Raw genomic sequence first — 57,202 nt, forward strand, 5'->3', positions numbered from 1 at the left:
CGAAGTGGTTGTACTTGGTGCCGGTGACATACGTGGTCTTGCCGGACAGCTCAGTGGGCATGCCCAACGGGTTGTACTTGTGGGTCAGCGTCTCGTCGGACAGGCCACCTACCGCGGGCCGCTTGTCCGTGGCCACCGAGCCGTCCTGGTGGTAGCTCGTCTCGAACTCGTAGGTCCGTGCGAGCTTGCCCTCCACCGGCGGGATGGTGATGGCCGCCTTGGTCGGCCGGTTCGCCGCGTCGATGGCGGTGACTGCTGTGGTGTAGGCGTTTCCGTCCACGTACCGGGTGGACGACGTGGCCATCCCGGTGGCCGGTTTGCCGTCGGCCAGCGTGTCGTACTTCCATTCGGCGCGCTTGGGCCCGGTCAGCGACCCCTCGTGCAGCGCGGTCTTGCGGCCGAGTTTGTCGTAGGCGAAGGCGAGAGTGACTCCGCGTGAGTCCTTTTCGGACAGCACTCGGTCCTCGTCGTCATAGGTGTACTCGGTGGTGCCCTGGTCGGGGTCGTCTGTGCGGATCTTGCGGCCACGCAGGTCGTAGCCGTAGCGCCAGACGTTTCCCGCCGGGTCGGTCACCGACTCCAGCTCGCCCCGCTTGGTGTAGCTGTAGCGGCTGCTGTCGTAGTCGCCCGACGGCCCGTCGCCCTTGTACTGCCGCAGTTCCACCAGTTTGCCGGTGCCGTCCGTGATGCGGGTGGTCGGCGTCTCCCCCTTCGGCGGGTCGATGTGCTGCCGGTCCGCCTCGTAGGTGTAACTGGTGCGCCACTTCTCGGTGTTGTTCGACCGGAAGATCTCGGCGGTGGGCCGTTCCTGCCCGTCGTACTCGGTCACGGTCTGAGCCGGCAACAACTTCTCGTCCGGCAGGAACACGGCCGCGCCCGGCGGGGCACTGTTGTAGTACGGCCCGTTCAGCTTGACCTTCAAGCCACGCGAGTCGTAGACGGTGTCCGTGATGACCCGGCCACCGCTGGACGAGGGATCCTGGCTCTGGCGCAACCGCAGCAGACCGTCGTACAGGTCGTAGTCGGTGGCGTATCCGCCGTCCGGCTGGAGGGTGCGCTCCACCACGACGTTCGGCCCGTCCACCCGCATCTCGTAGGTGAGCTCCTTGGTGGGCGAGTCACCCTTGTCCTTGTCCCGCCCCGGGTGCCACACCTTGTTGACCCGGCCCATCGGGTCGTACGCGATCTGCGTGACCCGCTGGTTGACGTCAGTGATGTGTTCCTCGGCGCCCCACGCCGGGTTCAGCTTGGTGCGTGTGCTGTGCCCGAGCGGGTTGGTGGTGACGACCTCCGTGACCGGCGCCCCGGCCGCGGGCGAATAGCTGGTCGTGGACTTCTGGTTGAAGACGTCGAAGGTCTCGGTCTGCCTGCCGTAGGTGTCGTAGGTGGCCCGGGCGATCGTCTTGTACACCGGTTGGCCGTTGGTCCAGCCGACGATCTCTTCCTTGCGCGTGACGTCACCGCGCACCGGCGGCGCACCGTGGGTTTCGTTGTTGTCGTAGTAAACGCGCTCGTCTGTGACGACATCGGCCGGGTAGTTCGGCTGTTTGCCACACGCCACGGAGACCTTCTGCGAGCGGGCGGGCAGTTCGATCAGCCAAGCGGCGTCGTTGCGGACGTAGGTGTGCGTGGTGCAGCTGTCGTCGTTCGGGTCGGCGAGATCACCGAAGTCCGACGCCTGCTCCAGCACGCCTTCGGCGTTGAACACGTTGTCCGACCCGGTTTCCCGCCACCGGCCGTCCGCCAGCTGTTCGCGTTGCCGGACCTTGGCCTCGAAGACGCGCCGGGCTTCCGACGTGCCCCAGCTGCGGGTTCGGGTCGCGGTCGGTTCGGACAGCCACGGGTCGGTGATCGCGTACCTCGTCGGCGCGCCGTTGGCGTCGGCGTACGTGATCGTTTCCCGCTCGGTCCCGGCGAACTGCTCGGTGTCCCGCCACAGAGTGCCTTTGGAGTCCCTGATGCTGACCGACTTGCGGCCGCCGGATTCGAGCTTGTCGCCGTCCATGCCGCGGAAGTAGGCCGTCTCCGTCATCGACCGCAGGCCGCCCGCCAGGCCCTTCTTGACCCTGACCCGTTCGTAGCCGCGCCACTGCGCCCAGGTCTTGCGTTCGGCGGGCACCAGGCCGTCTTCCTCGTCGTGGTGCCAGGCAGGGCCGCCGGGGTACTCGATCTCGGTCCTGGTGGGCTGCGACCCGGACGTGAGGTCCTTCTCGGTCACTTCGGTGACCACGTACTTGTTGAACCAGTCCTTGCGTTCGGCACCGGTCTGGTCCGGTGTGGCCGGTGTCCACTTCTGCTGGTAGCAGCGTTTGGTGTTGGTGTCCGGGGCGGGTACGCCGCTGGGCACCGCGCATTCCTTGTCCGAGTAGCCGACGGTGAGTTCGCCGCCGGACTCGGTGCGGATGGACTGGATCCGGAACCAGTTCAGGATCGGGATGCCGGTGGTGCCGTCCACCACGTTGTTGAGCTGCCTGCCCGCGAAGGTCACCTCGGGCACAGTGGCGGTGCCGCCGCGCAGGCCGGTGTGCTGGATGCCGTTGAGCCACAGCCGGGCTGACGTGCCGTCCTGCGGATCGGCGAACGAGTGCCGCAACGTCCACGCCGCCACGTCCACGAAGGACGACCCGGAGCGCACCTGGGTGGTGATCTTCTCCAGCCGCTTCTGCGTCCAGAAGGTCGGGGTGTACTTGTCCTTGCAGTTCGTGGTGCTGGCGCAGTACTGGTCCCATGGCGTGTCGGGCCAGTTGTTCGGCTTGCCGGACACGCAGTCGGACGCGGGGACGCCCGGCAGGCAACGGTCGGCGGTCTTGATGACCACCTTGGCGACCGGCAGCGTGCTGAAGACTTCCTTGTCCCGCTGGCCGTACTCGATCCGGGTCAGGTGGCCGCCGCGGTCGTACGCGTTGACCTTGGTCGCCGTCACGTCCCTGGCGTAACGGTTGGTCTCCTTCTCGTAGAAGTAGCTCATCGTGTTGCCGTGGGTGTCCACGACGTAGTCCAGGTTCCAGCGCCAGGCCTGCGTGCAGAACGACTTGTCGATGTTCGACTGGTAGCACGGGTCCTTCGGGTGGTTGCCGGACACCGGCACGGTCCACGCGGACCTGGTGTCGTCCTTGGCGTCCCGCCAGCCGGGGATCCGGTTGAGGCCGAAGTAGAACTGGGTGCCGTTGCGGGTGGTGATCCGCCAGTACTCGCCGTCGTTGTCGCCGTTGTCGGCGCCGAACAGCTGCTCGACCCGGGAGCCGTCGTCCTGGCGTGGATGCCAGACCCGCTGCTTGTCGTTGTTGTCACGGACCAACTCGCCGCCCTTGCCGTTGAGCGAGAAGTAGGCGTTGTCCGTGGCCCAGCACTGGTCGCCGGTCTTCTTGTGGGTCTTGTTGTTGGGTGCGCCGCCGTTCTCCGGCTGGTCCTTCTTGTCCGTGCCACAGCTGGTGTAGCGGCGTTCGATCGACCCACCGGGGTTGAAGTCGAAGCCCTCACCGGCCCAGGACGGCTGGTTGTTGGTCGCCGACGTGCGGCCGTCCACGGCGCCCGAGGAGTAGCTCAGGGACAGCTGCGGCACTGGGCCGTTCAACGCGGGCGGCGCCGACATCGGGTAGGACCAGTTGAAGTCGCCGGACGCGCCGCCGGCCGTCCACGACGAGGACGGCGAAAGCTGCGACGCCCCGAAGTCCCCGGCACCGCCCGCGGCCGACGCCTGGACGGCGTACAGGCCCTCTTTCTGCGGCGCGGCGGCATCGGCGACCAGCTTGCCGGAACCGTCGTTGCGGGTGCTGAGGGCCGTGCCCCTGCAGTCGTCGCGATCCGGAGTAGACAGTGCGCATTCCGGCAACGCGACCAGGCGCAGACGGGTGGCCCAGTCGCCGCCGAAGGCGTTGCGGAACGGCGAATAGTCGACCTCGACCGACACAGTGGCGGTCGCGCCCGCGTCCACCCGGTTCAGCCGGAAAACCGGTCCGTCCAGCCGCTTGTCGAGCATCTCGACCCGCACCCTGGACGGCGCTGCCTGCCTGGCCGCCTGCTGCTCGGCGAGGCCGACCCGCACCGGGAAGTCCGCCACGTGGGCCCGTGCGGTCATGGTGCCGGACAAGGACAGTTCGGCCACCCCGGCCCTGGGCCACGTCACGGCCGGCGGGGTGCGCAGTTCCTTGTCCTTGGCCTGGTCCGGCCCGGACGGCTGGACCACGGCGTTCTGGCCGGGTACGGACCTCTCCTGCCTCGCCGACCACGGCTCGGCTCCCGCGGGCCGCACCGCCCCCGGCAGGGCGGCGAGCATCGAGCCCACCAACGTGAGGATCAACAAGCCGGACAGCCACCGCCGCTGCCACCGTCTGCCCCGATGTCGCCCCATGGAATCCTCCTACGTGCGAACACGACTCCCCAGAAAACAGCCGGGCCGGAGCGTAACGCCGCCCACACGGCGGCCAGAATCCTTTCCATCAGCACCAAAACGCCGCGGACTGCCTGGCTTTGCCCTGATATCCCGAAGTTCAGCTCGTGGGTGCCTGCACAGCCCGGCGGACGGCACCGCGCAGCCAGTGGTGTGCGCCGTCGGCGGCGTGGCGGGGGTGCCATGCCATGCCGATGGTCAACGGCGGCAGCGGGAGGGGGATGTCGAGAAGCCGCAGGCCGAGCGCGGTGGCGGGGTGCGTGAACGGCGACGGGGCCGCGTCAGCGAGCGGGGCGGGGGCGAGGCAGACGACGTCGCTGCGGGCGGCGAGGATCATCGCGGCCAGGTGGCTCGGGAGCACCGCGGTGACCCGGCGGCTGAGGCCGTGCTCGGCGAGTGCGGTGTCGAGGGGGCCGGTGAACCGGCCGCGGCGGCTCACCGCGACGTGTTCGGCGGCGGCGAGCCCGGCCGGGGTCAGCGGTCCTTCGGCAAGAGGATGGCCGGCGCGGACTGCTGCCGTCATCCGGAGGGTGACCAGTTCCTCGACGCGGGTCTCGGGGTCGGCGTGGTCGATGGAGCCGATCTCCAGGTCGATGCGGCCGTCGCGGAGCGCGGGTCCGGCTTCCAGTTCCTCGGCCCGTACCCGCAGGGACACCCCGGGCGCCTCCTGCCGGGCCAGTCCCAGCAGGCCGGGCGCCAGTGCCGCGCCGATGATGTCGGCGGTCTGGAGGGTGAAAGTCCCGCGCAGGGCCGCCGGGTCGACGCCGCTGCCGGGGCTGAGCAGCGCTTCGAGGCGACGGACCACTGTGGCTGCTTCGTCGCGCAGGGCTTGGGCGCGGGGTGTGGGGACCATGGTCTGCCCGGCGCGCACCAGCAGCGGGTCCTGAAGGATGCGGCGCAGCCGGGCGAGGGTGCGGCTCATCGCGGCCGGGGAGGTGTGCAGACGGGCGGCGGCGCGGGTGACGCTCTGCTCGGCGAGCAGAGCGTCCAGTGCGAGGGCGAGATTGGCGTCGATGACCGGTTTTGAGCTGCTCACCAGCATAATTCCATTTCAGGCAATAATTCCGTGCTGAAGTTCCCATTGTGGCATCGCGGCAGCGCTCCCCAGGATGAGGAGGTACCGACCAGCGTCATCCGAGAGGTTTCCATGATCGTCATCACCGCCCCCACCGGGAACATCGGCCGCCACCTGCTGCCCCTGCTCGCCGAGTCCGTCGAGGAACTGCGCGTGGTCGTGCGCGACCCCGCCCGGCTCCCCGAGGGGGTACGCGAACGCGCCGAGGTGATCACCGGCTCGCACGGCGACGCCGACGTCGTCGACCAGGCCCTCGCGTGCCCGTCGTTCTTCGACAACCTCCTGGAGGAGGTCGACTCGATCCGGGACAAGGGCGTCTTCTCCGACGCCGCCGAGGCCGACCGCAAGGCTCCTCGCGCCGCCGTCGCCGACATCGCCGCCGTCGCTGCCCGTCTGCTGCTGGACCGCTCATGGACCGGCGTGGACAGCGTCCCCGTCCTCGGGCCGGAGGACCTGTCCCCCAACGACGTGGCCCGCATCATCACCGAGCAGCTCGGCCGCCCCGTCCGCTACGAGAACGAACCGTACGACGACATGCGCGCCACCCTGATCGGCTACGGCCTGAACGCGGACTTCGTCCAGGGCATCGTGGACATGAAGCGGGCCAAGGACAACGGCCTCGACGCCGGTGTCACACGGACACCGGGCACCGCCTCACCCACCACCTTCGAGCAGTGGTGCGCCCAGACCCTCAAGCCCGCCGTCGTCGGCTGAACCAGGACCGCTACTTCGAGGCAAGCCGGTAACGGGGGGCGGCACCAGGCCGAGATTCAAGGTGGCTGGTTTCGTACGACAGTTCCGCTCCCTGCGTTTGGAGACGATGCCGTGAACCGTGTCCAGCACGGTGATGTTGTTGTCGTGGTACCGGGGATTCTGGGCAGTGTGCTGCATCGAGGTGACAGGCAGGTCTGGGGCTACCGCCAAGTCGCGCGCAGCATCGGGGATCTTGCCGGGAACCTGACCGATGACCTGACGCTTCCGGACGAGGCCTTCGCGGATCCCACTTCGGGGTTCGATGACGGAGTTCGCGTCGGAGCACCCATGGCCACCCTGGGAATCATCCCAGGACTGGTGTCGATCGACGGGTACGACGTCCTTCTGAAACGTCTGACGACCAGGTTCTCCCACGACCGTGACGCGATCCGCGTCTTCGCCTACGACTGGAGACAGTCCAATGAGTACACTGCGCGCCGTCTGCACGCGTACGTGAAGCACGTGGTAGGTGCACGACGCAAGACGTATCCGGACGCACGACTGGTGCTGATCGGGCACTCGATGGGTGGACTGGTTGCCCGGTACTTCGCCGAGTGCCTTGACGTCGATCGGTTGACTCGCCGGATCATCACCCTCGGGACGCCGTACCTCGGCGCGGTCAAGGCACTCGGGATACTCGCGAACGGCTACGCCCAGGTGGGGCCGATCAGGTTCGACATCGCCACCATGGCGAGATCCTTTCCGTCGGTGGCGGAGCTACTACCCGTCTACGACTGGCGCATCCCCGCTTCGGCCCGATCCGCTCCGGTCAACACGTTACAGCACGTTCCCGGCCTTCCCCGCGCCGCCACGGCAAGGTGCACAGCATTCCATCGGACGATCGACCACGCTATGCAAGGCGGCATTGACAACCGCGCTTCCTATCACGCGGTGCTCAGTTACCGCCAGACTACGGAGGTCTGGGCGGAGGTCGTCGGCGACAAGGTCGTCACCTACCCGTCCAGTCAGGCGCAGGACGCCGGAGACGGCACGGTCGCCCGCCGTTCCGCGACCCCGCCCGAGTGGGCGGACGACGCACACGGGCTCTTCGTATCGGGCCGCCACAGTTCGTTGCATCGAATGAAGGAGGTTTTCGTCCAACTGCACGGCGTCCTCACGGCCCGCCCGAGGCACCCACAGGCGACGGTCGACGAGATCTCGGTCGACGCCGAACCACACGCCGTACAACGGATTCCGTGGCGGGTGACGGTCAAATCCTCGGAGAACTCCGACTCCCTGGTACTCGCGATGGTCATTGACGACCCGGCGAATCCGGACAGGCCGATCATGCGAACACCGTTGAACCCGGTCGGCGACGGGAAGTACACGGGCACGATCGAGTTCACGCGACCAGGCGCCTTCCGCTGGACCGTGCACCCGGTGGTGGGTGCTGCTACTCCAGTCGAGCCCATATCGGACGTCGTGCTGTGCACGTCCACGCAGTGAGGGGCGCCGCGTCACGGGACAGGAACGGTGGTTACGGTGGAGGACGGTACGAGTCGCAGGTGAAGGATGTGACAACAATGGCCCTCGGAGAGCCTGAGATCCTCGTCGGTCTCGCTGAGATAATCAGTGAACGCACAGGGACCGCACCCGGCGAAGTCGCGTTGAACAGCACCCTCGCCAGTCTGGGCATCGAACCGTCTCCCACCTCCGTCATCCTCGACGACGTCATCAGCAAGTTCCGGGTGTCGATGACCGAGGACGACGCCGCGGGATTCGTCACGATCGGCGACGTCGTCTCCTATGTCCAGGCCTCCCAGACCTGATCGATCCGCACCGTCACAGCTACATCGCCGTGGCGAGTTCGATCGCGCAAACCCCCAGATAGGTCGCCGTCAGCAGGACACCGGCGTCGTAGTTCACGCCGTAGCAACCGGCCATGGGAACGCTGGTCATCAGTTGGGCGTCCGGCAGACTCCAGACGCGGACAACGTCGTCGTCTCCGGCGGTGATGACGATTTGCTGGTCTCCCAACAGGCCTGCAGTCGTGTCGAGCACCGCGCCGCCGTGGTTGTCGATCACCTGCGTTGCTGCCCGGTCTCTCAGGTTCCACACCCGTATGGTTCCGTCATCACTTGCCGAGACGACGCTGTGCCCGTCGGCCAACGGTGCGACCTCCCTGACCCACCCGGAGTGCCCGGTCAATGCGAATATCTCGGCACCGTCGTGCAGGTTCCACACGCGAAGAGTGTTGTCGGTGCCGCCAGACACAGCGAGGGGCACACCGTCAAGGGACATGGTCGTCACTGTTCGTACACCGCCGATGTGGCCCAGCATCCGCCCGATCTCCGCACCAGTGCTGATGTCCCAACTCCGCACCGCGCCGTCGTTGCCTGCGCTGACCGCGGTCAGTGCTCCGTCAAGCACTGTGGTCGCCACTGTGATGATCGAGTGCGAGTTGGCTCGCAAAGTCCGCAGCAGCGCCCCAGTGGTGGCGTCCCACACCCGGATCTCTCCGTTCGCTCCGCTCGAGACCACGACCGGCAGATCGCCGAGCGATGCGGGCGCGACACGCCCGATCCACCCCGTGTGCCCCACGAACACCCTCACAGGCGTGCCACCGGCGAGGTCCCATAGGTGCACAACGCGGTCCGTGCCGCCGGTGACCGCGCACTGCCGTCCTCCCACTTCGAGGAAGGCGGCCGTGAGCACCCAGCCTGTGTGCCGATCGGTCCTGACGAGACCCGCCGCGTCCAGGTCCCAGATCCGGACTGTTCGGTCGTCGCTGGCGGTGACCGCGACATGTCGACGATCGACCGTCGTCGACACCACGGCACGCACCCCGGCCGAGTGCCCGCCGATCACCTGAGCCGCCTCACCCCCATCGAGGTCCCAGACCCGCACGGTCCGATCAGCCGCACCGGTGACCGCACGCGGCCGATCAGGCAGGATGGCGACACAGCGACCCCATCCCATGTGCCCCGCCATCTCGTGGAGTTGTTCCCCGGACTCGATGTCCCACAGGCGTACCGAGTTGTCGTCGCCGGTGCTCGCCGCCACCGTTCTCGACCCCAGTTCGCCTGTCGCGACCCCCAGCACCCATCCCGAGTGCCCGCTGAGGGCACGGACCTGTTCTCCGGACTCGATGTCCCAGATCCGCACGACGCTGTCGGCTGCCGCGCTCACCACCACGGGTCTGTCGTTCAGCACCGCGGTCGCGAGGGACCTGATCGTCCCGGTGTGGCCCGTCATCGTCCGCAACGTTCGTCCGGTGGCAAGGTCCCACACGCGGATCGTCCGGTCGGCGCCACCGCTGACCACAACGGCGGTGTTGCCCGCCGGACCGATCGCCACTGTTCCCACCGAGCCGGTGTGCCCTGTCAACACCGCTACTTCTGTGCCAGTAGCCAGATCCCAGACGCGCAACGACCCGTCCGCACCCGCGCTCACCACGACCTGCCTGTCGCCCACCACGCTGGTCGCGAGCGCCTGAACCGCCCCTGTGTGACCCTCGAGGATCTGCACGACGGCTCCGGTGTCCAGCGCCCACACCCGTATGGTCCCGTCATCGCTGCCCGACACTGCCACACGGGTGCCGTCCAGGACCGCTGCCGCGACAGAGCGGACACCCCCAGCGTGGCCCTCCAGGACACGGTGGAACGCCGTGGGTTGGAATCGCGCCCATCGCGGCCACCATCGAACGCCTCGTGGCTTTGTGAGCGACCACTCGTATCCCTCCTGGACCGCGGTGAGCGCGAGGACACTGGCACGGTCGACCGGGTCGAGATCGCGCAGGGCGTGCCCGCAGCGTAGATACAGGCGCGCGGAACTCGGCAGTTCGTGGTCGAATCCCGTGCCCAGCGACGACATCAGGACATCTGGTTCGGCGACGACCAGATACTCCTCGTCTCGCGCGAGGTCGGCGAGGATGCCGCCGGCTTTCGCGTGCGACGCGAGATAGCGGGTCGTGTACGGACTGGCCCGCTGCCAGCCGTCGGCCTGTGCCAGTTCACGGAGCCTGGCTGCGATGACCGCCTCGGCATCAGGTGGCTGCGACATCATCGGCCTCCGAGTCTGAAGTAGTCGGCGACAGACTGGTGGAACAACCGGAAGACAGACTGTCCGGACTCGGTACCCTCGATGAGGTACCAACCCGCGTCTCGAATGACGCGGGAGACGTCACTGGAACTGTACGCACGACCAGACTTCGCCAGTGCCGTGGCGAGTTCCGGCCACACCTGCCGGCGGGGAATGCCCTTCCCACGCGCATAAGCCAACGGCCGCAACACTTCCTCGACGAGTTGGACGTCCTCGAAACGACCAAGGTCATCTGCCAGCACCTGGTCCAGCCCGGCCTTGCCAACGACGCGAGGCAGACGGTCCCGCAGAGTGCCGTCATCCACGCACTCCTCGGACAAGTCACCCAGCACTCGCATGGCGAAGCGCGCGTACAGGAAGATGCGGGCGGACTGCCTGCTGACCTCCAGCGCCGCTGCCCTGCGTTTCAGCGCATTCGGCCAACGCGAGGCCAGCTCAGGCGCGGCAAGGCGGTCCTCGACGTACTTCGCGATGTCGGTGTCGGCGTCCTCGTCCTGACTGAGGTCCACCACGCGAAAGGTCCCCCGTCGCGGACGCAGAGCCTCCACCAGCGGACTTCTGCCCGCTTCGATCGGCAGGTCCGGCCGCCCGTCGCGATCGCTCCGGGTTCCGACAAGCACCTTGCAACCGGGCAACCCTGCCACCGCACGCAACACGTCCCTGGCCACGAAGACGTCTTCGCCGATCAGCGCCTCGTCGACAGCGTCAGCCAGGATCGTCACCGCCCGCCCGGAGTCACTCAACTCGGTCACCAGGTCGCGTGCGGGACTGGAAGACTCACGCAGATCGAGATCGAGTTGCCCGGCGATCGCGCGGGCCACCTGATCCGATCGTTGGTTCTTGACGTGCACGATGGCGTCGAACACGCCTGGCGGCGGCAAGAGCGCCTCAGGATGGTCGAGCAGACCAAGAGCACGGCATGCTTGCCGGGATGCCGGGTCGGACAACACGGCCAGCCTGCCGAGCACTGCGGACTTGCCCGCTCCCGGAGCACCCGTGACGACCATCAGGCCGTGATCGCCGGAACGCAGCCATTCCACCGCCTCAGCGGTCACGTTGTTGCGGCCCGAGAAGTACCAACCGACGTCGACCGCGTCCGCGCTCGCCGCCTTCAGCAGGAAGTGCTCACGTTCGTCGTCCGACAGGTCGGACAGCAGGCTTCTGAACTCCGCCGACCGGTCGGCCGCATCCGCGCGGTACCGGGGATTCGGCAGGATCTTCAGGCCGTCCCGGCCCGCGACGTACGCGCATTGGTCGTCGTCGAGCCTGATACGCAGCTCGTCCCGGAGTTCCAGGATCGTGACGTACTCGTCGCCGTCCTTCCAGAACTCACCCTGCGAGCCTTCCCGCAAAGAATCCAGGATCTCGCGTACGAACAAACCGCTGTACGAACGCTGGTGGTGCAGTGACGGCACCAGAACAGCTAGGTCCATACCCGGTACCGCCTGGTTGACCGCCACGAGGTCCAGTGCTCGCTGGATCTCGCTCGCGGCAAAACCCGCGTAGCAGGTGTCCAGCAGAACCAGCCCCGCGTCAGCACCGCAGTTCAACACCGCCTGGACAAGGCTGTCCACACTCAACGCCTTCGTACCGAAGTACGGTGGTTCCTCCGGACTCGACACCGTCAGGATGAAGTGACGTCCGCCGTGCAGTCGGCCGTGTCCCGCGATGTACAGCACGACACCTGCGCTCAGGTTGCGTGTCCGTACATCGTCGACCCACTGCTCGACGCACTCGGTTATCCGCGCCACTGTCGCCTTGGCCAGTTCGCCGGTGCTCTCGTACGAGGAGAATCCCCACGTCACGAAGAAGTCGTCGATCTCCTTAGCGTCGACGACGGCGGCCGGAAGGTGCGCGTGCGGGCTGTCGGTGTAGTCGACGCCGAATGAGAAAACCGATCCTCGGGCTCTGGCTTTCACCACGTCACGCCCCCATGACGGCAGGGTCGTCGCATCGTTCGGCCGCTCATACTCGCCTCGCTACCACCACAAGGTAACGGTCACTTGTCTCATCCACGACGGGCCTCCACCGTGCTGCTCGAAGCCGGTCCAGTGCGGCGTCACGATCGTGCCGCCTGGACACGAAACAGGTGATTGACGTGCCGGGCCCGAGGGGCACCCCCAACGGATCCGCAGCGCGCTTCAGCTTGACCTCACCAACGATGGACTGTCCTTCCCAGCGAACACGGAAATCCATCGCGGAGTCGTCCAGACCTGCCGCGCGAAGTGGCTCCATGGCCATGTCCCGCACCGCTGGAGCGGAGTACTCCTCGATCAGTCGGCCGACCTCGCTCCGCGGCGGCGCGGTGAACAGGCCAATGACCAGCAGGTCGTCCACCCTGCTGCTGACACTGATGTTCATGAGCACTGACACGGGATCTTCGACGTTGCCCAGAGTGCTTCCCAGCAGACACGTGAGCACGGGTCCAGGACGGCGCCACCCGGAAATGACCGATGCGGGACCGCCTTCGATGTTCCACACTCCGAAGTCGCACCCGCGAATCCCGGCCGCCCGCATGCGATCCGCCGCGACTGACAGCAGCGACGCACTGCAGTCGATCCCCAGGAACTGTTCGAGTCCGGGGATCAGGTGCCGGTAGGGCGCGACGAATCTGATGGAGTGCATCGCGTTGCTGACACCGATGTCGCATACCTGGGTGGGAAGCGCCCCGAGATGGGCAATGCCTGCCACTGTATGGATCTCGTGCTCCGCGCGCCCGTCGTCGTACTCGGCGGGGTACTGCGTTGCCAGCCGTCGATGGATCTCCACGCCGGATCCGGCGTAGATGTACCGGACCGGCACCCGGCGCCGGCGGAGGCACGCGGCGAAGTCTGTTCGCTGCTCGATGGTTTCAAAGAAGGAACGTGCCACGCCGCATCCCACCGATCGTTCACCTCGTTGCACGCAGGAGTGCGCCGCTCCTACACGAGCCACTTCCCATCCGCCATGATCTTGCGGTCCGCGTGCTCGTTCAACTCGCGCCATGACTCGATCCACGACGGCGTGAGTTGGAAGAACGCGTAACCTGATGATTCGAGTGGATCCCAACCGCACTTCTTCGCGTACTGCGCAGCGCACCGCTCGGTCGCTTCAGCGCTGCTGAGCCTGACGACATCGACATCGATCAACACGACGTCACGGGTATGCCCGAGCACGACTCGCGCTGTCGCGGACTCGTCGACATTGCGTGCTGTCGGGTTCGACCTGACAGTGGCGACGAAGAGTCGATTCCCATCCCACCAGAACGACAGCGGAACCAACGTGGCCATGCCACCGGCGGCACCTGAGGCGATCCAGAGGTCCTTGTCGGTTTCAAGCCTGCCCAGCGCGTCCGTCTTACGCTGTTTCAGTGGTCGCGGCGGTTCAGCCATCAACGTGCCATCCTTGTGTTCGTCCAGCAGATCGAGCGCGAACAGTAGCACCGACGCGACTGGTCACAGGATCCAGTGAATGGCTGTCCACTGGACATTTTCTAGTCAAAGCGGTCACCACCTGTCGGATACACGCAGCGAAACCCGACCTCGTTGTGCCGATCTGTGAGAAGGTCGCGTCCCCGAAAGTGCGTCGTCAGACAACAGGACGGGGAGCTCCACGCGCCGCCTCGCAACACGTGGAAGGCATCCTTGCGATTCATGAATTCATGAGGGGCCCGACCCTTGAAGAACGGGTCCATGTCGGCACGACTGAAGAAGTTGGTCCTTGTCATCTCCCATGTGTTGCCTGACAGCTGCACAACACCGTACGGACTGACACCCTCTGGATAGCTGTCGGCCGCCATCAGCGGCACCGCAGGTATACCGACGTCCCGTACACTCAGCAGCGCGGCCTCAAGATCCGCCAGGTCCGTCACGGCGCGCCCGAACGCCCTTTCCACGTGATTACACCGATCAGCACTGAAAACATCACCCCACGGGAACTCGCGCCCGTCCACGCCGCGAGCGGACTTCTCCCACTGGTTTTCACTCGGCAGTTCACCACCAGCCCAGCGAGCAAACGCCCAAGCGTCGTACCAGTCCACTCCCACAACCGGCATGTCAGGTTGGTTGAAACGGGAATCATGGTGATGCGCGGACACGTGAGACTTTCCAGCCCGCTGATCCGGATGGTCATACTCGGCGGAGTCACCGACGTCATCGAGAAAAGTCTGGTAGCGACGGTTGGTCACCGCGAGGCGGTCGATGTAGAACTCGTCGAGCTCGACGACCCGACCGGGGTTGTCGGTGTCGTCCATCCCGAACCCGTTGCCCGCACTGGAAGTCCCTGCCATGAATGGTCCGCCGGGCACGAGGACGACATCGTCGACGGGTCGGCGTGCCCGTCTGGTCAGCCTGGTTCGCAAGTGATCCACGTACGCGCTTTCCAACGCCTCCAGCCGCACCGGATCAGATGTACCAAAGATCCGCAGGAGCGCGTCCTTGGTAATCGCCGCGCCACACCCGACCGGTTTGCGAAGCGCATCGGCACGAGCGAACCGGCTCGGCCAGCCGGAAATCTTGACCAGATCAAGAACCGCAGCCTGGATACGCAGATCACCGGCTATCGATATCGCCGCGAAAGCCACACCGTCAATGGGGTCGTGACACGCCATACGAATGGACTCAACAGTCGCCCCGTCATCTGGGTGGTGTTTCGCCAGATAACGCAAACAGACCACACGAACAGGCCAGTCAGGGTGCGTCCGGGCAAGTTCCACCACTTGACCGAACGCCTCGGCATCGCACTTTCTTCCCGCTACGACAGTGTCGCCAAACGCACCACCATCTTCGCCGGGAGGCCCATTCACCACTTCGTCACACTGTCGTCGACTTCTCTCCATTGGACGATGCGGTCAACCTCAGCCACTCCCATGGAAAGGGGCGCGCGTGACGTAGAGTCAACCACCGAGAGCGCCTCCGCTCCCCACAAGATCTCACCGTCACCTACCTGCATGATCCCTCCAGGACCGTTTTGATCGAAGCCCGTTCAGGGCACAGCCGCACCAGTGTAGGTAGCACGACTCGTCCGGCATAGCGTCAGGAACACAGGATCAGTCACATCTTGGGACACAGCCTCGAAATTGCGACCAACGGGTGACCGTCGAGATACGAACGTCTCCCATTCCGTTCACTCCGATGGGTACTGTTCACGCCCGATCAGTCGAGGGCACATCGCGCAATGTTGTTGTCGTGGCCGCTGCCACACCGGGCACCGCCGACGTGTTCAGTGCGTCCAGGAGCAGGCGGGTGTTGTGTGCGTAGTCGGCGTAGGAAACGCCACTGCGTTTCACCAGATCATGAAACCTGCGCTCCAGCAACGCGCGGCACTGCTCGACCATCTGCCTGCCGTCGGCAGTGAGGCTCAATCGACGCCGGTTTCCACCTGCCGGATCCGGCTGCGCGTCGAGTAGGCCCATACCCGCGAGGACGCCTGTCATCCGGCTCGCTGACGGTTCCGAGACGCCCAACTCCTCGGACACCGCGCGCTGAGTGGGCGCGCCCAGCCTGCTCACGATCAACAGTGTCAGGAATCGGCGGTACGAGAGTCCGTACTCGGCCTGCAGTATGCGGTCGGCCGACCGGTCCAGCCGGGCCGTCAACGCGTGCAGATCAAAGCTCAGATCCTGCGGCACGCACTACCTTAACATGCTAACTTAGCTAGACAAGGCACGGCTGCCGGGGCGGTTGACCACGAAAGGTGAAGCGCATGGCCTACCCCGCGTTACTGATCGTTCACATCGCCACAGGCATCGCCGGGTTGCTACTCGGCCCGCTCGCCATGCGCCAGGACACCCGGCGCTTCGCGTCCGCCGAGCGCTCCACGGGTGTCCTCAGTGCCTGGTACCGCGCGGCAACCCTCCTCGTTTGCCTGTCCGCAGCGGGGCTCGTGATCGAACGCCGTACCGACCTGTGGTGGTTGGTGCCGGTTTCCGCACTGACCTACGGCTTGGTCATGCTGGCGAAGGTGTCAGCAAGCCGCCGCCACCGCGGGTGGACTCACGGTTATGTCCACGGCCAAGGCGGCTCGTACATCGCATTGGTCACCGCGCTGATTGTCGTCGCGCTCGTTGTCAACGGGCCCATGACCGGCCCCGTCGAGTTGGTACCGTGGCTCGCGCCGACCGCGATCGGGACTGTCCTCATCGAAGTGTGGCGCCGCCGACTGATCGCAGCGCTGCCGACCGCGCTGGCCACCGCTCAGTGAGGTTGGCGTACACCAACAATAATGTCGGCATGGGATCGATGGAGTCGGGCTACGCACTGGCCGCGGACGGTACACGACTGGCCTACCAGTGCGCCGGGACCGGACGGCCGCTGATGCTGCTGGCGGGGCAGTCGAACAACCACACGTGGTGGGACCGGGCACGCGCGGACTTCCCCGGCAGCACGGTCACGATGGACTACCGCGGCACCGGTGCCAGCGACAAACCCGACGTTGCCTATTCCACACGAGGATTCGCGGACGACGCGATCGCGGTGCTGGACGAGTTGGGCATCGAGCAGACAGACCTGTACGGCACGTCGATGGGCGGGCGGACCGCGCAGTGGGTGGCCGCGCTGTATCCGGAGCGAGTCCGGCGGCTGGTGCTCGGTTGCACGTCCCCCGGAGGTGCCCACGGCTACGAGCGAACCAACGACATCCGCCTGGCACTCATGGGTCCCGATTCGCAAGAAGTTCTGGCGGACTTGATGTACACACCCGCGTGGCGCGCCGAGAACCCGGGCCCCTACACCACGCTGGGCGACCCGGACATGCCACCGCACGCCATCCGCCGCCATCTCGTCGCCAGCAACAAGCACGACGCGTGGGACGTGCTCGGCCAGATCACCGCGCCGACGCTCGTCCTGCACGGCGCAGAGGACGAACTGAGCCCAGCGGCGAACGCACCGCTCCTGGCCGACCGCATCCCCCACGCGAAGGTGCACGTCTTCCCGGGCGCCCGGCACGCCTACTTCGACGAATGCCGTCCACTCGCGAGCACGATGGTCAACGAATTCCTGGCGTGACAAGCCGAACGTCGTCAGGTCACACGTCAACGGTGTCGGTGACGGACAATATCTGGTGGAGTCCGGTCTCGGTGATCACGTGATGGACCGGCCCGTCACACACGACGGTGAACCGCGCGTCGCGGGTTTCGGCTCGGCTCTGCGCCTTGATCAATACCGCCAGACCGGCGGAGGACATGAATGTCACTGGCCGGAGATCCACCACGAGCAGCGGACCGGTGGCCTTGCCGAGTGCCTCGTCGAGCTGGTCGGCAGTGTCGTAGTCCACCTCGCCGCACACGGTCAGTACACAAGCGTCTGCCCGCTGGTCCGTTGCGATGTCCAGCACTGGTGAGTCTCCTGCGTCCATGTCGTGCTCCTCGGTGCGGCTACTGACACGGTACCCAGTACCCACTGCTTGTACGCCGCAGTCATGGCTGCCTCGACAAGTCGCCACGTCGACGCGGCGGTGCTGGATTGCCTGGTGCCGAATGGCCCGATAGCGGACGGGAACTGACCGCAATGACCGGCGGAATCGTCCCCACATCACCCACGATGAGACTCGGAGGTCGAACGATGTACGCGCCTGCCCAGCACGACGAGGTCACTGGCCTGGTCAACTACATCGACCAGCAGCTCATGGCCATCCGTGCCGCCGCGTTCGGCCTGACCGAGGAGCAGGCGCGCGAGACGCCGTGCCGGAGTGCGCTGTCGATCGGGGGGATCATCAAACACGCGGCCTACGTCATGCGTGGAGCGGTGGAGCGGTTGCGAACCGAAGTCACCGAGCAGTCAGTCGACGCGGTGGCGTACGCCGCGTTCAACGACAGCTTCACTGTGCGCGATGACGAGACAGTGGCCGGAACCATCGAGGATTTCGACCAGGCTCGGGCTCGACTGCTGGCCGCGGTCGCCGCGACCGATCCAGCCGGCGACACGATGGCGCCTCCCGCACCGTGGCACGGCATCTTCGACGCCCGTCGAATTCACGCGCGCTACTACCTGGTGCACCTGGTCGAGGAGTGTGCCAGGCACGCGGGGCACGCCGACATCATCCGCGAACAGATCGACGGTGTGGCCGTACCGACGTTGGCGCTCACCCTGGCCGGGGCAAGCGCCAACGACTTCTTCCAGCCACATCAGCCGACCCCGGACACCCTCCTGGCGTGAGGGACGACGTCGGCCTTGCGGCTATGGACGCAGCACGGTGAGGATCGGGGCATTGCTTGGTGCTTGGTGGCTCACGGCGAAGAGCCGCTGCCGGTCGGGTGACCAGGCCAGGCCGCGGGCAGTGGACGTGCCGGGCAGGGCGAACGTGTCGACCGGGACTGTTCCTCCGGCCCGGTAGACGGCGACGTCGTCGGCGGTGGTGTGGATGCCGGTGGCGAGGTGCTGCCCGTCTGGTGAGGTGGCGACAGCGTTGGGGTACGGACCGGCCGGGTACCCGCCACGGCGGGAGAGGTCGCTGGTGGCGAATCCGTCGACCGCGTCACGGGAGCCTGCGGCGGTGTACAGCGTGGAGCCGTCGGGGGACAGCGCGATGTCGGTGAGGTTGCTGCCGACTCCCCCGCCGGACGCGCCGGGCGTCAAGGTGCCGCCTGCCACGGTGAAGATGTGGACGTTCGACAAGCTCAGCTCCACCTGCCCCGCAACCAGTGGGCTCACGCCGGACGACGACACCACCGGCGCCTTCTGGAACCGTGCGTCTCCTTGCTGGTCAAGGGAAACGACACCGGCGTCGAGTTTGCCGACCCGGCCGTTCCAGACGTCGTCGCAGCCGTACCCGAACCACACCGCGTTCTCCACCCGGGTCAGATGCGTGGGGCAGGTCTGCGATCCGGTGGGATACCGGGCCGTCTCCACCAGCTTCGTGGTGTCGATCGCGGCGATGGCGTCGCCGGAGGCGAGTCCGACGTACAGGGTCGCGTTGTCCGCGCTCAGTGCCAGACCCGTGGCACCGAACTGGTTGGACAGTACCTTCTGGACCCTGCCGGACAGGTCTGTGACCACGACGCTGTTGTTCGACGCGCCACCGGTGACGAACACGCGCTTGTGGGTCTGGTCGACCACGAGGTCGCCGAAGTCGGTCAGCGGCAACGTGTTGCCGGTCGCGTGCGCGGGTGGCGCGAGGACGGCGGGCACCACGAGCGCCGCCGCCAGGATGGTTCTCCGGATCACAGCTTCCTCCCAGTAGTGGAACTCAACTCTTGCGACGGCGACGCATGTCGATCCAGGTCCAGATCGAGACGACCACGGCCGCGAAGGCCAGGCACAGCCACAGCCACACCCAGTCGCGGATCGCCGCGCTGTCCGGGCCGAACACAGCCATCAAGCCGACGAACGCGGCTGCCGGGGCCAGGGTGCCCCACCCCGGCAGCACGAGCGCGTTGATCCCGATCGGGACGGCGAAGGCCAGGCCGATCAGGGCGGCCGCACCGGCGTCGCCGCCTTTGACGTAGGCGACGACACCGGCGGCGAGCGCCCCGACCAGCACGCTGAGCAGCTTCTTCATCGGGACTCCACACAGGGCTCTCAGTCCAGCCCGAGTTTGTCCCCGAGCCAGTCCTGCGCCTTGCTGGTGCCCTCTTCGATGGGTTTCTCAAACTTCTTCACGGCCTGCTCGCCGAGCAGCCCACCGGCCACACCGCCGACGAGTCCACCGACGGCCGAGCCGACCGGTCCGCCGACAGCACCCCCGGCCGCACCGAGTGCGGCACCGCCTGCGATACCCGCACCGGACTCGATCCCCGTCTTCGCCGCCGCGGTCAGCGCCTTGTCGCCTTCGTTGTAGTGCTTGGCGAAGTTGATCGCGACACCGGCGACCTGCAGGCCGCGCCCGGCGTGCTTGGCGGCAGGGCTGTCCAGCGCCTTGCCTGCCGCTTTGGCCCCTTGGTTCAAGGCGCTGCCGATCTTGGAGGTGGCGTTGCGGGTGCCCTTCTCGATGCCCTTGCCGAGACCTTCGGCGAGTCCCTTGGCCTGGTCGAGTTTGTCGACCATGTTGCCTGCGATCTCCAGCCCCTTGCCGACACCGGGACCGCGCGCGGCTTCCGGGAGCTTCTCGCCGATGTCCTTGGCCTTCTCGCCTATCTCGTTGGCCTTCTCCTTGGTCGCTCTGGCGACGTCCTTGGCCGCGTCGCCGCCCTTGCGTGCCGCGTCTCCGGCCGCCTTGCCGACCGCGTCACCCGCCTTGTCCACCGCGTCGCCCGCGGCTTTGCCCGCACTCTTGACCGCGTCGGTGGCCTTGCCGACGGCGTCCTTCACGGCGTTGGCGGCCTTGTTGACGCCTTCCTTGATCGCGTCGCCGATGCCACCGAGGTCCGGCCAGTGCCCGTCGTACTCGACGAAGCTGATCGGGTTGCCCCCGGCCAGGGAGTACCTGTTCTGCGTCAGCGGATCCAGCGCGAGCCCGAGGTCACGCAGCGCGCCCTGATAGGCGTCGCGTTGCAGGAACTGACCCATGTCCGGCCCGTAGCGCCGCGCACCCATGTCGTAGCTGGCCGATCCAGCCGGGACGGGAGGCGTGCTGGATGCTGTGGAGCCGGAGTCGAAGCGCCGTCCGGTGTAGCGGTACGGGTTGATCGGCGCCTGCTCGTCCGTGTCACCTGTGCTCAACGCCTCCGGGTCGCTGTCCTCGGCGTCCGAGCCACCATAGGCGTTGTACCCGTACGACGCCTTCACCTGGCCACCCTCGCCGAGCAGTTGGGACACGGAACCCTGCACGTCGCGCGAATAGGTGAACTTCTCCTCCTGACCGCCCGCGTTGTCCTTGTCGCCCATGCTGATCCGGTGACCGTAGGCGTCGTAGGAGAAGGTCTTGGTCTTCGGCTTGTCGCCGCCTTCCTGCTTCTCCTCGGTCACTTGCTGGGACAGTCCCTGGTAGGTGAAGTCGGTCGTGCGGTCCTTCCCACCGCCCGCGTGGTCCTCCTTCTCCTTGACCGTGCGGTCCAGCGCGTCGTAGGTGTAGTCCGTGGTGTCCGTTGGCGTGCCGCCACCGGCGTACTGCCTGGTGTTGAGCAGGCGGTCGAAGTTGTCGTACGCGTGGTCGGTCACCAGGTTCGGTGACCCGCCCGTGCCGCCGCTGCGGCTGCAGTCGGCTTGGCTGCCCGCTTCGAGAGTGAGGCAGTCGAGATTGCCGTAGTTGTCGTACCAGTTCTCGACCGTGACGCCACCGGTGGTGATCCTGCGCATCTGAGTTCCCTCGTAGCGCTTGGTGATCGTCTCGCCCTTGTCGTTGTGTTCCGTGGTGACGCTGCCCGCCCGGATCGTGTTGTCGCCGTCCAGGTTGCCCGGCTGGTCGAAGTCGTACGTGCTGACCTTGCCCTCCCGCTTCTGGTGCCGGGTGAGCTTGTCGCGCGCGTCGTAGGTGTACTTCGCCAGGCAGCTGGAGGATCCGACGCAGGTCTGGGCGTTCTTGCCTTCGGCGCGCTTGAGGATGTACCGGTCGGTCGTGCGGTTGCCGTTGACGTAGTTGCCGTTGTCGTCGGTGTAACCGATCTCGTGTGACTCGGTCACGTCACCGGACCCGTTGCGCGTCACCAGGTTGCGCAGTTTGCCGTTGTCGAAGTAGTCCCACGTCGTGGTCTGGTGCGCGCGCCAGGTCGCAGGATCGCTGGTGCAGCCGTCCTGGCCGCGGAAGATCTGCTGCTGCCGCTGCCAGCCGTCGCCCCAGAAGCTGGTGGTGATCCGCTGGTCGCCCTTGCACGTGTTGTCCGTGCCGAGATCCAGCTGCAACGACAGCCAGTCGTTGTCGCCGTAGGTCAGCTCGTACCGGCGCGGTGCCTTCGTCTGGGTTCCGGCGGTGTTCTCCTCGCCGTTCTCGGTGCGGACGGTCGCGTTGCCGTTCTCGTCATAGGTGTAGGTGTTGAACTTCCAGGTCGCCTCGCCTTGCTTGTGGTGCCGGGTCTTGGCGACCTCGTCGAAGCCGGTGTAGGTGTTCTCGGTCTCCATCGGCTGTTGCTGGTCGGGGCTGTCGCTGCCTCGGGTGTCCGTGGCCTTGGTCAGGTTGTTGTTCGCGTCGTAGCCGTAGGTGCTCGGCTGGCCTTGGAACTCCTTGCGGGTCCGCAGCTGCCCGTCGTCGAAGTACGTCCAGTCGACGCGGCGGTTGGCGTCCGGCTGGCCGGGCGTGCCCTGTGCGTCCGGCACCCGGTACTGCTGCCAGCCCTGGGCCAGGTAGTCGAACCGGACCGTCGGGTTCGTGCTTTCCTTCGAGGTACGGATCCAGCCGGGGTCGAAGTACGACATCACGGTCTTGGCGGTGTCCCGCACGTCCGTGCGGTTGGCCAGCGACACAGGCAGGCTCGTCCACGCCAGGTTGCCGTTGGCGTCGTAGTCCCGGTGCACGTACTGGCGCTGACCGTTGTCGGCGCCGTCGAACGGCAACGTCTGACGCACCAACTGGTTGCGCGCGTCGTAGTCGTAGGTGGTCACGTAGTCGTTGAACGGACCGGCCTTGCCCGCGTCCGAGCCACGCGGGGACACCTCGGTCTTCTTGTTGCCGTTGGCGTCCCAGGTGGACCGGGTGGTCAGCACGCGGTCGCCGTCGAACTTGGTCCTGGTCAGCACCTGCAGATCGCGCTGGTCGTACTCCAGCTCCTGGCGGGTGCTGCGACCGGGCGCGATGTCGCGCTCGTGGCTCTGCACGTTGCCGTTGGCGTCGTAGACGATGCGCTGCGACATGCCGATCGGGTCGACCTCACCCACTCGCTGGTGGGCGGCGTCGTAGGTGTACGTGGTCGTGAACTTCCCGCCTGTGGCCGGGCAGGCCGCGGTGGTCGCCTTGGCACGCGGGGACGTCACTCCCACGAGGTCACCGGCCAGGTCGTAGCACATGTGGGTGTAGCGGGCCTGGCTGGTCGACGCGCCGAACTTGACCTCGCGGATCGGCCGGTCGAGCTTGTCGTAGGTGTACACAGTGGTGTGGTCGTCGGGCACGCTCGCCGACAACACGCCCAGCGGCCTGGTCTGTTTGGCCAGGCGACCGGCGGCGTCGTACTGGTAGGAGATGCGTTCCCCGGCCGGGTCGACCGACTTGTCCGGGTTGGACACCGTCAGCGGCTGGTCCATGTTGTCGTACGACGCGGTCCCGGCCGGGCCCTGCGTCCCGGTCGCGCTGGCGCTGCCGTAGTGGGGGTCGATCCGACGCAGGATGTTGTCGTTGGCGTCGTACTGCACGCTCGACCAGACCAGCTCGCCGCGGTCGTTGGCGGTCGACTTCGGCGCGCTTTGCCGTGACAGCCGGTGGAACGGGTCGTAGTCGAAGAACGTGCGGTAGGACCGTTCGTCCGCGCCGCTGTCGGCCGCGTGGTTGGGGTCCTGTGTCCAGCGCAGCATGCCGTCTGGGTCGTAGGCGAACTGGGTGGACTTGCCGAGCGCGTCGACCATCTTCGTCGGCTGCCCGGACGGGTCGTACGACGGGTAGCTGGTCACACCACCGTTGGGTTCCTTCTGCGCCGCGACAGTTCCCGGCGCCGCACTGCCTGGACCGTTGTAGTCGTAGTCGGTTTTGGCGCCGCTCGGGTCGGTGACCGTGTCCAGGTTGTCGTTCGCGTCGTAGGTGTAGCGCCAGCGGAAGTCGTCGGCCACCGGTGTCACGGTGCCCTTCGGCCTGGTGACGGTCTCCAGCAACGACAAGTGCTTCGCCTGATCGTTGGCGTCCGCTGGTTTGTCGATGTAGGTCAGCTCGGTGCGGTGGTTGAGCTGGTTGGTCTGCGAGGTGAGGTATCCGTTGGCGTTGTACGTGTACGCGGTCGCCCGGTTGGTCGGTTCGGTCACCTTGGCGACCTTGAAGTCCGGTGTCCACTCCACCGACGTGGTCTGGTTGAGCGCGTTGGTGATCGTCAGCGGTTTGCCGTCCGCGTCGAAGCCGTACCGCGAGGTCCGGCCCTCCGGCGCGAACACCGTGGACGTACGCGTGCTCAGGTCGTAGTCGAACGACGTCAACTGGCCGTTGCGGTTGGCCCTGGTCTGCAGGCGCCAGCGCTTCGCGGCCGACTCCCCCGGGCTGTAGTAGTCGTAGCTGGTTTCGAAACCACGCGGGTCACGGACGCTGTACACACGGGTGGACTGCGACCTGGTCCGCGGATCCGGGTTCGCCCGGTTCTCCGGCTTCTCGATCACCGGGTCGTCACCGCTGTAGGTGGTGTAGTTGAACACGTACGACCGGTCCGGCACGACCTCGCCGGTGGGCGCGGTGCCGCCGACTTGGGTCAGCCGCAACAGGTTGCCGTCGTCGTAGTACGTGAGGTCCAGAGCCGAGCCGGTGTGGTCGGTGATCCGCTGGACCTTGCCCCGCACGTGGTGCTGGCGGACCTCGTCACGGCTGTAGTAGTCGATGGTGAACGCCCTGCCGCCGGGGTCGATGACGCGCTTGACCCGTTTCGCCGGTCCGAACAGGTCCTCCAGCGGAGGTGTGTCCTCCAGTTCGTAGGTGGTCGTGTTGTTGTTCTTGTCCGTGACCGCGGTCGGGTACCCGTCCTTGTCGAACCAGTACGTGACCTCGTCGGGCCTGGTCGCCGCCCAACGCCGGTCGGCCGGGCCGTCCTTGAGTTCACGCAGGTACAGGTTCACTCCGGCCGGTTCCTGCCAGCGCACCTGGCCACCGGACACGACCCGGTCGAACCGCAACCGGGTGCCGTCGCCGTCCACCAGTTCCACGCCACGGCCGAACAGCAGGCCGGTCACCTCGAGCCGCTCCCCCAGCCTGGTCAACCCGCCGAACGACAGCGAGAAGTTGTTGCCCGCGGGGCTCTTGGAGTGGTCCTCCAGCGAGTTGTAGGTCAGGTCGACGGTCGTGGCCAGCCCACGGCCCGGCGCGAAGAACGGCGACCAGCGCAGCATCGCGTTGCCGTTGGACAGGTTGGTCAACGTCGTCATGCCCGCGCCGAGGTCCTCGGACTCGTACTGCCAGAACCGTTCAAGGCCCAGCATGTCCTTGGCGTCCTTGACGATCGCCACCGACGTCACCAGCGCCTGGTTGCCCTTCCCGGCGAACCAGGTCTTCGCGACCGAGTCGTAGAGGTCCAGGCGCAGCTCGAACTTGCCCGCGTCGGCACCCGGCGGCAGCTTGGGCGCCTGCACGGTGACCGGCACCGTCACGGTCTGCCCGGGCAGGACTTTGGCGGGCAGCGCCTGGTCGGCAGGTTGTTCCAGGAGGATGGCGCCGTTGTCGGCGATCCACCGGTACCACAATGACGTCGTGGTGCCGTCCCACGATTCCTTGCCCTCGTTGGTCACCTGCGCCTTCGCGCAGTGGGCGTTGTCCGGGCACGTGTTCGGGGGCACGGTGGGCAGCATCGACGCCGGCAAGGTCGTCAACGACTTGCCCAGGCTGCCCGAACCGATGCCGGTGACCGGGTCGGCCTGGCCACCATATGGGTCCTGGGCGGGCAGGGCCGCGACCGTGCTCTGTGCCATCACCGCAGGCGCGGCGTCGCTCAACACGACCTTCGCCCGGTGGCTGTCGTCCGGATCGTTGTCCAGCACGACCTTCACCGGCTCCGACAGCGGCGAGAACCGGCCGTCCAGCGCGACCAACCGGGTCGTGATCTCGTGTTCGCCGTCCTCCCACGTCCGCAACGGGTTGAGGGTGTTCCACCGGTCGGTGCACTCGTGCCCGTCGGGCACCTGGCCGCAGTTCTTCGTCGACGTCACCACGATGCCGTCGACCAGGATCTGCATCACGTCGACCGGCACGTTCATGCCGTTGCCCCAGTCCCGCCCGGTGACCCACACCTCACCACGGACGACCTCGCCCGCCTTCGGCGCCTGGTTGTCCAGTTTGGTGGTGAACGGTTTGCGGACACGGACCTTCGCGGGCTGTGACGTCGTGGTGTTGCCCGCGTCGTCGGTCGCCACCGCTGTGATCGTGCGGTCTCCCTCGACCAGACGGGTCTTCAGCTCGTAGGGCGCGGCGTTGTCGTTGCCCGCGGCCGCGCCGTCGACGCGGAACTCCACCTTGGTGACCTTGGAGTCGTCGCCAGCGTCGGCGCGCAGCGTCACGTCACCGATCTCCACGACGCCGTCCGGGGCAGGCGAGGTGACCGCCACCGTGGGCGCCTGCACCGCGGTGTTGTCGGCGAAGGTGACTTCCAGCTTCGGCTTGTCGGCCGCGTCGTCGGACGCGTAGTCCAGCCAGGTCCTGCCGGTCGCCGGAACCTTCTCGTCGGCGGCCTTGACCAGCAGGCCGTGGTTGGGCGACTGCCCGGCGACCCACGAGCGGACCACACCGGCGACGTCCACCACGTCCTTGCCCGCCGAGGCCCGCGACTTGGCCGGGATCGTCGCGGTGACCGCTGTGTCGGCGTCCGTGCCGTCAGCCGTCCACCGGACACCGCCCTGGGTTTCCAGCCAGCTCGCCCCTGATCCGTCGCACGAGCCGGGGAACGCGGCACGCCCTTCGTTCCACCCACGAGTGATCCGCTGCAGGTTGACCGCGCCTACCGTCGCCGTGGTGGCGCCGTACCCCATCGACATGCCGGCGCTGAGGATCTGGGCGTTCACCGGGACGGCACGCAGGTCGAACCGCACCAACGCCCGGTGCACGACACCGTCGGAGTCCGCTCCGACGCGCAGGTGCGGTGCGGAACCGTAGTTGTTCCAGTCGAAACAGCCCTGCGGCGACGTGGTGTCCTTCGCGACGTAGGTGGCCGCGCCGGTGCCGTCCGACGGTGTCACCGTCACCTTCGCTTGTCCTGCTTGCGTTGTGGTGACCGGCAGTTCGTTCGAGACCGCGCCACCGGAGACGACCTTGTAGCGGAACGACGCCGCCGGAGCGGCCGTCGTGTCCGTCCACTGCGTGACTTCCCGGTCCGCGATCGTGGTCAACAACGTGTCCGCCGACGGCGCGAAGCCCGCCGCGGTGGAGCGGTGGATCTGATAACCGCCGTCACCAGGTGTCCACCGCAGCAGCGCGCCGTTCGCCCTGACGAGGTCGGGCGCCAGCAACGCCACCGGCCCTGGCACCGACAAAACGGTCGTGACCGGTACGAACAAACCGGTCACGACCAGGCAGAAAACCACAAGCAATGACGGGGTTCGACGTCTTTCGGGCAGCACGGAAGAATTCATCGGCACACCTGACCCCAGCTCGAAACAACGGTCCCGACGTTCACAAAAGCGCCAAGGACTTCCCCCACTACAACAGAGCGTGGCCTTGACCCGCTTGGTTGGGAATAGGCCGATCAGGTGATCAACCTGCATCACCTCCGGCCCCTGAACGTGCCGCTTAACCGCGCAAGCACCCTTGAGCAGGGATAACAGCGAGGAAGGTCATGGCGATGCGCAGGCCAATTGGCTTGATCCCGCGATTCGTTCGAGCACCGGCCAAGTACTCAGGTGCGACCTACTGGAAGCTATGAGACCGGCACAGCCGGATCACGCTCTGTTGCCGCCAGCGCGAAAGTATGCGCAATCATTGCGTTCTCACTCGCCGCCGTTGGAATTTTTCTTCCCGATCGTCTGCGGACCGATTTCCACCGACCTGGGGCAAATGGCCACCGCGTGCTCGTCAGCGTAGCGAAGCAATCCGCTGCGGGGCCGAGCGAGTGACGCATCGGTCCTCGCGCGACGGACACCCGTACGTGTGTACATTTGCGACACTCCGCGATCAGGACCGATATGTGTCCGACAGCGAGCCGGAGGTTGGTTACGTTGAGGAAGCGGCCACTGTGGAGCCGCTTCCCGATCACCTCGAGGAGTTTCGTGATTCCCGATCGCTGGACAGCGCGAGCCGTCCTGACCGGCCTGCTGGCCCTCGCACTGCCCGTAACCGCCGGCACGGCCATGGCCGACACGCGGGATGACGCGCCCGGTCACAACGCCGTGGCAGTGATCAACCACGATGGCGACGCCAACGACAACACCTCATCCGTCACGAACACGGCGTCCCACCACAACTCCACCACGGTGTCGAACGACGACGCTGACGCGAACTCGACCACTGTGGGGAACGACCAGCCATCGCACAACACCGCGACCGTGTCCAATGAGGACGGCGGGCACAACCACACCGCGGTCAGCAACGACGACGCCCAGTCGAACAACCTCGCCGTCAGCAACGTCGATTCCAACGCGAACGACACCACTGTCGTCAACGACGATGCCGCCGACAACACCGTCGTCGCGAGCAACACCGGCGCGGACCACAACGACACAGCGGTGCACAACAACAACGCCGATTCGACTACCGCCGTCGTCAGCAATCTCGCCAGCGATGACAACAACACGGCCGTCATCAACGACGAAACCACCGCGTCCACCACGGTCGTGAGCAACAACGCCAGCAGCGACAACGACATCACTGTGGACAACACCGGTACGTCGGGCACCACGACCGTGGTCGCCGCCAATGGCAGCCACCACAACACCACCGTCGTCAGCAACGTCGGAGAGGGCAACACAACGGTCGTCAACAACGAGGGATAAGCGAACCTGCTCTCACGCACCGCGGGTGAGTTCGACTGGCAGATGCCCCGGACTCACCCGCGCCCCGCCAGTTCGGTGCTGGATGTTTCGCCTGCGCACCCAGGGGCACGCAGAAGGAGACGACCGCCAAGGGAGGACGACCGTGACCGAACCTCATCCCCAGGACTTCGAAGATCCCGAGGACTTCGCCGACGCTGTGGGCCCAGATCCGACTCCGCAGCAGGTCGACGAGTACCGAGAGGAGACCGAGCGCCCGCACCGGCGCGACACCGACGGTGAACCGGGCGACTCGGCGTGAATCGGATGGTGACCGGCGGCCCGGTCATCGTCCAGCGTGACGGCCTGCGGTCAGGTCGCTTGATGGCGGGCGACACGGACACGATTGCCGCATGAGGCACCGCACCACGACTGGTTGGTGCGACGGCGGTAGAACACCAGCCCGCAACCGGGGGCGTCGCAGAAGGCGAGATCCGACCGCTGGGTGGCGTCGCGGACGTCGGCGGCGAGCCCCGCCAGCAGCCGTGTCATGGCTGAAGCGTCGCCGAGGGGATAGCGGACGGTCTGGCCCGGATGCTCGCCGAGCAGGACGAGTTCGGGGGCGGCCAGCAGATGCGTGTTGACCGCTTCGACGTCCGCGTGCAGCCAGTCGCCACGGCCGAGTCTGGCGTGCAGCAGCCGCAGCGCCGGGTCACGCAGTGCACGAAGGGCATGGAGATCCTTGACGTCCACGTGGGCCGGACGCGGCACGGGCAACGCCGCCGCGTCCAGCCACGAGTCCAGGTCGGCCACGTCTTTCAGCTGTTCGCGCTCCTGCCAGCCGATCCGCTTGACCGTGTTGACCAGGTCAAGGGCAGGGAAGCCGTCGAGCCAGTCCCACGCCCGTGCCGCCAGCCTGCTCAACACCGCCGCCCAACTCGGCACCGCGATCGTGGTGGCACTGGCGGTCACCGTCGCCTCGCTCGGCCACGGACCGTTCGACCACCGGGCGGGCTGGCTCGCCGCGACCGGCGCGGGTGCGATCGTCATCGGCGCCGTCCTGTGGTTGGAACGCATCCGCACCAGTGCCCCGCCAGGACCGCCGACTCCCGGCTGCGTCATCGAACGTGCTCGGCCGGACGGGACGGGTAGCGGTCGGCAAGGAACGTCACGACCGAGGTGGTGAACTCGTCCGGTGCGAGTTCGGCCACGTGGTGGCCGGAGTCGATGCCGTGTCCGGTCACATCGGTGGCCCACTCGCGCCAGATCGACAAGGGATCGCCATAGAGCTGTTCGAGGTCATCACGCAAGGACCACAGGACGAGCACCGGCTGCTTCAGTGTGCGACCGGCAACCCGGTCAGCAGTCTCGTCGCGGTAGTCGACGGTCACACCGGCCCGGTAGTCCTCGAGCATCCCTCGCACGACTTCCGGATCCCGTACCGCGGCACGCCACTCCGCGTGGTTCTCGTGGCCCATGCTGTCCGGGTCACCGCGGTACCAGGAGTCCGGATCGGCGTTGATCACGCGCTCCGGGATCTCGGGCTGGGCGAAGAAGAACCAGTGCCACCATTCCGTGGCGAACCGCGCGGTGATGCGGTCGAGGTGTTCACTGATCGGCAGGCAGTCCACCAGCACAGCCGCGACCACCTGCTGCGGGTGGTCCATCGCCAGCCGCAGCGCGAAATAGCTCCCCCGGTCGTGCCCGACGACAGCGAAACGGTCGAACCCGAGCGATCGCATCGCGGCCAGCAACCGCCGAGCCCCAGCGCGCTTCGAATGCGGTTCGTGGTCCTCAGCGGGCACCGGTTTACCGGACCGCCCGTACCCGGGCAGATCCGCGCACACCACCGTGTACCCCTGGGCCACCAACTGCGGAGCCACCCAATGCCAGGTTGCGGACGTCCGCGGGTGACCGTGCAGCAGCAACACCACAGGCCCAGATCCCGCGTGCCGCACGAAGATCGGCAGCCCATCACCATCCACCGTCTCCGCGACGAAGCCCTCGAACATGATCACAGGATGCCCCACCGGCAACGGATCACACCTTTGTGCACGACCAGGCGCTCGCAGCGCCCGGCATGAGGGGTCAGCCGATGGAGACCACCCGTGCCCATGCCGGAGGCGTGTCCGGTTCGTAGTCGGGATTGTCCTCGCCCGACGGGCGTGGTCGGGGAAACAGGCCGACGACCGTTCGGCAGGGCGGTCGCGTTTTGGGCCACGGCGTCTGTCCGTCGGTCAGTACGACGATGGTGTCCGGACGCGGGCTGGTGCGCAGGACCTTGGCGAAGCCGGTGCGCAGGTCCGTGCCACCACCACCCACCAGGGAAATCCCCTCCGCGCTGCACAGCGGGTGTGTGACGTGCGCGGCCGCGTCGCACGACAGCACCGAGACAAGATCACGCCGCCCGCCCACGCTTCTGGCGATCGCGGCGATCTCCAGGATCGCGCTGCCCAGCTCGGTGTCGCTCACCGACCCGGACGTGTCGACGATCACGCAGACACGCGGCGGGCGGCGCCGCAGGCTCGGCAGGACGACGCCAGGCAGGCTGGCCGACCTGCGCGAGAGGCGACCGTAGGTGTAGTCCTCCCCCGCGCCAGGGCCGGACACCGCTGTGCGGACCGCCGCTCCCAACAGTTCCCGCCACGGTTGCGGCGGGTGGAACGCCTCGTCCGCCCAGCGCTTCCAGCCTTGCGGCACGCTGCCGGGGTTGCCGGTGATGCCCTGGGCGACTCGGAACCGGACGGCATCTCGTTCCTGTGCGCTGAGGCCGTGCGCGCCGCCGGGCCCCAGGTCCCAGTCCCGGTCCAGCCCGTCCGCGCCGCTGCCGCAGTCCAGCCAGGCGAACTCGTCGGTGTACGGCCCCAGCCGGAACTGGCGCAGGTAGTCCTCCATCAGCTGTCCCTCGGACAGGCTGAGCAGCCCCGGGTGGACCGCGTCCTTGGGCCGTACCAGCACGTCGTCGAACACGTCGTCGTTGATCTCGCAGTCAGCCGCGATGTTCATCCGCAGTCGTTCACCCAGCCCGGTCAGTCCGTGGGTCGCCGCGAACCGGTCGCTGCGCCCGTGGTGGTCGCGCAGCAGGTGGGAGACCTCATGCACCCACACCCCGGCCAGATCCTCCACCGAGGTGTGGTCCACGAACGCCGGTGAGACGTAGCAGCGCCAGTGCCGGTCGACGGCCATCGTCGGCACTGTTCGCGATTCCACTGTGTGCAACGCGAACAGCGCCGTCGCCAGATACGGACGGCACCGGACCGCGTGCAACCGGGCGGCGAAGAGCTTTTCCTCGTCCATGGTCCCCGGCCTCACCGGCGGGCACCGGCCAGGTCGGCCCGCTGCGACAACGACACCGCTCCTGCCAACTGCTCGATCGCTGGGGGAACCTGCCAGTCGTCACGGCGCAACGCGGCGAGCGTGGCCGCCGGTACGACCACCAAGTCCGGCGCACCGGTTTCCAAGGCCAGCACCAGCAACGCCCACGCCGCGTCCCAACGGGACTGCTCCGGCCGCTTGCGCACCGCCTCCACCACGCCGTCGAGCACCGTCTGGCGCAAGTCGCCGCGCTCGGGTAGGACGGCCGCCGCCGGGTTCGCGAGCAACAATTCGGGATCCGGCAGATCCATCCGGTCCATGGCGGCTGTCAGCTCCAGGCCCGGCCCGTCCCCCACGGTTCCCCGCGCCAGTGTGGACAGCACTTCCCGGGAAGCGCCCGCGGCGGTCGCGAAAGCGATCAGCCGCAGCGTCATCTCCCAGCTGCGCGGTGACGGCCACGGGCCGCCGCGCCGAGCTTCGCTCTTCGGCAGCTGGTGCACGAGCGCGGGCCGGGCGGCCAGCAGGCCGCACACCGCACGGCGGGCGAACGCCACGGCGTCGGGCAGACACCCCGAATCCAGCCGCGGCAGCGTCGCCGTCGGCCACGTCCCGCCGAGCCCGCGTACCACGACATCGTGGTCGTATGTCCACTGTAGATGAACGAACCGGTTGGCCAGCGGCGGGCTCAGCTCCCAGCCGTCGGCCGCGGAGGATCGCGGATTGGCGGCGGCCACGATCCGGACGCCCGGCGGAAGGGTCAGCGCGCCGATGCGGCGCTCGAGCACGACGCGCAGCAGCGCGGCCTGGACAGCCGGTGGTGCGGTGGACAGCTCGTCCAGGAACAAGATCCCGTGACCGGCCTGGACCAGGCGCACGGCCCAGTCCGGCGGAGCCATCGGGACGCCCTGCGTCGCGGGGTCGTCGCCGACGACGGGCAGCCCGGCGAAGTCGGACGGTTCGTGCACGCTGGCGATCACCGTGGTCAACGGCAGTTCGAGCGCGTCGGCGAGCTGGTTGAGGGCGGCGGTCTTGCCGATTCCCGGCTCGCCCCACAGCAACACCGGCAAGTCGGCGGACACCGCCAGTGTCAGGGCCTCCAACTGGGTGTCGGCCCGCGGCTCGGTGGTCGTGTCCCGCAGCAGGGCGAGCAGATCGGCGGCGACGTCCATCGGCCGGGCACGGGTCGGTTCAGGCAAGGCAGTGGTCATGGTGGATCACCTTTGGGGTCAAGGGGCCGTGCGCCGGCCAGGTGCGGAAGCGAAATGTGATTCAGCGACAGGTCGCGTGGCGCTGGCGAGCGCGACGGCGCGGGCGCCGGACAGGCGGAGCCGGACCGAGCCAGACGATCCCGGCCCGGTACAGCCCATGCGCCACTTGGCGGCGCACCGCCGTCTCCAACTCGTCGCGCAACGCGCCGTTGCGCAGGAGCACGTCCTGTCCGAGCAGTTCTTCGACAGCGGCGAAGGCACCAGCGGTATCGCCGTGGTGCAGGCGGGCCCGAACGTCCACGAGGTCTTCCGGGTTCCGGTGCGTCTCGTCGATCACCCGCAGGCACGGCAGCGCGGGACCGCCCAACGCGACCAGCAACTCCTCGCGGCGGATCTCGTCGGCGTCGTGGTCCAACGGCACGAGCACGCCGTTCACCACGCCGATCCGGTGCGTGGCACCACGACACTCGACCAGCCGCGAACCCCTTGGCCCGTCCGGACTTCGCGGTCCGCTGACCGCCTGGTCCGGGAGGAGTGCCGACGCGACAAGGGGATGCAGCCGGTCAGCGTCGATCATCCCCGCCCGCAGCAGTTCCAGGTCGGGGAGTAACCAGGTCGCCGCGTCGGGCAGCAGGGAGGGCGGTCCGGTGGCCGCACCCAGGTTCAGCACGACCCGGCGGCGGGCGTTGAGCCGCACGGTGACGATGCCGTCCGTGCGTCCCTCCGCGCGCAGCAGCAGCGCTGCCTCCGCCATCCACCGGTCCGCGGCACCGGGCCGCTCCCCCAGCTCACCGGCCCTGCGCACGTCCCAGAGGTGACGGTGCAGATCGAGCCGGAACCGCCGGTCAGGACGGGGATGCGGGTGCATGCCCGCTCCGGCGAGAGGCCGCGAAGGGTCCCACAGGGCGAGGCTGATCCGCTGGCCCGCGTCCGCCCAGGCAGGCGGCGTCCGGGCCACGAGGTGGATCGCGTCGCCGGTGCCGGTCGGCGGCGGGTAGCGGGCCAGCGAGACGGTCAGACCCGGCCGCACCAGGCCGTCCGGGGCGATCCTGGGAAAATGCCAGCAAAGCAGGTCGGGCGCCAGCTGACGCAGATCAGCGCGGACCAGGTCCGCGAACTGCCTGCCGTGGGCGCGGCCCACAGCTCGCAGGTTCAGATCCACGTCGACGCGCGCGGCGGCGCAGGCCCCAGCCCAATCACCCGCGGCTCGGCGGGCGGTCGCTGACTCGATCATCGCCGGCGGCACGGTGAATTCGCGCACGCGCGACCAGAAACGAAGGCGGATGTTCTCGTTCGCGGTCAAAGAGTGCATCAGCACTCACCTTTTGCGAACGGAACCCCCGATCTGCTCATGGAGGTGATCATCGCCGCACAGCCTACCAGAGGGACACGACCACTTGCTGGTTCGCCGACCGGTTCAGCCGGTGTTCGCCGGTGTCGCGTTTCGCAGGTCCAGCCACATGATGTGGAGGCCGACGTCTCCCATGGTGGGGTGGCGGAACGCGCCGGGAGCCGTGCCGAGGATGACGAACCCGAGGCTCTCGTAGAGGCGGACCGCGGCCGTGTTCACGTCGACGACGGCGTTGAACTGGATCGCCGCGAACCCGTTCCGCCTGGCCCAGTCGATCATGTCGACAGTGAGGGCCCGTCCGACACCCGCGCCCCGCGCCTGCTTGGCGACCATCAGGGTGCCGGAGGCGACGTGGCTGCCGGGCCCGGCTCGGTTGGCGTACATGTTCGCGGTTCCGGCCACCTGGTCGCCGTCGGCGGCGACGACCACTCTGGCCGGTGCGTCCAGCAACCACATCCGCCTGGCGTCCTGCTCGGTCATGGCGGGGTCGTAGGGAATGGTCCGCTGCTCGGTGATGACGTCGTGCATGATCGACCAGATCTGGGGCCAGTCGTCCCCGCGGGCCGCGCGGACCGGGAAGGACGGTGTGATGTCGGACTGCACTCGCCCATTGTGCCGTCCTGCCCCGGTTCGGCGAACGCGTTTCAGCTGCTGCTGAACGTTCCTCGCGAGGATGCCCAGCGTCGCGCGCAGTGCGGCCTCCGGGATGACTGGGAAGATGTCACACCGTCGAGGTCAGGTCGGAACGGCGTGACACGCGATGCGCTCGATCATCGCGTCGAGACCGGCTTCCAGGGCCGCGGTGGTGTGCTGGGCCTGCGCCAGCAGCAGTCCGCCTTGCAGGGCGGCCAGCATCGCCAGCGACAGGTGGTCCGGGTCCGCGTCGGGGCTGAGCCGCCCCAGGTCGATCATGGTGCGCAGACCGTCACGGATCGCGGTGCCCCAGCGGGAGAATCCGGCCGCCAGCGCCTCGCGGGCTCGCGGGTCGTGATCGGCGAGCTCGGTGGTGAGCGAGCCCAACGGGCAGCCGCCCGCACAACCGAGTTCGCGCACGAGGTCCACAATGCAGTCACGCCAGGCCCACAGGCCTTCGAAGCTGTCGAGCTTGTCCAGCAACGTGTTCTGGCGGCGCAGGATCATCTCGGTCTGCTGTTCGATCACCGCCATGGTCAAGGCGCTCTTGTCGGCGAAGTAGTGGTAGATCTGCGAGGAACTCACCCCCGCGGCGGTTCGCACGTCCGGTGTGCTGGTGCCCGCCACGCCACGCTCGTACATCAGCCGCGCCGCGGCCGTGACGATGCGCTCCCGAGTGGCCTGGCCGCGCTGCGTCAGCTTGGGACCGTGCGCCGTCATGTCGCCCATGCTACCCAAAAACTGGATTTGACTATCCAGTCCACTCGCGGTAGTTCTGGATAGGACGATCCAGTCCAGGGAGGACCGCGTTGACGACCACCGAGCACACCATCGCCGAGCAGGTCGAAGCCATGCAGCAGGACATGGGCCGACAGATCCCCGACGAGGTCCTGGCCGCGTTCGGCAGTGAACAGGCCAGTTTGGACGCCGCAGGCGTTCCGGACGGCGTCGCCACCCCAGGCACCGCGATGCCCGACGGCGACCTGCTGGACGCCCACGGGACCTCCACCACGCTCACCGCCGCCCGCAACGGAAAACCCGCTGTCGTCGTCACCTACCGTGGCGCTTGGTGCCCGTACTGCAACATCACGCTACGCACCTACCAGGACCAACTGGTGCCAGCCCTCGCGGAACGCGGCGTCGAACTGATCGCACTCAGCCCGCAGAAACCCGACGGATCGCTGAGCATGGCGGAGAAGAACGACCTCACCTTCACCGTGCTGTCCGATCCCGGCAACCAGATCGCGGGCAAACTCGGGGTACTGACCGCGCCGACCGCGGACGCACGCCGTGCACAGGAAACCATGGGTATCGACCTGCCCGCCGTCAACGCCGACGAAAGCCACGGCATACCGATGCCCACCGTCGTGATTGTGGACGCCGACGGCACGATCCGCTGGATCGACGTGCATCCGAACTACACCACTCGCACCGAGACCGTCGACATCATCACGGCCCTCCGCCGCGTGCTGTGAGGCCGGGTGCTCAGTCCAGACAGAACTCGTTGCCCTCGACGTCCTGCATGTTGATGCACGACTCGTTGAACTCATCGGCATACAGCACTTGCAGCTCTGTCGCTCCGAGTGCGACCAGTCGCGCGCTCTCGGCCTTGAGCGCGGCGAGACGCTCTTCACCCTGAAGCCCGATGCCGGCGCGCACGTCGACGTGCACCCGGTTCTTGACGACCTTGCCTTCCGGAACGCGCTGGAAGAACAACCGCGGACCCGCACCCGTGGGGTCGACGCAGGCGAACGCCGCACCCTGGCGCTCCGGCGGCAGCGAGCGGTCGTAGTCGGCCCAAGTGGAAAACCCCTCCGGTGCGGGCGGTACGACGTACCCCAGCACCTCGCACCAGAATCGGGCGACGCGCTCCGGGTCCGCGCAGTCGAAGGTCACCTGGATCTGCCTGATCGACGCCATTGGCCCACCATATAGGCGCGTCCCGGCCGCCATGTCCGGCAGGTCACGGCCGCGCGTCAAACCTGGGGCCACCGATGGCGACGAGGCCACCGGCGTGATCCACTGGTCCGAAGCCGCCAGGGGCGATGCCCCGCACGACCCCCGCGAGTAAATTGACGGTGAACGGGAGCTGAACACAGCGGAGGGTGGCGCCGGTGGACGCGCATCGCATGCCGACGGTGAGGTCACCGGAGGTCGCCCGACTGGCCGCCGACCCGGCGTGGCAGGTCACCGTGCTCACCGGCGGCCGGTGGAGCACGGCGGAGTGGTCGGGCAGGCACGACGATCACCACTGGGTGATCGGGCTGACGCCGGTGCAGGCGTCCGTCGCGTTGATCGTGTGGCGCGACGACGAGATGGTCGACCACGCCCGTGGCGACGAGAAAACCATGTGCGCTGCGGCTCGGGCGTGGGTGTCGAGAATCCTTGTGCAGGGCAACAGCCCCGTGACCGCCTGACCGCTCAACCCCGCGCGAAGCTCGGTTCCGCCGCTGCCAGCCGAGGTACCGGGACGCCCAACCGGCGCGCTTCCGCCAACACGTCACGGCAGATCACCCGCGGCTCCTCGGCCTCGGGATCGGAGTGCGCTTCGAAGTTGACGCGAGCCGGCGCGAAACGCTCCAGCACCCAGGCCAGCAAAGGCGCCGTCAGCCAGGTGGGCGCACGCAACGGCAGCACTTTGCCCCGGTGGCGCCGTAGGTCGACGCCGCGCGCCTCGACGAGCGCCAGCAACTCACGGCTGGCCCACAACGCCTCGCGCAGGTCGCGCGTTGCCCCTGGCAGCTTGGCCAGCGAGCCCAGCCGCAGGCCCTGCGCGTGCAGGCCCGCGTTCCACGCGAAATGGAGCCACAGCCAGCCACGGAAGTCGGATTGTTCCCGCGGCGGGAACCCGGCCGCTCGAAACACCTGGCGGACAGCCCGTTCACGGTCGTTCGGGGGGCCGAAACTGCCGAACACGACCGATGGCAGGATGCCCCCGCGGAGCACGCCGTCCTCGCCGAAACCGCCGCCTGCTTGGGGAAAGCCCCAGGCGACCTGGTCGGCGGGAAGGGCGGCGACCGCGGCCAGCGGATCGGACCAGACGTTGCCGAAGACCAGGACGGTGGCCTTGCCGACGCGCGGTGCGAGGAAGGCCGCCGCCTCCGCCAGCCGGAAGTGCTGCACGCTCAACACGATCAGGTCGAAGTCGTGGTCCGGCGCCAGCTCTTCGCGGTAGCGCACCGGCCACCTCCGGACGACGCGCCGCCCCCACACCCGGCGCCGCGCGTCGAGCAGATCGAGGTCGATCGCTTCGCCGTACGCCGCCGCGCGGCCAGGGCGGACGAAGAACTCGACGTCATGCCCGGCCTGTTCCAACGCCCAGCCGTACATGGCGGCGATCACGCCCCGCCCGAACATCAGGATCCGCATACCGCACCTCGTGGCGTACGATCGAAGTGGAGATAGTTTCCACTTTCGAAAATATGGAGGAAGTTTCCGTTTGTCAACACCAGGCAAGCCGCTGCGCGCCGACGCCCAGCGCAACCGCGCGGCCTTGATCGCCAAGGCCAGGGAGGTCTTCGAGACCGGGAACTTCGACCTGCGCTTCGACGACTTCGCCCGCCTCGCAGGCGTGGGCACAGGGACGCTCTACCGCCACTTCCCCACCCGGGAAGCACTGGTGGAGGCGGTTTACCACGAGGAAGTCGCCGCGCTGTGCGACCGCGCCCGCCACCTGCGGGACACGCTGCCCGCGGCGGAAGCCTTGGCGACCTTCCTGCGCGGCATGGTCGACCACATGGACACCCACGAGGGCCTCGCCCGGACACTGGCCACGCTGATGGCCTCAGGCTCCGGTGCCCTCGCCGAGGGCAGCCGGGCGCTGGAGCAAGCCGTCACCGACCTGATGGCCGCCGCCGTGCAGGAAGGCACGGTCCGCGACGACGTGGGCGCTGGTGCAGTCATGATGGCGCTGCACGGCATCGGCGCGGCCCATGACCGCCCCGACTGGCGGGCGGAGGCCGACGGTGTCATCACTCTCGTACTGGACGGGTTGCTCGCTGTGAGGTGAACCGCTGGAAAGGGCACTCACTTGGCGCAGCGGGAATTCCTTGACGCAGCGGGAGAGAACGATACGTCCTCCCCCGCGCCACAGCGGCGAGAACCGCGGCGCCTGTCTTGACAGAACGCTCGGCTGCCCTTGCCCGCGAGGGCGAAGGGCAGCCAGGCGAGTGGTCAGCCGAGCGGGAGACCGCCGCCGAGGCCGCCGAGCAGTCTGCGGAGAAGGCCGGTGATGGCTTCCATACGAATACTCCTTTGAGGATCGTCTGCATGTGTCGCGGACATCCCAACATCGACGGTGTGCTCGTTGGGCGTATGACGCGCGAACAACCGGCATGACCACTCGTATGGGTGGTGTCGCCACCTGTACCTCTCCGCGGCCCGGCTCGTGTTCGCCATCTGCTCAGGGGATCCGGGGAAGCAGCAGGTACGGCCGCTGCTCGTCGTTGCCGTGCAGGGTGGTCCGGCCGTTGTAGGCGGGCCGGTCCCGGTCGCCGGGCAACTCGTGCCAGTAGGCGCCGCTGCCGCGGATCTCACGGCCGTAGACGATCTCGTGCGGGCCGGGCAGGTGGTGTTCGTAGTCCTGGCCACGCACCGACACCCCGAGGGTGTAGCCGACCGGGACGACGATCGACAGGGGCCAGATCTCCACGTCAGCTTGGTAGACCTGCCCGGGGACCAGCGGGGAGATCGCCGTGTGCCGCTGCCACGGACGGTACGGCCGCGACAGTTCCGGGTCGAGCTCGCGGTGCGAGGCACGCAGCCACCCCTGACCGACCGGGCCGTGCGGTTCGAAGGCGGTCGGGAAGAGCACTTCGGTGCCGTCCGGGTCGAACAGGTGCACCGTGACGAACAGGTCGGCGTCCTCGGTCGTGGACGAGACGAACAGCCGCAACGCCGCCGGACCCGTGTACTCCACTTCCTCGTCGGCGGGCGGCAGCGTGAACATCAGCCCCTCCGACCGTGCTTGGAATTCCGAACGCTGTGTTCCATCGGACGCGTGACCGGTCAGCACACGCTTGTCCAGGTCCAAGTACAGCTTTGTCCACTCCGTGCGCGCGAGTGGCCATTCCTGTTCGTGGCGCAGGAAGAAGCTGTCGGGCGTGCGCACCTGCAGCTGGACGGTCGGCTGGGTGTCCCAGCCGTTGTCCGAGCCCTTGAGGAAGTGGTCGAAGAAGCGCCGCTGCACGTCGAGGCCGTAGTCGGTGTAGAACTCCGTCCAGTGTTCGAGCCCGTGCACCTCCAGCCACTTCCGCTCGGACGAAACCCGTTGGAACGACTCGAAGTTGCCCCGCGAGTGCAGGCCCATGCCACCCCAGTTGGACGAGGACAGCACGGGCACGGTGATCTTCTCCAGCACAGCGGTGCGGTCCCGGTAGTACTCGTCGACGACGGGGTGGGCGAGCAGCACGTCGGAGATCTGGATCGCGGCCGCCGCCAGTTCCTCAGCCGTGCGTTCCGGCTTCCCCGACACCTTGCGGCCGGTGTTCGGGTTGATCGGCGACTCGGCGCGGCCGTGCTGGATCCGCAGCACCTGGTGCGGTGCCCAGCCGGGCATGAACTCCGTCGGGATCCCGCCGTGGTGGGTGTACTCGCGGAAGTAGTCGGACGCGCCCTCCCACGGGCAGATCGCCTTGAGGTGCGGCGGGGACACGGCGGCGGCCAGCCACTGGTTGGTCGCGAGGTACGAGATGCCGAGCATGCCGACGTTGCCGTTGCTCCACGGCTGGACGCCCGCCCATTCGATCGCTTCGTAGAGGTCCTGCGCCTCCCGCGGCGAGAAGAAGTCGACCGCTCCCTCGCTGCCGCCCGTGCCGCGCACGTCGATCCGCACGCACACGTAGCCTTCCGGGACCCACCGTTCGGGGTCCGGGTACTCCCAGACCTGGTACTTGCACGTCGATTTCGCCGCCACTTCGGGGTGGTCGCGGACGAGCGCGGAGAACTGGGACGCGAACCCCTCGGCGAACGGCAGTCCCTTGCCGTACGGGCTGGCCGCCAGCAGCACCGGGTGCGGTTCGTCGTCGTCCGGCCGGAAGATGTCCACGGCGAGCGTCACGCCGTCGCTCATCGTGATCCGCACGTCCCACTCGATCCGCATGCCGTCCCGCACCTCTTGGTACGGCTCGTAGTGCCGCGTCATGACTGGCTCCTTTCGGTTGGCTTGCCCATCGCGGCCATCGCGACGATGCCGATGACCGGGATGACGCACAGCTGGATGACCCCGGCGGCCTGCCAGCCGAGGCCGGATTCGGTGGCCGCGAAGAAGTAGCCGGACACACTCGCCGGGATGTACATGGCCGCGACGAACAGACCCGTTGCCCTGCCGACCTTCGCGCTGGGCACCGACCGCTGGATGAGTGCGCTGGTGTTGGTGTAGACGACGCCGGTGAAAGCGATGCCCAGCACCAACGACAGCGCGATCTGCACGGCGTAGGCGTCGCCGAGCAGGAAGATCCCCGCTCCGCACCCGGCGATCGCGGCGAACCCGACGACGTTGACCCACCGCTGGTCGAACCGGTCGGCGAAGATGCCGCAGAAGACCGACGTGAGCGCGCCGAGCCCGAACATGCCCGCGACGACCGCGGTCTGGTCGGGGGCGTAGCCGTGCGCCTCGCGGAGATAGGTCGGGTACAACCCGAGGTAGCCGTAGATGGTGAAGCCCGCGGCGACAGTGGCGATCGTGCAGCAGACGACCCGCCGGTTGAAGAACCGGCCACCGCTGCCCGGCGTGGGGCGAGACTGCTCGTGGCGGCCGACTTCCGTCACCGACTGGGGCACGGCCACCATGAGGACGACCAGGATGACCACGCCGATCCCGCCGAAGACGAACAGCGGGACACGCCAGTCGCCCGTCGAGGACAGCAGCGCCCCGCCCGCGAGTGGACCGCCGAACGCGCCCAGCCCGAACGCGGCGTTGATCGACCCGATCGCGACCGCACGGTTGCGGTGGAAGTACGCCCCGACAGCGGCGTACAGCGCCGCGTTCTGCGCTCCTTCGCCGACACCGGACAGGATCCGCCACGCGGTCAGGTCGACGAGCCCGGCCGCCGTCGCCTGCAGCGCGCAGGTGACGGAGAACAACAGCAGGCTGGCGGCGATGATCCTCTTGCGGCCGAACCGGTCGGCCAGATAGCCGGCCGGGACCCCGGCGAGGCCCATGCCGAGGGTGAAGATCGTCGACAGCGTCCCGGCCTGGTTCGCGGTGAGCAGGTAGGCCTGTTTGATGTCGGGCAGCAGGATGGAGAACACCTGCCGGTCCATCGCGTTGACGAGGTAGGTCAGGTCGAGCACGAGCAGGATCAGCAGGGTCCGGGCGGTCCACGACGACGTGCCTAACGGCGGTGTACGGCTGGTCAGAGTGGCCATGGCGGTGCTCCTCGGAGCATGGTGGGGGTGCGGGTCGGCTGGCTGGCGAACGGGAACGGTTCGCGCCGTCCCAACGGGACGGCCGGGGGTCAGTACAGGGAAAGCAGCCGCAGTCCGCGGCGCACGTGTTTCACTCGGTCGCGACGCTCTTGGCGCGCGGCGATCGCCTGGTCGAGCGACACCGGTACGAAGTGGACGGTGTCCGGGGCCTTGAGCTGTGCGAGCACGTCCAGGTCGGCGCTCACCACCGTGCCGATCGTGGCGTAGCCGCCTCCGGTCACGGCGTCGCGCAGCAGGCAGATGGCTTCCTCGCCGTTGGGCACCTGCACCGATCCCACCGGGTAGCCGAGGTCGACCACGTTGCTGGGGTTGTCGCCCGCTCCGAACGGGGCTTCCCTGTCGACGAACCGGAGTGCGGGCCCGGTCAGCCTGCGGCCGGTGCGGTCGGATTCGGCGGACACGGTGAACGTCGATGCGAAGAACTCGCGGACGCTGTCGTCGGTGAACCGGTGGCGGCACAGTCCTTCCACGAGCCGCAGGCGCTGGTGCCCGCCGAGCGCGGGACGCAGCCGGGGATCGACGGTGCTGCCCACGCCGGGCCGGAACACGTCGGTCTCGTCGCCGACCGGCAAGGTGTCGCCCGCTTCGAGCGGACGGCCTTCGTGCCCGCCGATCGCGGAACTCTGGTACGTGGACCGGCTGCCCAGGAACGGTTCGGTCGCGATCCCGCCGCGCACCGCCAGGTAGGCGTGGCAGCCGGTACGCAGGGTGCCGATCTGCAGCACCTGCCCGGCGGGCACTTCCACTGTCTGCCAGCACGACACGGGCACACCGTCGACGCGGACGTCGGCGTCGCCGCCGGTGACCGCCACAACCGTCGGTTCGGCGCAGTGCAGTGCCGGGCCGATCATGGCGATTTCCAGGGTCGCCGCGTTCTCGTGGTTGCCGACGAGCAGGTTGGCGCAGCGGTGGGAGTACTGGTCCAATGCGCCCGACGGGGGCAGACCGATGGCGTACTGCCCGTCACGGCCGAGGTCCTGGACGAGTGTGCGGGCGCCGGGCGTGAGGACGGTCAACACAATGCCGCCTCCAAGGTGCGCGGATAACCGGCCGGGTCGGTGAGGTATTCAGCGAGCACGAACCGGACCGGCGCGCGCCGATACCGGTACCGCCCTTCTCGCGAGTCCGTGCGCAGTTGTTGGTACTCCTCGCCCGCGACGGGCCGGAAGCGCAGCAGTGTCGAGATCGTGGCGAGCACTTTCGACGTCTCGAACCCGGGGGTCTGCTGGGTGAGGTCGGCGACCGGGACCGGTGAGCGGCCCAGCAGTTGGTAACCGCCGACCCCCGCAGTCGGGTAGACGACCGTGAACGCGCCGCCGTGCGCGACCGCCCTCGCCGGTGTCTCCGTCCTGGGCCGCAGGTACTTGGGCACCTGGATCTGCCGCTCACGCGGCACGAGCTGAACGCATTCCGTGTTGCCCGGCTTGAAGCACGGGAAGGTGACGATGAACGGCGCCGACGAGTGCGCGGCGACCAGATCGTCCACTGAGGACAACCCGTTGACCCGTGCGGTGTAGGCGATGTCGGTCTCGTCCGCCGACTGGTGCCTGTCCCGGAACTTCAGGCAGGTCCGCTCGGTCGCCGGATCCGCGTACCACACGGGGATCTCGACGATCTCCGTGTCCAGCTCCACCGAACCCGCTTCCCCGAACCGTTCGTGCAGTCGGGACAGCGTGCGCACGAGCGCACGAGGGTGCAACACGTCCGGGTCGACGCGCACGAGATAACTCGCGTTGGCCGGAGCGACGTCGATGACGCCGGGCAGCTCCCGCCGGGCGAGGTCCCCGGTGATCGCCTGGATCCGCAGCGCCTGCGCGAGGTCCATGCCTTCACCGACTTCGACGAACACGAACTCGTCGCCGCCGAAGCTGGCCCGGGCACCGTCGGTGAACAGCTGGTAGCTCATGGCGCCTGCTTGTGCGCACTGGAGTTGCAAGCACTGAGGACGAATCCGGCCGATTCGAGACGTCGGCGCACGGCCGCGGCGATCGCGACGGCGTTCGGCCTGTCCCCGTGCACGCACACCGACCGCACCGGCATCGGGATCACCGCCCCGTCGACCGTTCGGACGCTGCCGCGCGCCATGTCCAGCGCACGGTCGGCGACCGCTTCCGGGTCCTTGGCGCGCGGCACCGGCTCGACGATGTTGACGCCGTCCTGGTCGAATTCGAGGTCGGCCGCGTTCTCCGGGATGACCGGCAACCCTTCCGCGGTGACCGCGCGCATCGCCGCGGTGGGCGCGAACATGAGCGGTACTCCCGGGAGTACCGATTGGAGGGACCGCGCGACCGCCGTCGCCAGCTCGGGCGAACGGCAGATCCGGCCCATCAGCGCGCCGTGCGGCTTGACGTGCGTGAGCGTGACGTCCTCGGTCGCCGCGATCCCCGCGAGCGCCCCGACCTGGTAGAGGATGTAGTCGACGACGTCGGCGTCGGTCGACGGCAGTGCCCGGCGGCCGAAGCCGAGCAGGTCCGGGTAGCCGGGGTGGGCACCGGCGGCGACACCGGCCGTCCGGGCGCGGATCAGAGCCGCTCGCATGGTCGCCGGGTCACCGGCGTGGTAGCCGCAGGCGATGTTGGCCGTCGTGATGTACCGGAACAGGGCTTCGTCGTCGCCGAGCGTCCAGCGCCCGAAGCTCTCCCCCGCGTCCGCGTTCAGCTCGATCGTCGGTGCGGTCATCAGTCACCTCCGGGTCACTCGGGCAGCGGCGTCGGCGAACCGCTCGAGCAGCAGTGCGGCGTCGGTTTCGGTGAACACCAGCGGCGGCCGGATCTTGAGGACGTTGCCGTGCGGCCCTGACGCCGACACGAGCACGAAGTGGTCGCGCAGATCGTCCACAAGCGACTGGGCGAGTGCACCGTCCGGGTCGGTGCTGTCGGGGGCGGTGATCTCGATACCGAAGTACAGTCCGGCGCCGCGCACGTCCGCGATGCGGGGGTGGTCCGAGGCGATGTCGGTGAATCCCCGCAGCAGCTGTGCCCCGATCTCCCGGGCGTTGTCGATCAGGCCTTCGCGGACGATGGTGTCCAGGACCGCCGAAGCCGCGGCGATCGGGACGTTGCTGCCGCCGAAGGTGTTGAAGTAGCGCACCTTCTCGCCGAAGTTCCGGCCGACGTCGTGCCGCAGCACGGTCGCGGCCACCGGAATCCCGTTGCCCATCGGCTTGCCGAGCGTCACCAGGTCGGGCACGACATCGTGCCTGCTGAACCCCCACCACCCGGATCCGGTACGGCCGAACCCCGACTGCACCTCGTCGGCGACGTACACGCCGCCCGCCGCCCGCACCTCGTCGGCGAGCACGCCGAGCAGTTCTGTCGGATAAGGCTGGATGCCGTCGGACGAGAAAAGGCTGTCCGCGACGAGTGCGCACACGCCGAACCCATGCCGCTCAAGATCGTCGATGACCGCCCGGATCTCGGCGCGCAGCACAGCCACCACCTCAGCGCCTTGCCGCAGCGGGTCCGGTCCGCTGATCGTGCGCACGTGGGGCCCCAGCGGCGAGGTGGGGCCGAGCGAGGGGGAGAACGCCGCCACATCGGCCGTCACCCCGTGGTACGCGTTGCTCGTCACGATGATCCCGGTGCCGTCGGTGTGCGCCCGTGCGATGCGCAGGGCGAGGTCGTTGGCCTCCGAGCCGCTGCACGTGTAGACGACCCGGTCGAGGTGCGCGGGGAACGTCGCCAGCAGGCGTTCGGAGAAGTCGAGCAGATCGGTCTGCAGGTAGCGGGTGTTCGTGGCGAGCTTGGCCATCTGCCGGGTCACGGCCTCGACGACAGCGGGGTGGCAGTGTCCGAGCGAGACGACGTTGTTGTAGGCGTCGAGGTACTCGTTGCCCTCGGAGTCGTAGAGGTGGACGCCATCGCCCCGGTCCACCTCGACGGGGTTGGTGTAGAACAGCTGGTATCCGGGCCCGAGCAGGTTCGCGCGCCGGGCAAGGATGTCCTGGATGTGCCGGGGTTGCTCGGCCAGCCGCTCGCCGGTGAAGCCGTTGACCATTTCCGGGCGGTTCATCGGCGCACCTCCAGTATCCGGTCGGCCGTGGTGTCGAGTCCGGTGCGAGCCGCATGGGCGGTCGCCCAGTCGCGGGACGCGTGTGAGAGCACGTACGCCGCGCGCGCGGGATCCCGCTGGGCACGCCACGACGCGATGAGGGCCCGCTGAACCAACCGCGCGGTGCACAACAACGGAAGCAGCGCGAGTTCTTCGTCCGGGACCGGCCTGACCCGGACATAACCACGCAGCCACGCCAGCGGGGCCGCCCACAGGTCCTCGGCGTCCGCCCGCAGGAGGTTGGACAGCGCGATGGCCAGGTCGAACACCACCGCCGTGCGCACCACGTCGCCGAAGTCGAGAATCCCGGTCAGCGTCCCGCTCGTGTCGACGAGGAGGTTGTGCGGGCTGAAGTCGTTGTGCACCAACTAGGTGTCCAGGTCATCCGGCCGGACGCGCAGCGCGAACTCCTGGAGCACGTCGTGCGCGAGCACGAAATCAGCGCCTTTCACCGTGTCCAGCAGCGGGAACAGCGCGCCGACGTGCCGCAGATCCCAGATCAGGGTCCGGTCCTGGTGCTCGCCCCGGAAACCGGCCAACGCGTGCGTCAGCTGCGCGTGGACACCGCCGAAGGAGGCGTTCCCGGACGGCGGCTCCCCCGGCAGGTATGACAGTACTCGGAGCAGTCTTTTCGGTGCCGGTGCGGCGATCTCGTGCATGTCGGCACCGTCCACACCAGAGCGGACCACGGGCACCGGCAAGTCGGGGGCGGTGCGCGCGAGGTGGCGCAGCACTTGCGTCTGCAGGATGAGGTCCTCACGCGCTTCGCCCTCGCCGCTCACTTTGACCAGGTGACGCGTGTCCACGGCGTGCAGGACGAAGGTCTCGTCCTTCTCCGACGCGACGCGTTCGAGCCTGCCGGACAAGCCGTACACGTCCCGCAGCGCGGCGAGCACCAGCGCTTCGTCGAGGTGCTTGGTGACGGCGTCGAGGCCGCTGAGGGTCACGAGTTCGCGGAACCCGGGCATGGTCGGATTCCTCACGAAGCGACCCAGCCGCCGTCGATCAGCAGGCTGGAACCGTGGATGTAGGAGGCGGCGGGGGAAGCCAGGAAGGCGACCGCCGGTGCGATGTCGTGGACCTCGCCGACACGACCCGCGGGAGTGGAGTCCAGCATCTGGCGCTCGTAGTCGGCGTCCTCGAACAGGTGCGCGTTCATGCTCGTGCGCACGTTGCCCGGCGCGACCGCGTTGACCCGGATGCCCCGGGGAGCGAACTCGGCGGTCAGCGACTTGACCAGCAGTTCCACCGCTCCCTTGGTCGCACAGTAGGCGCTGGAGTTCGGGAACCCGACGTGCCCGCAGATGGAGGACACGAAGATGACGCTGCTGCCGTCGCCGAGGTGCTCGGCCGCCGCCCTCGTCAGCCGGAACGGCGCTCGGACGTTGGTCGCCCACTGGTCGTCCAACTGCTCGTCGGTGGTGTCGGTGAACGGCGTCGGCTGGAAGATCCCGGCGGCGTGCACGAGCACGTCGATGCCACCGAAACGCGCGAGCGTGCGGTCCACGACCTCCGCGGGACCGAAGCCGCTGGTGAGGTCGGCGGCGATCGGCTCGGCCACCGCGCCTGCCGCCGTCAACTGCCCTGCGACGGCCGCGAGGCGTTGCGCGTCCCGCCCCACCAGGGCGATCTTGGCCCCCATGGAGCCGAGTTCGCGGGCGATCTGCGCCCCGATGCCCGAACTCGCCCCGGTGACGATGGCAACCCGATCGCGGAGCGGTTGAGAACTGTCGGCCATGAGGACTCCCTCGTCCACTCTTAACGTTAGAGAACTTGCGTTAACGAAGAGTGTGCGAGACGGACGCCTCTAATGCAAGAGTTCCTGCAATAAGAATGTCAGGCCAGGTTCAACGCCCGGTCGACCAGCGCGTCCAGGTCGGTGTCGGGCGGCTCGTAGCCGAAGATCGCGCGCAGGTAGATGGGCGCGAGCACGACGTCGAAGATGTGCGCGACCGTCACGGGCTCGCCGCCAGCCGCCGCGAACCTGTCCAGCGCCTGCTGCATCTGAGCGGTGCGTTGTTGCAGGTAACGGGCGGCGTCGGCGGCGAGTGAGTCGCTCTGGTCGCCGCCGAGCGGGGACGTGGCCGCTGCGAGCGCGCGGAACAACGCGAACCCCTCGCGTGTCTTCACCTGCCCGGCGACCGCGTGCGCCCAGTCGAGCAGGTCACGACGCAGGTCGCCGCTGTCGGGGAACGGCGCCTCGTCGTTGAGTTGCGTGACGGCGACGTCGAGCACCAGCGACTCGATCCTCCCCCAGCGCCGGTAGATCGTCACCTCGTGCACACCGGACCGCTCGGACACTTCACGCACCGATGGTTGGTCACGCCCTTCGGCGAACAACTCGCGCACCGCCGTGTGCACCGCTGCGCGCGTACGGGCCGTCCGGCCGCCAGGACGAGTGTCTGCCATGAATTCAGGCTAGCGTGGCGCCCCGATCACTGTGGCACCAAGGCGCGAGCAGGCCCCGCGTCGCCACGAGCTTACTGACCACAAAGGACAGAGGCGTCCCCGGCGGCCCGATGGGGAGGCGATGTCGGCCTTTCGGGCGGTCCTTGACGCGTTTCTTCGATCACGGCCGCCTGCTTCGATGGCGGACATGAGGTACGACCGCGGCGATGAGCGCGTTCCGGCAGGGGAATCGACCGGCCCCGCCGTGCCGAAGGCCGTGGCCGCGATCACGCACATCCAGCGGCTGGCCGGCAACGCCGCGGTCGGCCGTGCCCTGCGACCGGACCCGAGCCAGGTGGCCCAGTTGCAGGGTGACGACAACAACTTCGGCCAACGGGTCGCGATCTCCCCCGACCTGCTCGAGATGCTGAGCGAGACCTCGGCGCCCCCGGCCGACCGGGATCTGGTCCCCGCCGTGTCGGACGCGACGTTCGAGCAGTACGACGGGCACGCCTTCGTCCAAGGGCACGGCGACCGCGACGCGGTCGACCCGAACGACGTCAGGCAAGGTCAACTCGGCGACTGCTACCTCTGCGCGGCGATGATCGCAGTGGCCAGGGCGCATCCGGAGCGGATCCGGTCGCTCATCGCGAGACAATCGAACGGTACCTACAACGTGACGCTGCACCTGAAGGCAGGTGTCTGGTCCAGGGAAGGCGGTGCCCAGGTCGTGAACGTCGTGCCGACCTTCCCCACGACGGGCGACGCCCCGGCCTACGTCCAGCAGGGAGACCAGGCCGCCGACGGCCCGGAACTGTGGGCGATGCTGATCGAGAAGGCATACGCCCAGGTGAAGGGTGGTTACGTGAGCATCGCGGACGGCAACTCCGGCGAGGCCGCGGCCATGCTCACCGGCGGGAGGTCGACCGAGTACAGGGTCGCGTCGACGACGCCGGACCGAATCGCCGCGATCATCGACGAGGCCCTGACCAACCGGTGGCCGGTGACCTGCAACTCGGCAGGCAGCGCGAAGAACGAGAGCGCGGAGAAGTCGGAAGACCGCGAGGACTACCACATCGTCGCCCACCATTCGTACGCGCCGAGGTCCGTCGACGTGAGCGCGGGCACCGTGGAGTTGCAGAACCCGTGGGGCCGTGGGGACATCACGCTGCTGATCAGCGGACCGTTCAAACGGTACTTCTCATCGGTGGACGTGGTGCGGCCATGATCGAGATCACCGAGACCACTGTCTGGACCGCGAGCAGGACCCGGGTCGCGGTCGGCACCATCTTCGAACGCGAGTACCGCGCGGCCGACGGCACCACCAGAACCGGTCCGGCCGCACCGCTCTACCTGTACACCGACCAAGGCGAGGACAAGGTCGTCGGCGGCGCCGGTTCACACCTCACCATCGACGACGAGGAGTGGGAAGTCGTGCTCGTCGAGCCCAGGCCGGACAACCGCGGCCGCGTCGTGCTCAGGCGGCTGGCCTGAGGCCGACCCACGCCCGAAACCGCATTTTCACGGCATCTTCACGGGTTTCCGGCGGCAATCGCCGAGAGGTGTAGACAGCGCGGTGCCATCTGGCGAGTACGGGGTGACCTACCGGATGGAGGTGGTGGCATGACAACGGTGTGGCCGTTCGTGATCGCCGTCGTACCCGTGATCGCCAGGCTCGGCCGGGATGTGATCACGCTCTGGTGTGGCGTCCTCAGGCGGGCGGACATCGAGCGGATCATCCAGGCGGGTGGTGAGCGGACACGTGTCGTGGACCGGAGCGCGGACGGCACGGTGCTGGAGATCGTGGTCGAGCGCGCGGGGCCGTCCCGGACGAGGAGTCGCGCCGAATGACGGTTGCCCACCCGCCTGCTCCGGATGATCCCGAAGAAGCTCTGCGGCGCCGGTTCGACGATTTCTACGTGGCCACGGCGCACCACACCTTCCAGGTGGCGTGCCGGGTGGCCAGGGGTGACATCGAGGTGGCACGTGACGCGACCCAGGAGGCGTACTTGACGGTGTTCCGCCTGTGGGCCACGGACAGCCAGCCGATCCAGGACCCGGCGCGGTACGTCGTCGGAGTGGCCGTCAACAAGGTCGTCGACCACTACCGCAGACAGGCCAGGCACGAGGTCCTGACCGACGACAACGTGCCCACCGTGCCGGGGACCGAGTTCGACCACGTGGTCAGCCGGATCGCGGTCATCGAAGTGATCAGGAAGTTCCTGGACAGCCAGGCACCTCAGCAGCGGGCCGTCGGGGTGCTGTACTTCCTCGAGGAGCTCACGTACGCGGAGATCTGCGCGGCACTGGACGGGATGGCCCAGTCGACCGCGCGCACCCACATCCAGCGGCTGCGCCGGAAACTGGCCCCGCTCGTGCACCGAACACTGGGGAATGTCGAAGGAGGCGAGCACCGGTGACCGATCCCCACGACACCATCACCGAACTGGTGCGGGAAGCCTATGTCGACGCACCGCGGCCCGACTTCGACGTCCACAAAGGACTGGTCGACATGTACGCGCGGATCGCCAAGGCCGGCATCCGCCAAGCCGGGAAAGTGGCCGTCACCGCGTCCGGCGACACCTGGTACGCCGATTCCGCGGCGGTGGACGAACCGGAGTGGCACGCTCTGAGCGGTTCGGACCGTTACGCCGCCTGCCTGCGAGCCGCGAGGACAGGAAGCCGTGAAGCACGTGCCGCACTGGTCAAGGACCTGACCCCCCTCGTGTGGCATGTCGCTCGTGGCAACGGCCTGGACAGGACGAACGCCGAGGACGTGGTGCAGACCGTGTGGCTGGCCCTGTTCAGTCACATCGCGGCAGTGTCCGAGCCGAGGGCGTTGGCGGGATGGCTGATCACCACGACCCGTCGGGAAGCACGGCGGGTACGCGGCCGTATCGATCTCCAACCCAGGCTCATCGACGAAGTGGCCGCGGTGATCGACCAGGATGCCATGGATCCCGCCGAGCAGGCGGTGCGGGCGGACCGGGACAACAGGTTGTGGCGGGCGTTCACCCAACTGCCCGGGAAGTGCCAAGAACTGTTGCGGCTGACCGTTCTGGCCGGACGGGCCGAGTACCGGATGGTGGCCGACGCCTTGCACATGCCGAGAGGCAGCATCGGCCCGACGCGAGGACGTTGCCTGAGCGTGCTCAGGGAAAAGCTCGACATCGAAGGAGGCAGCGCGTGATGGACGCCATCAGGGCCTTTCTGCGCAGGCTGGTCGACGATTACGATCCACCGCCTGCCGGGTTGCCGGACCAGGTCGTGGAACGGCTGGCGGGCAGGGACATCGAGCGCGCCGCCTGAGGTCCGACACCGGTTGCCGTGCCCCCGCGTGAGATCACGGCAACCGGCTCAACCCTCTTTGACGAAGTCGTTGCACGGCAACGAAAAGCACCGTGAGCGCCACCAACGGGTAGAAGTTGACCAGTAAGTGCTGCCATCCCGTCCACGGGCCTTCAGCGGGCACCAACACCTGTGGGCCGACCATCAGCAGCAGGGCAAGGGCGACGAGCACGTAACGGCCGCGATCACGTACCCGTACCGGAAGCCCGGAGTGCGCGGGCAGAACGCTTGCGGCGAACACCACCAGCGCGGGCACCACCCACACCCAGTGCGCGGTCCAGGACAGTGGCGAGATCAGCAGCGCCGCGACTCCATTGGTGACCATCGCGACCTCGGCACCCACCCGGCGCATGATCACCACCGACATCGCCAGGACCAGCCCGACCATCAGCAGCCACACCGCGGTGTGCCAGCCGCCGCACAGGCCCAGTCTGTGCAGCCCGGCCGCGATGGTCTGGTTCTCCCGGTTGACGATGCCGGCGGGCCCGGCCAGCGCTCCGCCGAACCAGAACCGGACCGACTCGGCGGGCATGAACACGACCATGGCCCCGGTGACGAACGCAGCCGTGGCTGCCGACACGGCGGCGGCGCGAAAGTCTTTGCGTATCAGGAAGAACAGCACGAAGGCAGCGGGCGTGATCTTGATGGCGGCCGCGATCCCGATCAGCGCTCCACGCGGCCACTTCGGGTGCTTCACCAGGCAGTCGGCCGCGACCAGAGCCATCAACCACAAGTTCACCTGGCCGTGCCCGATGGTGTTGCGGACCGGCTCCACCAGCAGCGCCAACGGCATGATGATCGCCGTTGTCAGCACGCAGCCGTGCACACCGCCCTGCGGCCACACCCCACGCACCACGACGAAGCACGTGAAAGCCAGACTTGCCACGGAAACCGCGACGGACAGCACCGCGGCGGCCCAGAACGGCAGCGCCGCGAACACCGACAGCGGCAGCAGTGCGAACGGCGGGTAGATGAACCCCGGTGTCCCACCCGCGTACGTGGCCGGCAGTTGCCCGTACGGATCACGTCCATGCCACCAGGCGATGACGCCTTGGTAGAAGCTGTGCAGATCCCCGAACCGGCTTCGGTACGCGAGATCCAGCAGGCCCAGGAGCATGAGAACGACCACTCCGGACACTACGACCGTCCGCGGAGCCGCGCCCATCCGGTGTGGCGCTCGCCCAGTTTCCATGTCCGGCTAGACGGCGTCACGCGCGGACGGGTTCACGGAAGGACGTGCATCACGTCACATGGCCACAAGATGCCTCAAAGGGCAACGGGCATGCCCCGAAGCCCCGTCACTTATCGGTCGCTTGTCCCGTGCGCGACCGCCGGTTCTGACCTCGCTAGCTCTCCTCAGTGTCCGGGCGCACGATCGCGACCGGGCACGGAGCGTGGAACGCCACCGTGTGGCTGACCGAGCCGAGCAGGGCACGTCGCAGCGCACCTCGCCCGTGGCTGCCGACCACGAGCAGCGCGGCACCCTCCGACTGGTCGAGCAGGGCGTGCGCCGGGCGGTCGGGGGTGACCTTCTGGTGGACCGTGACGCCGGGGTGCCGTTGCCGGTGCGCGCCGAGGGACTCCTCGAACGCCTGGACAGCCTTCTGCTCGACGTCCACCCACGTGTTGTCCCACGGCCCCACCGGGTTCATCGCTTCCAGCGGGAGGTCGGACCAGGCGTGCACGGCGACGAGGCCGAGTCCGTGCCGTTCGGCGAAGTCGAACGCGAAGTCGACAGCGGCGGCGCTGTTGCGCGATCCGTCGACACCGACCACGACGTGCTTGCCTTCCGGCTGGTCCTCGGCCTGGCGCACGATCACGATGGGACGCGTGTAGGACTGCAGGATCTCGGCGGCCGTCGAGCCGAGCAGCACCCTGGGCAGCGCCGACCGCCCGGCCGGGCCGATCACCAGCGCCCGTGCGTCGGCCGCGGCCTCGACGAGCGTTTCCGACCCGCGCCCGGTCAACAGCCGGGTCGTCACCTCGAGGCCCGGATACGCGCCCCGGCAGGCGTCCGCGACGCGGTCGAGCTCAGTCTGGGCGTGCGCGAGGAGCACTTCCTGCTCCTGCGCGTCGAGCACCTGCGGGCTGGCCCAGCCCACCGGGGTGGAGGTGGAGTCCGGCAGCACGGGAAGGCCGAGCGCCTGGATGACCGCGAGTCCGAGCCCCTGCCCGGACGCCTCCCGAGCCGCCCACATGGCGGCACGCTCGGCAGCCGCGGAACCGTCGTACCCGGCTACGATGACTGAACGCTCGACTGTGGACTCTGCTGATGGCGTCACGAGCCCTGGTTCCCCCGCGGCGGGCAAGATCAAACCGTAGGCTCCGTCACGCCCGGGGCACCCTCGGGCCCGGCAGCGCGAAGCGGCGGATCAGGTAGTTCAGCGCCGCGCTGATCAGCAGCCAGACGATCGCCGCGGCACCGTAGTTGAACAACACCGCTGCCTTGGCCGAGTCCGGCGTGAACAGTCCGTCGAAGCCGAGCGACACCGCTGAGGAGAAGCCGTCGACGAAGGCGGCGAAGCCGTTGGCCGGGTTCGCCTCGGCGAGGACCAGGATGATCTGGAAGACGAGGACCACCGCGAACAGAGCACAGACGAACGTGACGGCCGTACGGGCCATCCGGACGGTGCGCACCCGCTTCGCCCGTCTGACATCCTCCGGCGCGGCGGGCGTCGGCTGCGGCTGCGGCTGCGGCTGACCACCCTGGTTCGGTAACGCCCTGGTCCGCTGCGGATCAGGTTCTGGATATGTCATCACTCGATGGTCGCACTGTCGCGGCGCCTCCGCTTGACGGCTCCGTTTGCCGACGTGCGCGGCGGGTATCCCGCCACCAGCCCGCGCACGCAATCGGAGGAGTGCCCATGTCGACGGACGCGATCGTGTTGCTGAAAGCGGATCACAAGCAGATGCGGCGACTGTTCGCGGAGTTCGCCAAGGCCGGTCCCCGCGCCCAGGCGACCAAGGGTGAACTCGTCGACAGGATCATCGAGGAACTGACTGTCCACACGTACATCGAGAACGAGATCATGTACCCGGAAGTCAGGAAGCTGTTGCCGGACCTGGAAGACGACGTGCTGGAATCCTATGAGGAGCACCACGTCGCCGACGTGCTGTGCATCGAACTGGCGACGATGAAGCCGCAGGACGAGCGGTTCGACGCGAAGGTGACCGTGCTCATCGAGAACGTCTCGCACCACATGGAGGAAGAGGAACAGGACTGGTTCCCGAAGGTGCGGGCGGGGCTCGGGCGCAAGCAGTTGCAGGACATGGGCGCGCGAATGCTCGAGGCGAAGAAGAAGGCACCACGCCATCCGGCGCACCCGCGAGCGCTCAAGAAGGCGCTGGACGCCCTGATGGCGTGAGCGAGCAGCCCTGATCGGCGTGGGCAAGCCCGACCACCCTCTGTAAGCGCCGAGCGCGGTAATCTCGCCCCAACACGTGAACTGGGGGGGCGAATGCCAGAGAGCTCGACGGACCCGTTACCGATGGTCCCGCCGACCGACCGGCCCGCTGTCGAAGAACCACTGCTGGTCCAGGAACTCGCGGTGGAGAAGCGAGCGGGCGCGGTGGCGCTGGTCTGGCAGGCGGTGTGGGTGGTTGGCGTGATCGCACTGCATCTGGTGCTCGCATCGCCGTTCACGGGAGCGACCCTGCTCGTGTACGCCCTGCCATTGCTGTTGCTGGTGGGTGTCGTGATCATGTCCATCGCCAGGCAGAGCGCGATGCGGCGGTTGCGACGGAAGCTGGGCACGAGAGCCTGGCAGTGGATCGCCCCCGAGCGGCTGCGGTTCCGGGGACGCACGGTGATCTTCGACCTGGACGACGGGACCCCGGCGCAAGTCCGCCTGTTCACCAACGCCTCAGCCGACCTCAGCAGGCAGCACGGCATGTGGATGATCACCGACCACCGCGGCCAGGTCCATGTGCGCACAGCCGGTTCGACCATGCGACTGCCGGTGTACACGGGCGAGGACGACCTCCACGGCGAGCCTGGCGAGCCCGACCCCACGCACTCGAACCATGCGCTCGCCACGATCACGATCCTCGTGCCCCTGGTCGTGGTCGGTCTGCTGTGGCTCGGCCTCGGCGACCCGGTCGACGCCTACCGGCAGCAACCGGCGACGGTCATCGTCGTCGCGCTGATCGTCCTCAACTTCCTGGCGGGCCTTCCGAAGGTTGTGGCGGCATACCGGCGAACCGAACCAGCGCAGTGGCACGAGATACCGATCTCGATCACCGGCATCGGTTACCACCGCCCATGGTCCACCGGGCAGACAGTGCATGGCACCAGCACACTGCCCGACGGCACAACCGTCGATGTGCGGATCCCCGACGTACACATGGACCTGGTGGCCAGCATGAACACCACTGCGAAGCTGTGGGTGGCGGATCCGCCGAAACCGTCGACGAAGTCCGTCACCGGCCTGCCCGGAGACCCGGCACGCGCCCACGTGTGGTTCGGCAAGGCCGCAGGACCGGTTCGCGACTGATCGCGGGGAGGCATGCGGCTACACGGCGGGACGGCGGTCCTGCCACGGCGCCGCGGTCTCCAGGTGCGCGGCCACCCGCAGCGGCAGGTCGTCACGGCCTGGCCCGGCCACGAGCTGCACACCGATCGGCAATCCGCCGGTACCGATGTGCAGCGGCAGGTTGATCGCTGGCAGGCCCGCGAAGTCGACGAACGGGGTGAACGGTGCGAACTGCTGACTGCGGGCCAGTGCGGCCAACGGATCCGCTGGGGTCGGCAGGAGCGCGCCGGAGGGCAGTGGCGGTTCGGCGAGCGTGGGGGTGAGCAGGAGGTCGTGGTCGTCCCACCAGCTCACGACGGACCGGCCGAAGTCGGCGACGCCGTCTCGTGCG

At 67.9% G+C, this 57,202-nt stretch carries 53 protein-coding genes (2 of these 53 cut by a window edge); 18 read left to right on the forward strand and 35 right to left on the reverse strand.

Translation table 11 applies throughout. From position 1 onward, the window contains the following. Positions 1–4,351, reverse strand: partial view of an RHS repeat-associated core domain-containing protein gene (locus tag ALI144C_RS10220; RefSeq protein ID WP_076986789.1) — the 5' portion only. The gene continues 2,417 nt to the left of window position 1, outside the view; 4,351 of the gene's 6,768 nt are visible here — the first part of the coding sequence; the start codon lies at positions 4,349–4,351; its stop codon lies beyond the left edge, outside the window. A gap of 139 nt (positions 4,352–4,490) precedes the next feature. Then, on the reverse strand, positions 4,491–5,426 hold the full coding sequence (locus tag ALI144C_RS10225; protein WP_237774081.1) for a LysR family transcriptional regulator: 936 nt from the start codon (positions 5,424–5,426) through the stop codon (positions 4,491–4,493). Between the two features lie 111 nt (positions 5,427–5,537). On the opposite strand from ALI144C_RS10225, the gene ALI144C_RS10230 reads away from it, so the two are divergent. From ALI144C_RS10230 to ALI144C_RS10240, 3 genes are all read left to right on the forward strand, one after another. Beyond that, positions 5,538–6,179: an NAD(P)H-binding protein gene (locus ALI144C_RS10230; protein ID WP_076986791.1), complete on the forward strand. Its 642-nt coding sequence runs from the start codon at positions 5,538–5,540 to the stop codon at positions 6,177–6,179. A 111-nt stretch (positions 6,180–6,290) separates the two neighbouring features. Continuing rightward, positions 6,291–7,664 carry an alpha/beta fold hydrolase gene (locus ALI144C_RS10235; protein ID WP_076986792.1) on the forward strand — a complete coding sequence of 458 codons (1,374 nt, stop codon included), beginning with the start codon at positions 6,291–6,293 and terminating at the stop codon, positions 7,662–7,664. Positions 7,665–7,741: 77 nt separating this feature from the next. After that, a complete protein-coding gene (locus ALI144C_RS10240) occupies positions 7,742–7,987 on the forward strand; it encodes a hypothetical protein (RefSeq protein ID WP_076986793.1) in 246 nt (81 codons plus the stop codon). A gap of 19 nt (positions 7,988–8,006) precedes the next feature. Here ALI144C_RS10240 and ALI144C_RS10245 read toward each other — a convergent pair whose 3' ends face one another. The 6 genes from ALI144C_RS10245 to ALI144C_RS10270 all read right to left on the reverse strand — a co-directional run bounded on the left by ALI144C_RS10245 (position 8,007) and on the right by ALI144C_RS10270 (position 15,867). Next, positions 8,007–10,220 carry a WD40 repeat domain-containing protein gene (locus ALI144C_RS10245; RefSeq protein WP_168211218.1) on the reverse strand — a complete coding sequence of 738 codons (2,214 nt, stop codon included), beginning with the start codon at positions 10,218–10,220 and terminating at the stop codon, positions 8,007–8,009. Next, positions 10,220–12,181 (reverse strand): hypothetical protein, encoded by a 1,962-nt coding sequence (locus tag ALI144C_RS10250; protein ID WP_076986795.1) that lies wholly within the window; start codon positions 12,179–12,181, stop codon positions 10,220–10,222. Before ALI144C_RS10250 ends, ALI144C_RS10245 begins: the two co-directional genes overlap by 1 nt. Positions 12,182–12,224: 43 nt before the next feature. Next, positions 12,225–13,130, reverse strand: a complete 906-nt coding sequence (locus tag ALI144C_RS10255) for a hypothetical protein (RefSeq protein WP_076986796.1) — start codon at positions 13,128–13,130, stop codon at positions 12,225–12,227. A 50-nt stretch (positions 13,131–13,180) separates the two neighbouring features. After that, a complete protein-coding gene (locus tag ALI144C_RS10260; protein ID WP_076986862.1) occupies positions 13,181–13,630 on the reverse strand; it encodes a hypothetical protein in 450 nt (149 codons plus the stop codon). Between the two features lie 101 nt (positions 13,631–13,731). Next, a complete protein-coding gene (locus ALI144C_RS10265) occupies positions 13,732–15,045 on the reverse strand; it encodes an SUMF1/EgtB/PvdO family nonheme iron enzyme (protein WP_168211219.1) in 1,314 nt (437 codons plus the stop codon). Positions 15,046–15,381: 336 nt separating this feature from the next. Further along, on the reverse strand, positions 15,382–15,867 hold the full coding sequence (locus ALI144C_RS10270) for a MarR family winged helix-turn-helix transcriptional regulator (protein WP_076986798.1): 486 nt from the start codon (positions 15,865–15,867) through the stop codon (positions 15,382–15,384). A gap of 74 nt (positions 15,868–15,941) precedes the next feature. Here ALI144C_RS10270 and ALI144C_RS10275 point away from each other — a divergent pair, with 74 nt between their 5' ends. Together ALI144C_RS10275 and ALI144C_RS10280 are read left to right on the forward strand one after the other, a co-directional pair. Next, positions 15,942–16,439 (forward strand): hypothetical protein, encoded by a 498-nt coding sequence (locus ALI144C_RS10275; protein WP_076986799.1) that lies wholly within the window; start codon positions 15,942–15,944, stop codon positions 16,437–16,439. A 29-nt stretch (positions 16,440–16,468) separates the two neighbouring features. Beyond that, entirely contained in the window at positions 16,469–17,242 is a 774-nt protein-coding gene (locus ALI144C_RS10280) for an alpha/beta fold hydrolase (RefSeq protein ID WP_076986800.1), read from the forward strand. Positions 17,243–17,261: 19 nt separating this feature from the next. On the opposite strand, the gene ALI144C_RS53090 is transcribed toward ALI144C_RS10280, so the two are convergent. Next, positions 17,262–17,591: an STAS domain-containing protein gene (locus tag ALI144C_RS53090; protein WP_076986801.1), complete on the reverse strand. Its 330-nt coding sequence runs from the start codon at positions 17,589–17,591 to the stop codon at positions 17,262–17,264. A gap of 206 nt (positions 17,592–17,797) precedes the next feature. Here ALI144C_RS53090 and ALI144C_RS10290 point away from each other — a divergent pair, with 206 nt between their 5' ends. Then, positions 17,798–18,391: a mycothiol transferase gene (locus ALI144C_RS10290; RefSeq protein ID WP_076986802.1), complete on the forward strand. Its 594-nt coding sequence runs from the start codon at positions 17,798–17,800 to the stop codon at positions 18,389–18,391. A gap of 21 nt (positions 18,392–18,412) precedes the next feature. Here ALI144C_RS10290 and ALI144C_RS10295 read toward each other — a convergent pair whose 3' ends face one another. Genes ALI144C_RS10295 through ALI144C_RS10305 form a run of 3 tightly spaced genes read right to left on the reverse strand, consistent with a single transcriptional unit; the run spans position 18,413 to position 27,181 of the window. Further along, complete coding sequence (locus ALI144C_RS10295; protein ID WP_076986803.1) at positions 18,413–19,399, reverse strand: hypothetical protein; 987 nt, start codon at positions 19,397–19,399, stop codon at positions 18,413–18,415. A 22-nt stretch (positions 19,400–19,421) separates the two neighbouring features. Beyond that, positions 19,422–19,733, reverse strand: a complete 312-nt coding sequence (locus tag ALI144C_RS10300; protein ID WP_076986804.1) for a hypothetical protein — start codon at positions 19,731–19,733, stop codon at positions 19,422–19,424. A gap of 20 nt (positions 19,734–19,753) precedes the next feature. After that, the gene (locus ALI144C_RS10305; RefSeq protein ID WP_168211220.1) at positions 19,754–27,181 is read right to left on the reverse strand and encodes a DNRLRE domain-containing protein; all 7,428 of its coding nucleotides are present in this window, start codon (positions 27,179–27,181) and stop codon (positions 19,754–19,756) included. A 738-nt stretch (positions 27,182–27,919) separates the two neighbouring features. Between ALI144C_RS10305 and ALI144C_RS10310 the strand changes: the two genes are divergently transcribed. Beyond that, positions 27,920–28,642 carry a hypothetical protein gene (locus ALI144C_RS10310; RefSeq protein WP_076986806.1) on the forward strand — a complete coding sequence of 241 codons (723 nt, stop codon included), beginning with the start codon at positions 27,920–27,922 and terminating at the stop codon, positions 28,640–28,642. 142 nt (positions 28,643–28,784) lie between these two features. After that, entirely contained in the window at positions 28,785–28,940 is a 156-nt protein-coding gene (locus ALI144C_RS55395; RefSeq protein ID WP_168211221.1) for a hypothetical protein, read from the forward strand. Between the two features lie 50 nt (positions 28,941–28,990). Here the strand turns inward: ALI144C_RS55395 and ALI144C_RS10315 are convergent, their stop codons facing one another. The 7 genes from ALI144C_RS10315 to ALI144C_RS10345 form a co-directional block, all read right to left on the reverse strand. Next, positions 28,991–29,740 carry a CGNR zinc finger domain-containing protein gene (locus ALI144C_RS10315; protein ID WP_076986807.1) on the reverse strand — a complete coding sequence of 250 codons (750 nt, stop codon included), beginning with the start codon at positions 29,738–29,740 and terminating at the stop codon, positions 28,991–28,993. Further along, positions 29,737–30,630, reverse strand: a complete 894-nt coding sequence (locus ALI144C_RS10320; RefSeq protein ID WP_076986863.1) for an alpha/beta fold hydrolase — start codon at positions 30,628–30,630, stop codon at positions 29,737–29,739. The genes ALI144C_RS10315 and ALI144C_RS10320 overlap by 4 nt, the downstream gene beginning before the upstream one ends. Before the next feature lie 76 nt (positions 30,631–30,706). Further along, complete coding sequence (locus ALI144C_RS10325; RefSeq protein WP_076986808.1) at positions 30,707–31,915, reverse strand: vWA domain-containing protein; 1,209 nt, start codon at positions 31,913–31,915, stop codon at positions 30,707–30,709. Between the two features lie 11 nt (positions 31,916–31,926). Next, entirely contained in the window at positions 31,927–33,141 is a 1,215-nt protein-coding gene (locus ALI144C_RS10330) for an AAA family ATPase (RefSeq protein ID WP_076986809.1), read from the reverse strand. Positions 33,142–33,202: 61 nt separating this feature from the next. Beyond that, positions 33,203–34,453 (reverse strand): hypothetical protein, encoded by a 1,251-nt coding sequence (locus ALI144C_RS10335; protein ID WP_076986864.1) that lies wholly within the window; start codon positions 34,451–34,453, stop codon positions 33,203–33,205. 105 nt (positions 34,454–34,558) lie between these two features. After that, on the reverse strand, positions 34,559–35,095 hold the full coding sequence (locus ALI144C_RS10340; protein ID WP_143230560.1) for a GNAT family N-acetyltransferase: 537 nt from the start codon (positions 35,093–35,095) through the stop codon (positions 34,559–34,561). Between the two features lie 132 nt (positions 35,096–35,227). Then, positions 35,228–35,845: a TetR/AcrR family transcriptional regulator gene (locus ALI144C_RS10345; RefSeq protein ID WP_076986866.1), complete on the reverse strand. Its 618-nt coding sequence runs from the start codon at positions 35,843–35,845 to the stop codon at positions 35,228–35,230. Between the two features lie 89 nt (positions 35,846–35,934). Between ALI144C_RS10345 and ALI144C_RS10350 the strand changes: the two genes are divergently transcribed. Next, on the forward strand, positions 35,935–36,600 hold the full coding sequence (locus ALI144C_RS10350; RefSeq protein ID WP_076986810.1) for a peroxiredoxin-like family protein: 666 nt from the start codon (positions 35,935–35,937) through the stop codon (positions 36,598–36,600). A gap of 10 nt (positions 36,601–36,610) precedes the next feature. Here the strand turns inward: ALI144C_RS10350 and ALI144C_RS10355 are convergent, their stop codons facing one another. Continuing rightward, positions 36,611–37,045, reverse strand: a complete 435-nt coding sequence (locus tag ALI144C_RS10355; protein WP_076986811.1) for a VOC family protein — start codon at positions 37,043–37,045, stop codon at positions 36,611–36,613. 194 nt (positions 37,046–37,239) lie between these two features. On the opposite strand from ALI144C_RS10355, the gene ALI144C_RS10360 reads away from it, so the two are divergent. Beyond that, positions 37,240–37,542 carry a hypothetical protein gene (locus ALI144C_RS10360; RefSeq protein WP_237774082.1) on the forward strand — a complete coding sequence of 101 codons (303 nt, stop codon included), beginning with the start codon at positions 37,240–37,242 and terminating at the stop codon, positions 37,540–37,542. Between the two features lie 4 nt (positions 37,543–37,546). Here the strand turns inward: ALI144C_RS10360 and ALI144C_RS10365 are convergent, their stop codons facing one another. Further along, positions 37,547–38,494 carry a ketopantoate reductase family protein gene (locus ALI144C_RS10365; RefSeq protein WP_076986813.1) on the reverse strand — a complete coding sequence of 316 codons (948 nt, stop codon included), beginning with the start codon at positions 38,492–38,494 and terminating at the stop codon, positions 37,547–37,549. A gap of 70 nt (positions 38,495–38,564) precedes the next feature. Here ALI144C_RS10365 and ALI144C_RS10370 point away from each other — a divergent pair, with 70 nt between their 5' ends. Continuing rightward, positions 38,565–39,134, forward strand: a complete 570-nt coding sequence (locus ALI144C_RS10370) for a TetR/AcrR family transcriptional regulator (protein ID WP_076986814.1) — start codon at positions 38,565–38,567, stop codon at positions 39,132–39,134. 393 nt (positions 39,135–39,527) lie between these two features. Here the strand turns inward: ALI144C_RS10370 and ALI144C_RS10375 are convergent, their stop codons facing one another. The 10 genes from ALI144C_RS10375 to ALI144C_RS10420 all read right to left on the reverse strand — a co-directional run bounded on the left by ALI144C_RS10375 (position 39,528) and on the right by ALI144C_RS10420 (position 49,012). After that, positions 39,528–41,267 carry a CocE/NonD family hydrolase gene (locus tag ALI144C_RS10375; RefSeq protein WP_076986815.1) on the reverse strand — a complete coding sequence of 580 codons (1,740 nt, stop codon included), beginning with the start codon at positions 41,265–41,267 and terminating at the stop codon, positions 39,528–39,530. Continuing rightward, a complete protein-coding gene (locus ALI144C_RS10380; RefSeq protein WP_076986816.1) occupies positions 41,264–42,493 on the reverse strand; it encodes an MFS transporter in 1,230 nt (409 codons plus the stop codon). Before ALI144C_RS10380 ends, ALI144C_RS10375 begins: the two co-directional genes overlap by 4 nt. Before the next feature lie 89 nt (positions 42,494–42,582). Next, the gene (locus ALI144C_RS10385; protein ID WP_076986817.1) at positions 42,583–43,572 is read right to left on the reverse strand and encodes a biotin-dependent carboxyltransferase family protein; all 990 of its coding nucleotides are present in this window, start codon (positions 43,570–43,572) and stop codon (positions 42,583–42,585) included. Further along, positions 43,566–44,459, reverse strand: coding sequence for a 5-oxoprolinase subunit B family protein (locus ALI144C_RS10390; RefSeq protein ID WP_076986818.1), 894 nt, complete (start codon positions 44,457–44,459; stop codon positions 43,566–43,568). The genes ALI144C_RS10385 and ALI144C_RS10390 overlap by 7 nt, the downstream gene beginning before the upstream one ends. After that, complete coding sequence (locus ALI144C_RS10395; RefSeq protein ID WP_076986819.1) at positions 44,456–45,232, reverse strand: 5-oxoprolinase subunit PxpA; 777 nt, start codon at positions 45,230–45,232, stop codon at positions 44,456–44,458. The genes ALI144C_RS10390 and ALI144C_RS10395 overlap by 4 nt, the downstream gene beginning before the upstream one ends. A 3-nt stretch (positions 45,233–45,235) precedes the next feature. Next, the gene (locus ALI144C_RS10400; RefSeq protein WP_076986820.1) at positions 45,236–46,564 is read right to left on the reverse strand and encodes an aspartate aminotransferase family protein; all 1,329 of its coding nucleotides are present in this window, start codon (positions 46,562–46,564) and stop codon (positions 45,236–45,238) included. Then, complete coding sequence (locus ALI144C_RS10405; RefSeq protein ID WP_168211222.1) at positions 46,561–46,968, reverse strand: phosphotransferase enzyme family protein; 408 nt, start codon at positions 46,966–46,968, stop codon at positions 46,561–46,563. The genes ALI144C_RS10400 and ALI144C_RS10405 overlap by 4 nt, the downstream gene beginning before the upstream one ends. Positions 46,969–46,971: 3 nt before the next feature. Beyond that, entirely contained in the window at positions 46,972–47,586 is a 615-nt protein-coding gene (locus ALI144C_RS10410) for a phosphotransferase (RefSeq protein WP_143230561.1), read from the reverse strand. Then, positions 47,583–48,341 (reverse strand): SDR family NAD(P)-dependent oxidoreductase, encoded by a 759-nt coding sequence (locus ALI144C_RS10415; RefSeq protein ID WP_076986823.1) that lies wholly within the window; start codon positions 48,339–48,341, stop codon positions 47,583–47,585. Before ALI144C_RS10415 ends, ALI144C_RS10410 begins: the two co-directional genes overlap by 4 nt. A gap of 98 nt (positions 48,342–48,439) precedes the next feature. Continuing rightward, the gene (locus tag ALI144C_RS10420) at positions 48,440–49,012 is read right to left on the reverse strand and encodes a TetR-like C-terminal domain-containing protein (protein WP_076986824.1); all 573 of its coding nucleotides are present in this window, start codon (positions 49,010–49,012) and stop codon (positions 48,440–48,442) included. A 187-nt stretch (positions 49,013–49,199) separates the two neighbouring features. Here ALI144C_RS10420 and ALI144C_RS10425 point away from each other — a divergent pair, with 187 nt between their 5' ends. From ALI144C_RS10425 to ALI144C_RS10445, 5 genes are all read left to right on the forward strand, one after another. Then, positions 49,200–50,219 carry a C2 family cysteine protease gene (locus tag ALI144C_RS10425; RefSeq protein WP_168211223.1) on the forward strand — a complete coding sequence of 340 codons (1,020 nt, stop codon included), beginning with the start codon at positions 49,200–49,202 and terminating at the stop codon, positions 50,217–50,219. After that, the gene (locus ALI144C_RS10430; protein ID WP_076986826.1) at positions 50,216–50,485 is read left to right on the forward strand and encodes a hypothetical protein; all 270 of its coding nucleotides are present in this window, start codon (positions 50,216–50,218) and stop codon (positions 50,483–50,485) included. Before ALI144C_RS10425 ends, ALI144C_RS10430 begins: the two co-directional genes overlap by 4 nt. A gap of 129 nt (positions 50,486–50,614) precedes the next feature. Beyond that, positions 50,615–50,842, forward strand: coding sequence for a hypothetical protein (locus ALI144C_RS10435; protein ID WP_076986827.1), 228 nt, complete (start codon positions 50,615–50,617; stop codon positions 50,840–50,842). After that, positions 50,839–51,411: an RNA polymerase sigma factor gene (locus ALI144C_RS10440; protein WP_076986828.1), complete on the forward strand. Its 573-nt coding sequence runs from the start codon at positions 50,839–50,841 to the stop codon at positions 51,409–51,411. The genes ALI144C_RS10435 and ALI144C_RS10440 overlap by 4 nt, the downstream gene beginning before the upstream one ends. Before the next feature lie 185 nt (positions 51,412–51,596). Then, positions 51,597–52,181 (forward strand): RNA polymerase sigma factor, encoded by a 585-nt coding sequence (locus ALI144C_RS10445; RefSeq protein ID WP_237774086.1) that lies wholly within the window; start codon positions 51,597–51,599, stop codon positions 52,179–52,181. A 153-nt stretch (positions 52,182–52,334) separates the two neighbouring features. On the opposite strand, the gene ALI144C_RS10450 is transcribed toward ALI144C_RS10445, so the two are convergent. The 3 genes from ALI144C_RS10450 to ALI144C_RS10460 all read right to left on the reverse strand — a co-directional run bounded on the left by ALI144C_RS10450 (position 52,335) and on the right by ALI144C_RS10460 (position 55,096). Continuing rightward, positions 52,335–53,456 carry a glycosyltransferase family 87 protein gene (locus ALI144C_RS10450; RefSeq protein WP_168211224.1) on the reverse strand — a complete coding sequence of 374 codons (1,122 nt, stop codon included), beginning with the start codon at positions 53,454–53,456 and terminating at the stop codon, positions 52,335–52,337. Positions 53,457–53,685: 229 nt separating this feature from the next. After that, a complete protein-coding gene (locus tag ALI144C_RS10455) occupies positions 53,686–54,621 on the reverse strand; it encodes a universal stress protein (RefSeq protein WP_076986830.1) in 936 nt (311 codons plus the stop codon). A gap of 46 nt (positions 54,622–54,667) precedes the next feature. Further along, positions 54,668–55,096, reverse strand: coding sequence for a hypothetical protein (locus ALI144C_RS10460; RefSeq protein WP_076986831.1), 429 nt, complete (start codon positions 55,094–55,096; stop codon positions 54,668–54,670). 107 nt (positions 55,097–55,203) lie between these two features. Between ALI144C_RS10460 and ALI144C_RS10465 the strand changes: the two genes are divergently transcribed. Beyond that, positions 55,204–55,704 carry a hemerythrin domain-containing protein gene (locus tag ALI144C_RS10465; RefSeq protein ID WP_076986832.1) on the forward strand — a complete coding sequence of 167 codons (501 nt, stop codon included), beginning with the start codon at positions 55,204–55,206 and terminating at the stop codon, positions 55,702–55,704. Between the two features lie 123 nt (positions 55,705–55,827). Continuing rightward, positions 55,828–56,832, forward strand: a complete 1,005-nt coding sequence (locus tag ALI144C_RS10470) for a hypothetical protein (protein ID WP_076986833.1) — start codon at positions 55,828–55,830, stop codon at positions 56,830–56,832. A gap of 18 nt (positions 56,833–56,850) precedes the next feature. Here ALI144C_RS10470 and ALI144C_RS10475 read toward each other — a convergent pair whose 3' ends face one another. Further along, positions 56,851–57,202, reverse strand: the 3' portion of a protein-coding gene (locus tag ALI144C_RS10475; protein WP_076986834.1) for an amidase family protein. The gene runs 125 nt beyond the window's last position; only the last 352 of its 477 coding nucleotides appear in the window; its start codon lies off the right edge, out of view; the stop codon is at positions 56,851–56,853.

Origin of the sequence: Actinosynnema sp. ALI-1.44 (genome assembly GCF_001984155.1) — a bacterium.
In the GTDB taxonomy this organism is placed as follows: Bacteria; Actinomycetota; Actinomycetes; order Mycobacteriales; family Pseudonocardiaceae; genus Kibdelosporangium.

What these genes read in the sequence shown, in the direction of transcription:
- ALI144C_RS10230 (WP_076986791.1), top strand. Translation starts at nt 5,538, where the DNA reads ATGATCGTCATCACCGCCCCCACCGGGAACATCGGCCGCCACCTGCTG.
- ALI144C_RS10240 (WP_076986793.1), top strand. Translation starts at nt 7,742, where the DNA reads ATGGCCCTCGGAGAGCCTGAGATCCTCGTCGGTCTCGCTGAGATAATC.
- ALI144C_RS10245 (WP_168211218.1), bottom strand. Translation starts at nt 10,220, where the DNA reads ATGTCGCAGCCACCTGATGCCGAGGCGGTCATCGCAGCCAGGCTCCGT.
- ALI144C_RS10260 (WP_076986862.1), bottom strand. Translation starts at nt 13,630, where the DNA reads ATGGCTGAACCGCCGCGACCACTGAAACAGCGTAAGACGGACGCGCTG.
- ALI144C_RS10275 (WP_076986799.1), top strand. Translation starts at nt 15,942, where the DNA reads ATGGCCTACCCCGCGTTACTGATCGTTCACATCGCCACAGGCATCGCC.
- ALI144C_RS10280 (WP_076986800.1), top strand. Translation starts at nt 16,469, where the DNA reads ATGGGATCGATGGAGTCGGGCTACGCACTGGCCGCGGACGGTACACGA.
- ALI144C_RS53090 (WP_076986801.1), bottom strand. Translation starts at nt 17,591, where the DNA reads ATGGACGCAGGAGACTCACCAGTGCTGGACATCGCAACGGACCAGCGG.
- ALI144C_RS10290 (WP_076986802.1), top strand. Translation starts at nt 17,798, where the DNA reads ATGTACGCGCCTGCCCAGCACGACGAGGTCACTGGCCTGGTCAACTAC.
- ALI144C_RS10300 (WP_076986804.1), bottom strand. Translation starts at nt 19,733, where the DNA reads ATGAAGAAGCTGCTCAGCGTGCTGGTCGGGGCGCTCGCCGCCGGTGTC.
- ALI144C_RS10315 (WP_076986807.1), bottom strand. Translation starts at nt 29,740, where the DNA reads ATGACGCAGCCGGGAGTCGGCGGTCCTGGCGGGGCACTGGTGCGGATG.
- ALI144C_RS10320 (WP_076986863.1), bottom strand. Translation starts at nt 30,630, where the DNA reads ATGTTCGAGGGCTTCGTCGCGGAGACGGTGGATGGTGATGGGCTGCCG.
- ALI144C_RS10325 (WP_076986808.1), bottom strand. Translation starts at nt 31,915, where the DNA reads ATGGACGAGGAAAAGCTCTTCGCCGCCCGGTTGCACGCGGTCCGGTGC.
- ALI144C_RS10330 (WP_076986809.1), bottom strand. Translation starts at nt 33,141, where the DNA reads ATGACCACTGCCTTGCCTGAACCGACCCGTGCCCGGCCGATGGACGTC.
- ALI144C_RS10335 (WP_076986864.1), bottom strand. Translation starts at nt 34,453, where the DNA reads ATGCACTCTTTGACCGCGAACGAGAACATCCGCCTTCGTTTCTGGTCG.
- ALI144C_RS10345 (WP_076986866.1), bottom strand. Translation starts at nt 35,845, where the DNA reads ATGACGGCGCACGGTCCCAAGCTGACGCAGCGCGGCCAGGCCACTCGG.
- ALI144C_RS10355 (WP_076986811.1), bottom strand. Translation starts at nt 37,045, where the DNA reads ATGGCGTCGATCAGGCAGATCCAGGTGACCTTCGACTGCGCGGACCCG.
- ALI144C_RS10365 (WP_076986813.1), bottom strand. Translation starts at nt 38,494, where the DNA reads ATGCGGATCCTGATGTTCGGGCGGGGCGTGATCGCCGCCATGTACGGC.
- ALI144C_RS10375 (WP_076986815.1), bottom strand. Translation starts at nt 41,267, where the DNA reads ATGACGCGGCACTACGAGCCGTACCAAGAGGTGCGGGACGGCATGCGG.
- ALI144C_RS10380 (WP_076986816.1), bottom strand. Translation starts at nt 42,493, where the DNA reads ATGGCCACTCTGACCAGCCGTACACCGCCGTTAGGCACGTCGTCGTGG.
- ALI144C_RS10390 (WP_076986818.1), bottom strand. Translation starts at nt 44,459, where the DNA reads ATGAGCTACCAGCTGTTCACCGACGGTGCCCGGGCCAGCTTCGGCGGC.
- ALI144C_RS10395 (WP_076986819.1), bottom strand. Translation starts at nt 45,232, where the DNA reads ATGACCGCACCGACGATCGAGCTGAACGCGGACGCGGGGGAGAGCTTC.
- ALI144C_RS10400 (WP_076986820.1), bottom strand. Translation starts at nt 46,564, where the DNA reads ATGAACCGCCCGGAAATGGTCAACGGCTTCACCGGCGAGCGGCTGGCC.
- ALI144C_RS10415 (WP_076986823.1), bottom strand. Translation starts at nt 48,341, where the DNA reads ATGGCCGACAGTTCTCAACCGCTCCGCGATCGGGTTGCCATCGTCACC.
- ALI144C_RS10420 (WP_076986824.1), bottom strand. Translation starts at nt 49,012, where the DNA reads ATGGCAGACACTCGTCCTGGCGGCCGGACGGCCCGTACGCGCGCAGCG.
- ALI144C_RS10425 (WP_168211223.1), top strand. Translation starts at nt 49,200, where the DNA reads ATGAGGTACGACCGCGGCGATGAGCGCGTTCCGGCAGGGGAATCGACC.
- ALI144C_RS10430 (WP_076986826.1), top strand. Translation starts at nt 50,216, where the DNA reads ATGATCGAGATCACCGAGACCACTGTCTGGACCGCGAGCAGGACCCGG.
- ALI144C_RS10435 (WP_076986827.1), top strand. Translation starts at nt 50,615, where the DNA reads ATGACAACGGTGTGGCCGTTCGTGATCGCCGTCGTACCCGTGATCGCC.
- ALI144C_RS10440 (WP_076986828.1), top strand. Translation starts at nt 50,839, where the DNA reads ATGACGGTTGCCCACCCGCCTGCTCCGGATGATCCCGAAGAAGCTCTG.
- ALI144C_RS10450 (WP_168211224.1), bottom strand. Translation starts at nt 53,456, where the DNA reads ATGCTCCTGGGCCTGCTGGATCTCGCGTACCGAAGCCGGTTCGGGGAT.
- ALI144C_RS10460 (WP_076986831.1), bottom strand. Translation starts at nt 55,096, where the DNA reads ATGACATATCCAGAACCTGATCCGCAGCGGACCAGGGCGTTACCGAAC.
- ALI144C_RS10465 (WP_076986832.1), top strand. Translation starts at nt 55,204, where the DNA reads ATGTCGACGGACGCGATCGTGTTGCTGAAAGCGGATCACAAGCAGATG.
- ALI144C_RS10470 (WP_076986833.1), top strand. Translation starts at nt 55,828, where the DNA reads ATGGTCCCGCCGACCGACCGGCCCGCTGTCGAAGAACCACTGCTGGTC.